Source organism: Novosphingobium sp. CECT 9465 (assembly GCF_920987055.1).
Taxonomy (GTDB): domain Bacteria; phylum Pseudomonadota; class Alphaproteobacteria; order Sphingomonadales; family Sphingomonadaceae; genus Novosphingobium.
The window spans coordinates 171,071-224,836 of the sequence record NZ_CAKLBX010000003.1 but is presented as its reverse complement, the minus strand read 5'-3'; the positions used below and the strand labels follow the sequence as shown (position 1 = coordinate 224,836).

At 61.7% G+C, this 53,766-nt stretch carries 60 protein-coding genes and 4 pseudogenes (2 of these 64 only partly in view); 44 read left to right on the top strand and 20 right to left on the bottom strand.

Going from position 1 to position 53,766, the window contains the following annotated elements:
• Positions 1-143, bottom strand: the beginning of a protein-coding gene (locus LUA85_RS20360; protein ID WP_371823747.1) for a LexA family protein. Its footprint begins 307 nt before the window's first position; only the first 143 of its 450 coding nucleotides appear in the window; its start codon is at positions 141-143; its stop codon lies off the left edge, out of view.
• A gap of 109 nt (positions 144-252) precedes the next feature.
• Between LUA85_RS20360 and LUA85_RS20355 the strand changes: the two genes are divergently transcribed.
• The 3 genes from LUA85_RS20355 (at position 253) to LUA85_RS20345 (ending at position 3,512) form a co-directional block, all read left to right on the top strand.
• Entirely contained in the window at positions 253-846 is a 594-nt protein-coding gene (locus LUA85_RS20355) for a hypothetical protein (protein WP_231472193.1), read from the top strand.
• 272 nt (positions 847-1,118) lie between these two features.
• The gene (locus LUA85_RS20350; RefSeq protein WP_231472192.1) at positions 1,119-2,231 is read left to right on the top strand and encodes a sensor histidine kinase; all 1,113 of its coding nucleotides are present in this window, start codon (positions 1,119-1,121) and stop codon (positions 2,229-2,231) included.
• A gap of 102 nt (positions 2,232-2,333) precedes the next feature.
• The gene (locus tag LUA85_RS20345) at positions 2,334-3,512 is read left to right on the top strand and encodes an APC family permease (protein WP_231472191.1); all 1,179 of its coding nucleotides are present in this window, start codon (positions 2,334-2,336) and stop codon (positions 3,510-3,512) included.
• Positions 3,513-3,752: 240 nt separating this feature from the next.
• Here LUA85_RS20345 and LUA85_RS20340 read toward each other — a convergent pair whose 3' ends face one another.
• Together LUA85_RS20340 and LUA85_RS20335 are read right to left on the bottom strand one after the other, a co-directional pair.
• Entirely contained in the window at positions 3,753-4,418 is a 666-nt protein-coding gene (locus LUA85_RS20340; RefSeq protein WP_231472190.1) for a hypothetical protein, read from the bottom strand.
• A gap of 83 nt (positions 4,419-4,501) precedes the next feature.
• On the bottom strand, positions 4,502-5,425 hold the full coding sequence (locus tag LUA85_RS20335) for a hypothetical protein (protein WP_231472189.1): 924 nt from the start codon (positions 5,423-5,425) through the stop codon (positions 4,502-4,504).
• 346 nt (positions 5,426-5,771) lie between these two features.
• Between LUA85_RS20335 and LUA85_RS20330 the strand changes: the two genes are divergently transcribed.
• From LUA85_RS20330 to LUA85_RS20305, 7 genes are all read left to right on the top strand, one after another.
• Positions 5,772-7,823, top strand: coding sequence for a ParB/RepB/Spo0J family partition protein (locus LUA85_RS20330; RefSeq protein ID WP_231472188.1), 2,052 nt, complete (start codon positions 5,772-5,774; stop codon positions 7,821-7,823).
• A gap of 75 nt (positions 7,824-7,898) precedes the next feature.
• On the top strand, positions 7,899-9,563 hold the full coding sequence (locus LUA85_RS20325) for an ATP-binding protein (protein ID WP_231472187.1): 1,665 nt from the start codon (positions 7,899-7,901) through the stop codon (positions 9,561-9,563).
• Positions 9,560-10,192 carry an ArdC family protein gene (locus tag LUA85_RS20320; RefSeq protein ID WP_253073880.1) on the top strand — a complete coding sequence of 211 codons (633 nt, stop codon included), beginning with the start codon at positions 9,560-9,562 and terminating at the stop codon, positions 10,190-10,192. Before LUA85_RS20325 ends, LUA85_RS20320 begins: the two co-directional genes overlap by 4 nt.
• Entirely contained in the window at positions 10,189-10,458 is a 270-nt protein-coding gene (locus LUA85_RS21555) for a zincin-like metallopeptidase domain-containing protein (protein WP_253073881.1), read from the top strand. Before LUA85_RS20320 ends, LUA85_RS21555 begins: the two co-directional genes overlap by 4 nt.
• 102 nt (positions 10,459-10,560) lie before the next feature.
• On the top strand, positions 10,561-11,217 hold the full coding sequence (locus LUA85_RS20315; RefSeq protein ID WP_231472186.1) for a hypothetical protein: 657 nt from the start codon (positions 10,561-10,563) through the stop codon (positions 11,215-11,217).
• Between the two features lie 11 nt (positions 11,218-11,228).
• Complete coding sequence (locus LUA85_RS20310; protein WP_231472185.1) at positions 11,229-11,825, top strand: hypothetical protein; 597 nt, start codon at positions 11,229-11,231, stop codon at positions 11,823-11,825.
• A 23-nt stretch (positions 11,826-11,848) separates the two neighbouring features.
• Positions 11,849-12,073 carry a hypothetical protein gene (locus LUA85_RS20305; RefSeq protein ID WP_231472184.1) on the top strand — a complete coding sequence of 75 codons (225 nt, stop codon included), beginning with the start codon at positions 11,849-11,851 and terminating at the stop codon, positions 12,071-12,073.
• Positions 12,074-12,076: 3 nt separating this feature from the next.
• Here LUA85_RS20305 and LUA85_RS20300 read toward each other — a convergent pair whose 3' ends face one another.
• On the bottom strand, positions 12,077-12,565 hold the full coding sequence (locus LUA85_RS20300) for a hypothetical protein (protein ID WP_231472183.1): 489 nt from the start codon (positions 12,563-12,565) through the stop codon (positions 12,077-12,079).
• Positions 12,566-12,673: 108 nt separating this feature from the next.
• Between LUA85_RS20300 and LUA85_RS20295 the strand changes: the two genes are divergently transcribed.
• The 3 genes from LUA85_RS20295 (at position 12,674) to LUA85_RS20285 (ending at position 17,006) form a co-directional block, all read left to right on the top strand.
• Complete coding sequence (locus LUA85_RS20295) at positions 12,674-13,081, top strand: DUF3768 domain-containing protein (protein WP_231472182.1); 408 nt, start codon at positions 12,674-12,676, stop codon at positions 13,079-13,081.
• Between the two features lie 4 nt (positions 13,082-13,085).
• Positions 13,086-13,415, top strand: a complete 330-nt coding sequence (locus LUA85_RS20290) for a hypothetical protein (protein ID WP_231472181.1) — start codon at positions 13,086-13,088, stop codon at positions 13,413-13,415.
• Between the two features lie 78 nt (positions 13,416-13,493).
• Positions 13,494-17,006: a DNA methyltransferase gene (locus LUA85_RS20285; protein WP_231472180.1), complete on the top strand. Its 3,513-nt coding sequence runs from the start codon at positions 13,494-13,496 to the stop codon at positions 17,004-17,006.
• Positions 17,007-17,185: 179 nt separating this feature from the next.
• On the opposite strand, the gene LUA85_RS20280 is transcribed toward LUA85_RS20285, so the two are convergent.
• Both LUA85_RS20280 and LUA85_RS20275 read right to left on the bottom strand, forming a co-directional pair.
• On the bottom strand, positions 17,186-18,601 hold the full coding sequence (locus LUA85_RS20280; protein ID WP_231472179.1) for a nuclease PIN: 1,416 nt from the start codon (positions 18,599-18,601) through the stop codon (positions 17,186-17,188).
• Entirely contained in the window at positions 18,598-20,334 is a 1,737-nt protein-coding gene (locus tag LUA85_RS20275) for an SIR2 family protein (protein ID WP_231472178.1), read from the bottom strand. The genes LUA85_RS20280 and LUA85_RS20275 overlap by 4 nt, the downstream gene beginning before the upstream one ends.
• A gap of 174 nt (positions 20,335-20,508) precedes the next feature.
• On the opposite strand from LUA85_RS20275, the gene LUA85_RS20270 reads away from it, so the two are divergent.
• The gene (locus LUA85_RS20270) at positions 20,509-20,748 is read left to right on the top strand and encodes a hypothetical protein (protein WP_231472177.1); all 240 of its coding nucleotides are present in this window, start codon (positions 20,509-20,511) and stop codon (positions 20,746-20,748) included.
• Between the two features lie 9 nt (positions 20,749-20,757).
• On the opposite strand, the gene LUA85_RS20265 is transcribed toward LUA85_RS20270, so the two are convergent.
• The 3 genes and pseudogenes from LUA85_RS20265 to LUA85_RS20255 all read right to left on the bottom strand — a co-directional run bounded on the left by LUA85_RS20265 (position 20,758) and on the right by LUA85_RS20255 (position 24,636).
• Positions 20,758-22,536, bottom strand: coding sequence for a UvrD-helicase domain-containing protein (locus LUA85_RS20265; RefSeq protein WP_231472176.1), 1,779 nt, complete (start codon positions 22,534-22,536; stop codon positions 20,758-20,760).
• Positions 22,520-22,660 (bottom strand): annotated as a pseudogene (locus LUA85_RS20260) (hypothetical protein); the annotation flags it as partial. The gene LUA85_RS20265 and the pseudogene LUA85_RS20260, both read right to left, overlap by 17 nt.
• 2 nt (positions 22,661-22,662) lie before the next feature.
• Entirely contained in the window at positions 22,663-24,636 is a 1,974-nt protein-coding gene (locus tag LUA85_RS20255; protein WP_231472175.1) for an ATP-dependent endonuclease, read from the bottom strand.
• Positions 24,637-25,254: 618 nt separating this feature from the next.
• Here LUA85_RS20255 and LUA85_RS20250 point away from each other — a divergent pair.
• Both LUA85_RS20250 and LUA85_RS20245 read left to right on the top strand, forming a co-directional pair.
• Positions 25,255-25,776: a DUF736 domain-containing protein gene (locus LUA85_RS20250; protein WP_231472174.1), complete on the top strand. Its 522-nt coding sequence runs from the start codon at positions 25,255-25,257 to the stop codon at positions 25,774-25,776.
• A gap of 164 nt (positions 25,777-25,940) precedes the next feature.
• A complete protein-coding gene (locus tag LUA85_RS20245; RefSeq protein WP_231472173.1) occupies positions 25,941-26,297 on the top strand; it encodes a hypothetical protein in 357 nt (118 codons plus the stop codon).
• A gap of 12 nt (positions 26,298-26,309) precedes the next feature.
• On the opposite strand, the gene LUA85_RS20240 is transcribed toward LUA85_RS20245, so the two are convergent.
• The gene (locus LUA85_RS20240; protein WP_231472172.1) at positions 26,310-26,501 is read right to left on the bottom strand and encodes a DUF6771 family protein; all 192 of its coding nucleotides are present in this window, start codon (positions 26,499-26,501) and stop codon (positions 26,310-26,312) included.
• Positions 26,502-26,598: 97 nt separating this feature from the next.
• On the opposite strand from LUA85_RS20240, the gene LUA85_RS20235 reads away from it, so the two are divergent.
• From LUA85_RS20235 to LUA85_RS20215, 5 genes are all read left to right on the top strand, one after another.
• A complete protein-coding gene (locus tag LUA85_RS20235; protein WP_231472171.1) occupies positions 26,599-27,219 on the top strand; it encodes an SOS response-associated peptidase in 621 nt (206 codons plus the stop codon).
• Between the two features lie 52 nt (positions 27,220-27,271).
• Positions 27,272-27,736, top strand: coding sequence for a hypothetical protein (locus LUA85_RS20230; RefSeq protein ID WP_231472170.1), 465 nt, complete (start codon positions 27,272-27,274; stop codon positions 27,734-27,736).
• Positions 27,723-28,046, top strand: a complete 324-nt coding sequence (locus LUA85_RS20225) for a hypothetical protein (RefSeq protein ID WP_231472169.1) — start codon at positions 27,723-27,725, stop codon at positions 28,044-28,046. The genes LUA85_RS20230 and LUA85_RS20225 overlap by 14 nt, the downstream gene beginning before the upstream one ends.
• 53 nt (positions 28,047-28,099) lie before the next feature.
• On the top strand, positions 28,100-28,612 hold the full coding sequence (locus tag LUA85_RS20220) for a hypothetical protein (protein WP_231472168.1): 513 nt from the start codon (positions 28,100-28,102) through the stop codon (positions 28,610-28,612).
• A gap of 89 nt (positions 28,613-28,701) precedes the next feature.
• The gene (locus tag LUA85_RS20215) at positions 28,702-29,205 is read left to right on the top strand and encodes a hypothetical protein (RefSeq protein ID WP_231472167.1); all 504 of its coding nucleotides are present in this window, start codon (positions 28,702-28,704) and stop codon (positions 29,203-29,205) included.
• A 6-nt stretch (positions 29,206-29,211) separates the two neighbouring features.
• Here LUA85_RS20215 and LUA85_RS20210 read toward each other — a convergent pair whose 3' ends face one another.
• Positions 29,212-30,444 (bottom strand): DUF1173 domain-containing protein, encoded by a 1,233-nt coding sequence (locus LUA85_RS20210; protein ID WP_231472166.1) that lies wholly within the window; start codon positions 30,442-30,444, stop codon positions 29,212-29,214.
• A gap of 325 nt (positions 30,445-30,769) precedes the next feature.
• Positions 30,770-30,958 (bottom strand): hypothetical protein, encoded by a 189-nt coding sequence (locus tag LUA85_RS20205; RefSeq protein WP_043146142.1) that lies wholly within the window; start codon positions 30,956-30,958, stop codon positions 30,770-30,772.
• A 401-nt stretch (positions 30,959-31,359) separates the two neighbouring features.
• Between LUA85_RS20205 and LUA85_RS20200 the strand changes: the two genes are divergently transcribed.
• From LUA85_RS20200 to LUA85_RS20150, 11 genes are all read left to right on the top strand, one after another.
• Positions 31,360-31,704, top strand: a complete 345-nt coding sequence (locus tag LUA85_RS20200; protein ID WP_231472165.1) for a thermonuclease family protein — start codon at positions 31,360-31,362, stop codon at positions 31,702-31,704.
• 497 nt (positions 31,705-32,201) lie between these two features.
• On the top strand, positions 32,202-32,537 hold the full coding sequence (locus LUA85_RS20195) for a single-stranded DNA-binding protein (RefSeq protein WP_066213939.1): 336 nt from the start codon (positions 32,202-32,204) through the stop codon (positions 32,535-32,537).
• A 99-nt stretch (positions 32,538-32,636) separates the two neighbouring features.
• The gene (locus LUA85_RS20190; protein ID WP_231472164.1) at positions 32,637-32,891 is read left to right on the top strand and encodes a hypothetical protein; all 255 of its coding nucleotides are present in this window, start codon (positions 32,637-32,639) and stop codon (positions 32,889-32,891) included.
• 244 nt (positions 32,892-33,135) lie between these two features.
• Positions 33,136-33,600, top strand: coding sequence for a MucR family transcriptional regulator (locus LUA85_RS20185; RefSeq protein WP_231472163.1), 465 nt, complete (start codon positions 33,136-33,138; stop codon positions 33,598-33,600).
• 303 nt (positions 33,601-33,903) lie between these two features.
• Complete coding sequence (locus tag LUA85_RS20180; protein ID WP_231472162.1) at positions 33,904-34,461, top strand: hypothetical protein; 558 nt, start codon at positions 33,904-33,906, stop codon at positions 34,459-34,461.
• Between the two features lie 68 nt (positions 34,462-34,529).
• Entirely contained in the window at positions 34,530-34,892 is a 363-nt protein-coding gene (locus tag LUA85_RS20175; protein ID WP_231472161.1) for an antitoxin Xre/MbcA/ParS toxin-binding domain-containing protein, read from the top strand.
• Positions 34,893-34,908: 16 nt separating this feature from the next.
• Positions 34,909-35,469, top strand: a complete 561-nt coding sequence (locus LUA85_RS20170; protein WP_231472160.1) for an RES family NAD+ phosphorylase — start codon at positions 34,909-34,911, stop codon at positions 35,467-35,469.
• Between the two features lie 161 nt (positions 35,470-35,630).
• Positions 35,631-35,876, top strand: a complete 246-nt coding sequence (locus tag LUA85_RS20165) for an AbrB/MazE/SpoVT family DNA-binding domain-containing protein (RefSeq protein ID WP_231472159.1) — start codon at positions 35,631-35,633, stop codon at positions 35,874-35,876.
• Positions 35,873-36,262 carry a type II toxin-antitoxin system VapC family toxin gene (locus tag LUA85_RS20160; protein WP_231472158.1) on the top strand — a complete coding sequence of 130 codons (390 nt, stop codon included), beginning with the start codon at positions 35,873-35,875 and terminating at the stop codon, positions 36,260-36,262. Before LUA85_RS20165 ends, LUA85_RS20160 begins: the two co-directional genes overlap by 4 nt.
• Positions 36,263-36,272: 10 nt before the next feature.
• Positions 36,273-37,172 carry a hypothetical protein gene (locus LUA85_RS20155; protein ID WP_231472157.1) on the top strand — a complete coding sequence of 300 codons (900 nt, stop codon included), beginning with the start codon at positions 36,273-36,275 and terminating at the stop codon, positions 37,170-37,172.
• A 95-nt stretch (positions 37,173-37,267) separates the two neighbouring features.
• Entirely contained in the window at positions 37,268-37,525 is a 258-nt protein-coding gene (locus tag LUA85_RS20150) for a helix-turn-helix domain-containing protein (RefSeq protein ID WP_371823746.1), read from the top strand.
• A gap of 462 nt (positions 37,526-37,987) precedes the next feature.
• Here LUA85_RS20150 and LUA85_RS20145 read toward each other — a convergent pair whose 3' ends face one another.
• Positions 37,988-38,977 (bottom strand): GSU2403 family nucleotidyltransferase fold protein, encoded by a 990-nt coding sequence (locus LUA85_RS20145; RefSeq protein WP_231472156.1) that lies wholly within the window; start codon positions 38,975-38,977, stop codon positions 37,988-37,990.
• A gap of 180 nt (positions 38,978-39,157) precedes the next feature.
• Positions 39,158-39,427 carry a hypothetical protein gene (locus LUA85_RS20140; protein WP_231472155.1) on the bottom strand — a complete coding sequence of 90 codons (270 nt, stop codon included), beginning with the start codon at positions 39,425-39,427 and terminating at the stop codon, positions 39,158-39,160.
• A 659-nt stretch (positions 39,428-40,086) separates the two neighbouring features.
• On the opposite strand from LUA85_RS20140, the gene LUA85_RS20135 reads away from it, so the two are divergent.
• Both LUA85_RS20135 and LUA85_RS20130 read left to right on the top strand, forming a co-directional pair.
• Positions 40,087-41,130, top strand: coding sequence for a DUF2493 domain-containing protein (locus tag LUA85_RS20135; protein WP_231472154.1), 1,044 nt, complete (start codon positions 40,087-40,089; stop codon positions 41,128-41,130).
• A 421-nt stretch (positions 41,131-41,551) separates the two neighbouring features.
• Complete coding sequence (locus tag LUA85_RS20130) at positions 41,552-41,863, top strand: hypothetical protein (protein WP_231472153.1); 312 nt, start codon at positions 41,552-41,554, stop codon at positions 41,861-41,863.
• A gap of 127 nt (positions 41,864-41,990) precedes the next feature.
• Here the strand turns inward: LUA85_RS20130 and LUA85_RS20125 are convergent, their stop codons facing one another.
• Entirely contained in the window at positions 41,991-42,218 is a 228-nt protein-coding gene (locus LUA85_RS20125) for a hypothetical protein (protein WP_066213960.1), read from the bottom strand.
• 251 nt (positions 42,219-42,469) lie between these two features.
• Between LUA85_RS20125 and LUA85_RS20120 the strand changes: the two are divergent.
• The 5 genes and pseudogenes from LUA85_RS20120 to LUA85_RS20100 all read left to right on the top strand — a co-directional run.
• Positions 42,470-42,946 (top strand): annotated as a pseudogene (locus LUA85_RS20120) (6-phosphogluconate dehydrogenase (decarboxylating)); the annotation flags it as partial.
• Positions 42,943-44,373 carry a glucose-6-phosphate dehydrogenase gene (gene zwf, locus LUA85_RS20115; RefSeq protein ID WP_231472152.1) on the top strand — a complete coding sequence of 477 codons (1,431 nt, stop codon included), beginning with the start codon at positions 42,943-42,945 and terminating at the stop codon, positions 44,371-44,373. The pseudogene LUA85_RS20120 and the gene zwf, both read left to right, overlap by 4 nt.
• On the top strand, positions 44,370-45,185 hold the full coding sequence (locus LUA85_RS20110) for a Cof-type HAD-IIB family hydrolase (RefSeq protein ID WP_231472151.1): 816 nt from the start codon (positions 44,370-44,372) through the stop codon (positions 45,183-45,185). Before zwf ends, LUA85_RS20110 begins: the two co-directional genes overlap by 4 nt.
• Entirely contained in the window at positions 45,182-45,388 is a 207-nt protein-coding gene (locus LUA85_RS20105; RefSeq protein ID WP_231472150.1) for a hypothetical protein, read from the top strand. Before LUA85_RS20110 ends, LUA85_RS20105 begins: the two co-directional genes overlap by 4 nt.
• Positions 45,385-46,131, top strand: coding sequence for an HAD-IIB family hydrolase (locus LUA85_RS20100; protein WP_231472149.1), 747 nt, complete (start codon positions 45,385-45,387; stop codon positions 46,129-46,131). Before LUA85_RS20105 ends, LUA85_RS20100 begins: the two co-directional genes overlap by 4 nt.
• A gap of 139 nt (positions 46,132-46,270) precedes the next feature.
• Here the strand turns inward: LUA85_RS20100 and LUA85_RS20095 are convergent, their stop codons facing one another.
• On the bottom strand, positions 46,271-47,560 hold the full coding sequence (locus LUA85_RS20095; protein WP_231472148.1) for a glycoside hydrolase family 130 protein: 1,290 nt from the start codon (positions 47,558-47,560) through the stop codon (positions 46,271-46,273).
• A 333-nt stretch (positions 47,561-47,893) separates the two neighbouring features.
• On the opposite strand from LUA85_RS20095, the gene LUA85_RS20090 reads away from it, so the two are divergent.
• Complete coding sequence (locus tag LUA85_RS20090) at positions 47,894-48,271, top strand: hypothetical protein (protein WP_231472147.1); 378 nt, start codon at positions 47,894-47,896, stop codon at positions 48,269-48,271.
• 57 nt (positions 48,272-48,328) lie between these two features.
• Positions 48,329-49,171 carry a class I mannose-6-phosphate isomerase gene (locus LUA85_RS20085; RefSeq protein ID WP_231472146.1) on the top strand — a complete coding sequence of 281 codons (843 nt, stop codon included), beginning with the start codon at positions 48,329-48,331 and terminating at the stop codon, positions 49,169-49,171.
• Positions 49,172-49,257: 86 nt separating this feature from the next.
• Here LUA85_RS20085 and LUA85_RS20080 read toward each other — a convergent pair.
• A pseudogene (locus LUA85_RS20080) lies at positions 49,258-49,410 on the bottom strand (transposase); the annotation flags it as partial.
• 14 nt (positions 49,411-49,424) lie between these two features.
• A pseudogene (locus LUA85_RS20075) lies at positions 49,425-50,194 on the bottom strand (IS5 family transposase).
• 268 nt (positions 50,195-50,462) lie between these two features.
• Between LUA85_RS20075 and LUA85_RS20070 the strand changes: the two are divergent.
• The 3 genes from LUA85_RS20070 (at position 50,463) to LUA85_RS20060 (ending at position 53,189) form a co-directional block, all read left to right on the top strand.
• Positions 50,463-51,998, top strand: a complete 1,536-nt coding sequence (locus tag LUA85_RS20070) for a PAS domain S-box protein (RefSeq protein WP_231472145.1) — start codon at positions 50,463-50,465, stop codon at positions 51,996-51,998.
• Positions 51,985-52,653: a response regulator transcription factor gene (locus LUA85_RS20065; RefSeq protein ID WP_184081821.1), complete on the top strand. Its 669-nt coding sequence runs from the start codon at positions 51,985-51,987 to the stop codon at positions 52,651-52,653. The genes LUA85_RS20070 and LUA85_RS20065 overlap by 14 nt, the downstream gene beginning before the upstream one ends.
• Positions 52,654-52,772: 119 nt before the next feature.
• The gene (locus LUA85_RS20060; protein WP_184081820.1) at positions 52,773-53,189 is read left to right on the top strand and encodes a response regulator transcription factor; all 417 of its coding nucleotides are present in this window, start codon (positions 52,773-52,775) and stop codon (positions 53,187-53,189) included.
• Between the two features lie 57 nt (positions 53,190-53,246).
• Here LUA85_RS20060 and LUA85_RS20055 read toward each other — a convergent pair whose 3' ends face one another.
• A complete protein-coding gene (locus tag LUA85_RS20055) occupies positions 53,247-53,690 on the bottom strand; it encodes a four-helix bundle copper-binding protein (protein WP_231472143.1) in 444 nt (147 codons plus the stop codon).
• A gap of 54 nt (positions 53,691-53,744) precedes the next feature.
• Positions 53,745-53,766, bottom strand: partial view of a copper resistance protein B gene (locus LUA85_RS20050; protein ID WP_231472142.1) — the end only. The gene runs 911 nt beyond the window's last position; the window shows 22 of its 933 coding nt (coding positions 912-933); its start codon lies beyond the right edge, outside the window; the stop codon is at positions 53,745-53,747.

The window sequence follows — 53,766 nt, the reverse complement described above, 5'->3', positions numbered from 1 at the left end:
AGGTCGAGCTTGCCCTCGATGTGATCGTCCGCAGGGCTTGGAAAGCCGGCGGGAACCTGGGTTCCGAACAGCGGAATTTCGAGTTTGGGCGGGCAATCGACAAAGCTAAGCACGAGGCATGTTCCAGACGGAATGGGGAACATAAAAAGAACAGGTGCGGCGTGATTCGTCAACTGGTGCATCGGTCGCGAGCAGTCTCTGGCGTCAATAGAACCACTGGCGGGACTGTTCTGACTGGCCTAAATGCCGCGAATGTCGGCAATTAAAGATATCGCACACGTAGGAAAACTTGTTGCTGCTCAGCATGGCTGGGCTGCGGCGAAATCCTTCAAGGCCTATGAGATGACCGATACCGATCGCGAAGCCTTGTCTCAGTGCGCGATCGATTTGCTCAAAATATTCCCTGCCATCCCGGGAGCGTGCGCCCTGATGAGCGCCGCCCTGGCGGTCGGGCTCGAGCGGTGCATGGCGGCACCAATCCATGTGGTCGCGGGCACCTTGGTTGTGGACGGTGACCTGGTATTTGGGGATCGACAACCGTTCGACGGCCCGCAGGTCTTCAGCAAATCGAACCCGGATTGGGATGGCCACGTCTGGGTGATGATCGGGTCTTATGTCGTCGACATTTCGATCTTCCGCACCGCCTATTCGCGGCAAGGGCCAGCGCGGCTCGCCAAACATATCGACCTGACCTTCGGCCCAAACAAAGGCTTGTACGTCGATCGCTGGAAGCGGCCATCACAGCTCGGCCTGAGTTATGAGCCCCAGTACGTGTTCAGTGGGGATGAGGTGACCCGTCTGATGGGCGGCGCGTTTCACGTCATCCAGCAGGCGAAATCTGCATAGTTGAGACGACGGGGATGCCGGACGATCCGAAATGTCCGCTTTTGCCTAGCATTTGCCTAAATGCTGGACTGTCCGCTTACGACAACATTGCGGACAATGCCGCTCGTATCGCTTCAGCCCCATTTCAATTGGAATTGGGTTGAAGCCGATTGAATGGCCGGTTTTGGTAGGTTGGTGCTATGATCATCAGGCTTTGCGAGTCTTAAGTTGGCATGACAGGCAACCGGGTATGGCTCTCGATGTGCGAGTCTCTGGTCCCGCAGGCTTCGGCCATGGAATTTTTTACGCCTGTTTCACCTGAAAACTCCAGCAGTCTCGGAATGGCGCTGGTCGTGTCTTCCACCATGCCGCTGCTGTTGCTCAACGATCACCTGATTGTTCAAGCAGCCAGTGAGACGTTTTGCCGGGCCTTTGATTTGCGGATTGAAGCCGTGGTCGGGTTGTCACTGTTCGCGCTGGGCAGCGGTGAATGGGACAGGCCGCAACTGAGGTCCCTGCTTGAGGCAACCGCCAGCGGGCGCGCAGCTATCGACGCCTACGAATTTGTTCTGAAGCGCGAAGACCGGCCCGAACGCATTCTGATCTTGAATGCACACGCGCTGGACCACAACGAAAACGCTGCAATCCGGCTAGTCCTTGCTGTCTCCGATATCACGGCAATGCGCGATTCCGAGAGTGCGGTTCTCGCCCAAGTCCAGAAGAACGATTCGCTGATCCGCGAGAAGCAGGTCCTGCTGCAGGAATTGAACCACCGAGTCGCCAACAGCCTGCAGATTATCGCGAGCATCCTGATGCAGCGCGTGAAACGGTCCCAGTCAGAAGAAACCCGCGACCACCTGCGCGATGCCCACCACCGGGTCTTGTCGATTGCCACGCTGCAACGTTTGCTGGCTTCGAACGCGAACGCCGATGTTGCTCTTCTGCCATACCTAACAGACCTGTGCGCCAGCATTGGCGCATCAATGATAGCCGATCCAAGCAAATTGACCCTGAATGTCACAGCCGATGCCAGTTTGATGAGCCCGGATCAGTCGGTCAGCCTGGGGCTGATTGTCACGGAACTGGCGATCAATGCACTCAAGCACGCATTCCCCGATGCCGAGCAGGAACACTGTCACATCGACGTGGCCTTTGCCACCAAGACATCAGGTTGGGTCCTGACCGTATCTGACAATGGCTGCGGGATGCTGGACGATCCTGCCAAGACCAAGTCCGGCCTTGGCACCGGCATTGTCAATGCGCTCGCCGGGCAACTGGCGGCATCGGTGGTTGTCACCGATAACGAACCGGGAACCAATGTGACCGTGTCGCATGTCGCGGCCGGTGCAAAGGATAGCTCGAGCGCGCCTGGAACCACCGTTTCGAAGCTTTCCGTTGGTGCCTAGGTCCTTGGTGAAAATCACGTCGCTTCCACTCCAGGGTAATCTCGGCATGTACAGCTCTTGACGCCGAACCCCGCACCGAAATCCTTGATCAGATCGCTTTCGATGACGCATGCCGTCCTCTACGGACTTGGCGTCACGATTGGTGCCGGCATCTACGTGCTGGCCGGCGTTGCCGCTGGGCGCAGCGGCATGAATGCGCCTATTGCATTCATGATTGCGGCGCTGGCGATGGGATTCACCGCTGCCGCTTTTGCGGAACTCGGTACGCGCATGCCGATCAGCGCCAGCGAAGCCGCCTATGTTGAGGCAGCCTTCGATCGCAAATGGCTCGGCCTGATCGTCGGCCTGCTGGTGGTCGTGAACGCGACCATCACCGCTGCGACCATAAGTTCCGGAAGCGCTGGCTATATTGCCGTCTTCATCGACCTGCCCAGTGCCTGGATTATCGTCGGGGTGGTGCTCGCGATGGGCGCGGTAGCGTGCATGGGCACGGCTCAATCCATTGCTTTTGCCGGGGTCATGACGCTCGTCGAAATTGGCGGTCTGCTGCTGATTGTCGGGGCCGGACTCATGTCCGAGGACGCAGTTTTGACGCGGCTACCCGAAATGATGCCGGCCGGAGATCCCGATTCATGGATGGCGATTGGCGGGACGACCGTCATTGCGGTATTCGCCTTTATCGGCTTTGAGCATCTGGTCAACATCGCCGAGGAACTGAAAGAGCCAAGCCGAACGCTGCCACGCGCGCTGTTCCTGACGCTGGGTATCACGACGGTCCTGTACGTTCTCGTCATGTGGATTTCGATCGTAGTGGTACCGCCGCAAGAATTGGCCACTTCGCCTGCGCCGCTGGCGACCGTTTTCATGCGCCTTACCGGTTTTCCGCTGGTGACCATGAGTGCCATCGCGGTTGTCGCTACCCTCAACGGCATTGTCGTAAACATGATCATGATCGCCAGGGTGCTGTACGGGCTGTCCGCAAGAGGAAGCCTGCCGGTTGCCTTCGCCCGGTTGGGGGTACGAACCAGAACACCCCTGCTCGGGACGGCGGTTGGCGTTGGGGCCATACTGGCTCTTGCGGTGGCAATTCCACTTGGAGGCCTTGCCGACATTGCGGCGCGCGGAACGCTCCTGATTTTTGCGATTACGAATGCCGCGCTGATTCGCATCAAACTGCGGTGTCAGCCCGTTCCACCTGGCATCTTCGTCTGTCCGTTGTGGGTCGCCGTTGCAGGGTTGACCTCCAGTTTAGTACTCTTGGCCTTCGCCATCTTTGAGTAGGCGCGTTGAACTAAGGTCCCCACAAACATAGTTTAATTTACGGAGGCGTGAGGACTGCTTCTCACTCTAGAGCAGTCGACGGGCTGGCCACGTACAGGCCCGATTCCAGTCATCCAATGGGTGAGAAATAATGCTGAATGAACGACCGGTTCGAACAGCAAGACTTAGCGCTGCAAACGACAACTATTTCGGCGGGACCTGACACCTGAGCGAGGCTTCGGAACTACAGAACCTTATTTCTCACAACTGGTAGGCGGCGCGCAGCCTTGCGGCGAGGTCTTCTCGTGTCATGTTCACCTTGAATTGGCTGGGGTCGAAATCGACCTCGATCGCCGCGTTCTCGACAAAGGCCCGCATATCCTCCGCGACGGAAGGGGGCAGCGAATATCGAACCTCCTGGCTCAAAAGCTGCAAAAGCCGTGCGACGTCGTTGCGGTGCTTGCGGATGTTCTTTTCATCAACCTGCAAGCCTTCCTCGCGCTGGCGGGTGAGGTCGAGCCAGGCACGCGCCTTGAACGGGATGATCGCGGCCTCGTCAAGCACCGGGATACCGCCAGCCTCGCGCACCATCGACTTGAGAAATTCGTAGTAGCTCTCGTCGAGGAGGATGGCGGACAAGCTGGCGGCGGCCTCGTCGATCGGAAGCGGCGTCAGGTGGGCGTCGCCGCCAAGCGTCAAGCCTTCGGGCGCTCGGGAGAATAGCTCGAGCATGGCGGGATAGCCTTCCGCCTTTGGCTTCTGGAAGCGGTAAAGGACCTTCGCGCCTTCGCTGCTCTCCCTGATCTCGTAATCGCCCTCCTCGACAAAAGCCCAGAAGCGCGCGGCGAAGGCGCTGTCCAGCGCTTCGACCACCAGGACGATATCGAGATCCTTGGTGGCGCGGAAGTCCAGCCCGACCTCGTCCATGATCAATTCGCAGGCCGCCCCTCCGATCAGCACATATTGATGCTCGTGGCCCGCAAAATGCGCCCGAAAGCGATCGACCCCGATCACCATGTAAATGTCTCCAACAATTCTTCCGCCGCTTGCGCAACGCGTTCGTCCGGGTTGTCCCTGACGCTGAGGTACAGCGAGAGGCGATCGACAACGCCATTGCTGGCGAGAATTCGGGGGTCGTAGGTCCATGTCTGAACCTCGACGCGCTCGTCATCGAATGCCGTCGCGGGCCTCAAGGACTGCGATGCCTGCAGGTGCTTCCAGCTGGCAGCCAGAACTGCCCGCGTCTCGACGCGCGGCGGAGCCAGCATGGTGTAGCGGGCAAGTGCCGTTGTCCCGGCAAGTGGACCGATCTCTTCGCCATCCGGAGCGCAAACCTCCCGAACCTTGCGCACCGGCGACTGGAGCTGCGCCTGGACCGTGTCCCAAAGCTCGCGGCCACGAAGGGCCATGTGCAGACGGCGCTGCCGACCGACATGGTGTGCCTTCGCTAGCTGGAGCGCCTCCAGCTCATCCAGAGTGCGGCTGATGCTCATGATCGAGACACGCAGTTCGTCTGCAAGTTCGGTCAGGTTCAGGCCGTCCAGGGTGCGACCCTGCAGGATTGCCAACAGCAGAAATTGCGTGGTCGGGCTGATCTGTTCGGCGTGAACTATCGCGAATGCAGGTGCGCGCTCGCGCAGGTCGAGGAACGCTTCGGGGACATAGAGCTGCGCGCCCGGCGCGATGAAGCCGATCTTGCGCTCCGTCATCTGACGGCGGATCGCGCTCGGCACGCGGCCCAACAGCAGAAGCACCAGGTCGCCCCCGAGTTGGTGGCGAACCATCTCTCGGTGCTTCAGGTACTGCGCGGTGGTGCCAGATCCGGTCGGCAGGTTCTCACGGAGGGCCATAAGCAGCAGTGCGCGGCCGTCCAGCGAGCCTTGCCAGATCGCGTAACGGTCGAGGATGAAGTGCGGTAGATTGGTGGGTGCCACTGGCACGAGGCCAAGCCGCTGTCCGAAAGCGGCCTCAACATATGCTTCAGCAGCATCCGCGAGCGCTTCCAACCGCGCTTCAGGAACTCTTTCTAACACCATGCATCCTATTTAACATTACTAGTGTTAAAAGTCCATTGCGATGTTAGACTGCTTGTAAGCGGCGCGTTCGCTGCCTCTTCATGAGGCATAAATCCAGCATTTATGCCTCACGGGAGCGAGCAAGAAGCCTTTTGCGTCCGCAGTTGTCGCAGGGAACCCGAACAACCCTGAAACTGTGAGGGGAGGGGGGCTGGAAGGGGCGAGCCGAAGGGCTCGGCCAAGTCCGGCTTTCAGGAGCACCCCCATGAACGATATCGAGATGATCCCGCTCGGCAAGCTGCGCTTGTCCGATGCCAATGTGCGCAAGAACGACAGCAACCTCTTCATCGAGGAACTCGCCGCCAACATCGAGGCAAAGGGCCTTCTCCAGAACCTGATCGTGGCGCCGGCCAAGAAGCGTGGCATGTTCGACGTGACCGCCGGTGGTCGCCGGCTGCGCGCACTCAACTTTCTCCTCGAGGCTGGCAAGCTCGCCAAGGATTACCCCGTTACCTGCCGCGTTCTCGACATCGACGCGGCTGAACAGTCCGAGCTATCACTCATCGAGAACGTCATCCGGCTCGACATGACGCCGACCGACGAGATCCGCGCTTACAAGCACTTCGTCAACGAGGGCAGCGACCTCGATGCGATCGCCAAGCGGTTCGGCCGCACCCGCCGGTTCATCGAAGGCCGCTTGCGGCTTGCCGACCTTGCCGATCCGATCTTTGCGGCGCTCGAAGAGGGCAAGATCACCCTTGACGTCGCCAAGGCCTACGCGACGACGCCCAATCATGATCGCCAGATGATGGTCTGGAACGAACTGTCGAATAGCTGGCAGGGCAACCAGCCCGATTCCATCCGCCGGATGATCACCCACAGCGCGATCCGTTCGTCCTCGCCAATGGCCCAGCTCGCGAGCGAAGCCGAATACCTCGCCGCAGGCGGCAAGATCGAGCGCGACCTCTTCACCGAGGACGGCGGCGAGACCTGGATCGACGCAGAGATTGCGCAGCGTATCGCCGGCGAGAAGCTCCAGGCCTTCGCAACCGAAGTTGCCGCGACCTCCGGTTATGCCTGGGTCCGTCCGATCCTTGAGACGCGCATCACCTACAGCGCTACCGAAGATCTCCATCAGGTCCATCTCGAGCCCGCTCCGCTTTCGGAGGATGAGCAAGCTGAAGCCGATCGCCTGCTCGAGACGATTTCGTCGCTCGAAGCGGAAAGTGAAGCGCTCGACGACGACGACGAAGCGGCCGCTGCCGATTTCCAGGCACGCTGGGATGCCGCAACCAACGCCTATGACGCGCTCCATGACAAGCCGCCTGTCATCCCCGAGGAAATGAAGGCCAATCTGGGCTGCTTCGTCATCATCGGAGCCGATGGCCAGCCCGCCGTCGCCAGCGGCCTCTACAGCGACAAACCGCTCGAACGGCGCAAGGGGCGCGGGTCCGACGCGGGCGAGGGTGCCAGCGGAGCAGGGGAGGGGGGCAGCGCCGCTTCGGCGCCCAAGCCGCTATCGCAGAAGCTGGTCGAGGAGCTCGCCGTGCAGCGCCGCGACATCCTGGCGATCAACCTTGCATCGAACCCGGCCATCGCGCTCGACTACCTGATCTTCGCGATTGCCGACTCCCGCGCACTTTATAGCGCACAGGCTCTCGGCACGACGATCCGCGCGCCATCACCCTCACTCTACCTCGCCAACTATCCGGAAAATCCTGCGCATACGCTGATGGCCGATATGCGCGAGACGCTCGACCTGTCGTGGACCGAACATCACCGCACGGTCGACCGGTTCTCGGCGTTCAGTGCGCTCGACGATGATGCCAAGGCCAGCTGGCTAGCCTGGTGCATGGCCAAGACGCTGGAAGCCAGCATGGGGATCGACAAGAAAGCCGGTCAGTCCGGCCCCGAGCCGATCGATCTTCACGATCATCTTGCCGCGCTGATGGGAATCAATGTCGCCAGCCACTGGCGTCCTACCTCAGCCAATTACTTCGACCGCGTGAGCAAGCAGGCGCTGCTCGCGCACGTGACCGAAGTCGGCGGCCCGACCATGGCGGCGAGCTTCATGGGATCGAAGAAGGGTGACCTCTCGGCATCCTGCGAGAAGCTGTTCGCGGGCGAAACCATCGTCGCTCCCGAGGTCAAGGAAGCCGCTCTCGCCTGGGTGCCCGAGGCCATGCGCTTCCGAGTGCTCGCCGCGAGCGAGCCTGATGACGAAGCGCCGGTCGAGCACGAACCAGACAGCGATGCGGGCGACCTCGAACCTGCCGAAGAACAGGACGCCCAAGCCGACGAGACCGTCGACGCCTGACCAGCCTTGCCGGCACGCTGCCCGCGCATCCGTTGCGATCTGCGGCAGCGTGCCGGTCCATCCAGGAACCACCTCATGACCATGATCACCAAGCTGCGCGCCCGGGTCTCCCCCGAGGCGATCTCGAAGGTCACCCGGATCTTCAACGGGACCCTCGACGACATCTTCAACGAACTCTTCCAGAATGCCCGCCGCGCAGGCGCGGGCCGCATCACCGTCACCGCCGATCACACGGCGGACGCATGCCTCATCACGGTGAGCGATGACGGCGCCGGGATCGCCGACTCGGTCGACCTCCTCTCGCTCGGGGCATCCGATTGGCCCGACGAGTGCCGTGCCCGCGAAGACCCGGCAGGCATGGGCTTCTTCAGCCTTGCTGGCCGCGACACCGTGGTCAGTTCGCGGAGCGCGGACGGCGCGTTCTCGCTGGCGATCACGGGCGATGCCTGGACCGGCGAGGCCGACATCGATGTGCTGCCCTTCGACGGGCCGCGCGGCACGACAATCGCCTTCCGGTTCGATCCGCAGCCTGACGGCAAGCTCGAACGCTGCGTCGAGGCAGCCGCCCGGTTCCTGCCGCTCTCGGTCAGTTACAATGGCAAGGACCTCGCCCGCGCCGATTTCCTCGCCGACGCGCACAAGGTCATCGAGCGGGAGGGGTTCCGGATCGGCGTGTTCCGCGACCGGCACTCGCCGCACGTGGCGACGCTCAACTTCCACGGCGTGACCCTCAAACACGCCTTCCCGGTCGTAAAGGAAGTCCATCACACCCAGTGGTCCGTGCAGGTCGACGTCATCGACGCGCCCGATCTCGTCTTGGTGCTGCCCGCCCGCAAGGAAATCTACCGCAACGCCGCGCTCGACCGGCTCGTGGCACTCTGCCGCGAGGCAATCTTTTTGGTCATCCGCGAGGAACCGTTCCACCGCCTGAGCTTCGAGAACTGGATCGAAGCGAGCTTGTATCACGACGACTTCCCGCAGGCGGCGCGGCAATTACCGCTGTGGTACCCGACGCTCGCCCGCGACAGCTACCGCGAGGTGCCGCGGTTTGCCGACCTCGAGCCTGGCGCGGCGATCTACGATGACACCGACTCCTTCGATGCGGTCACCTTCGGCCGCGCTTTGCGGCGCTCGAACTGCGGCGAGATGCACTGTCTGGGCGGCCCTGAGCCGCGTGCCTTCTACGAGCCGATCACCAATTTCATCGGCTATCGCTGGTACGATGCCCTCCCGGCCTTCGTGCGCACCGGGGAGTGCTTCACCTTCGATGGCGGCGCGCCCGCAGACGAAGCCGACGCGGTCACCCTGCGCCCCGACGCGATCACGATCGAACTGACCGACCAGCACGACCGGCGGCTCGATCTCGAGACCGATTTTGCGATTCTAGACGACCCTGACTCCTGGGGCGATCCCGACTGCGCGCGCATTGCACTGACGCGGACCACCGCGCTTGGCCCGGACGACCTCACCGATCTCATCATCGATGCGGTGTTCTCGCCCTCGGACGATTCCGACGCGGACAGCTACGATACCCAGGAAACTCGCTTCCGCCACGATGCTGCGGTGCGCGCCCATGCCATCCTCGAAGGCGAGGACGCTGCCATCCTTGCTGGCATCCGCATGGCCTTCGCCGACCGTGTAGCCTGGCGCATCCCGCACGGACGGACACTGCGTCTTAGCTGGTCGAGCACCGCTTCCGACCTTTCGCTCGATCTCGCGCAGGAGGGCTCGGCGCAATGACCCGCCATCCAAAACCCGACGTCGCGCAGGTCATCACCGACCTGATTCTTGAGAAAATCGCCGCTGGCACCGCCCCCTGGCTCAAGCCCTGGACATCGACAAGCACACGGCCGCTCCGCCACAACGGGGTTCCCTATTCGGGGATCAACACGTTCTTCCTCTGGGCCGTCGCCGAAAGCCAGGGTTACGCCAGCCCCTACTGGATGACTTTCAGGCAGGCTGCCGAACTTGGCGCCCATGTCCGCAAGGGCGAGAGCGGATCGTTCAGCGTGTTCTACAGCTCGGCCCGCAAGACCGACACCGATCGCCAAACCGGTGAAACGACCGAAAAGACCGTCCGCTTCATGAAGTGGAACCACGTCTTCAACGCCTCGCAGATCGAAGGCCTGCCCATGCACTACTATCCCGAGCCACTCGACCCCAAGGCGATCGGAGAACTCTCGGCAGGGGTTCAGGGCTTTCTCGACGCGATCCCGATCCGCGTGATTCATGGCGGCAACAGCGCGCATTACACACCCAGCACCGACACCGTGACCCTGCCGCACCGCCAAGCGTTCCATTCGATCGAAGCTTACTTCTCGACCCCTACCATGAGCTTGGTCATGCCACAGGGAGTGCCAAGCGGCTGAACCGCCAGTTCGGCAAGCGGTTTGGGGATGACGCTTACGCTTTCGAAGAAATCGTGGCCAGCCTGACCCAAGCAACGCTCTGCGCTGAATATGGCCTCCCCAACGAGGTCCACGATAGCCATGCCTCTTACATCCATCACTGGATGAAGATCCTGCGCGGCGACAAGACCGCGATCCTGCACGCGGCGGCCAAGGCGGAACAGGCGGTCAAATGGTTGCGCCAGTTTGACCCTGCCCTTGGCGGCGAGCTCAAGGAGGCGGCCTGACGGCAACGCGAGTGCGGCTCCTCGAGCCCGCTCGCATGCGAAGCGGGAAGGGGAGGGGGTGGGAGCCTGATGCGCCAGGGGGCGCAAAGGGAGACTTCGCCGATGAACTACGATCTCGACTTCCGCTATCGCCGTGCCCTGCAGCCCGACGCGCTGGCGACCATTCCGACCGCGACCCAAGCCGTCGTCGATGCCATGCAGGACGCGCGTAATGCCGGGATCGACCCGGCCCGCGATCCCGCGACCATCTTGCTCGCCCGCCATGTCGGACGCATTGCGCTGGGCTACGCACCTGATGTGACCTTCGCCGAGGATGTGCCACTGCGCCGCCAGTGCCTCGCCAAGATCGATGAACTCAAGTCGAAACCGGCTCTCGTCGCTCTTGCTCGCCGCGGGATCGGTTATGATCCTGAAGCCAAGCGCGCCTTCCATCGTGAAGCGCGCTCGGCGCTGCGGGTGGCGGCGCGCCATCTTGGGCTGGAGCCCGACCAGTACGACCTGCGCGGCAATTTTGCCGGTCCAGCGGTTTCGGGCGAAATCACGCTCCATGGCGACGAGATCTACGTGCAGGTCTCGATCCCCTGCATCCGTCCTGGCCGGGAGGTGATGTTTCGTCGCTGCAAGGGCCGTCAGGACTATCTCGGGGACCGCAACCACTTCTGTGACATTGCCGTGCTCGCCGCGCCGCAGAGTTTCCGCGCGCTCGTCGTCCGCGAGACCGGCCTTTCCATCAATCCGCGCCAACAGGCGCTCGTCTAGGAGACAAGCCCATGGGTTGGCTGTTCTTGTCTCGCGGCGGCATGGCTCCGTTCGCCACGCCAAAAGCCTATCTCGACAATCAATGCACCTACCCGCCCGACCCCGAGAAAGGGCGGGCGACGGGCCTCCGGGTCCTTAAGTCGACCGTTCGCTCGGGCGCCTATTATGCAGCTTGCCAGAGCTACGATTCCGAGAGTCCGCGCGAGATTTTCGCCATCATCTGTTTGGTGAAGTGGAATCCCGGCGCACGGAGCGGAGAGGAGTTCGGCTACAAGGACATGAGCGAAACCATGGGGCCATACAACTATGACTGTCCGGCCTCGATCCTCGACTTGCTGGGGCCACCCGGCAACGAATATGCCGCCCAGTGGCGAGAGCACTGCCGCCAGCGCCTCGCGTTGACTTCGCGCCGCAAGCCGGCGCCGGGTGACATGCTGGTGCTCGCCGAGCCGCTGACGTTTACCGATGGGCACAGCGAAAGGAGTTTTCGGGTGGTCCAGTCGGGCAGGAAGACCATCCTGCGCCGCGTTGGCGATGGGGTCGGCGTGAAGATCAGCAAGCTGATGAGCCGTGCCTGGACGATCGTTCCGCCATCGGCGGCGCCGTGACCCGGCATCAAGTGAGCAGCGCCATGACCGAACCCGCCCCTCCTGCGTGCTCGTCCAAGCGCGCGCGCCTCTGCAGCATCGAAAACGCCAACCGGATTGCAACCAAAGTCGCCGAGCATGTCCAGAGCGATACCGCCGTGGTGAAGACCGGCAATCCCCTGCAGCCGTTCCGCGTGGTCCTGGCGAGCAAGGCGGCACCGGGCCGCACCGTCTCGCGGGTCCTCACCTGCAATGACGATGACCCTTGAAGGTCAGTAAGGCTCAGGGCCCCGCTCGACGTACCACGATTGCCCCAATTCGAAATCGGGGCTGGCCGACACGAGCGGGCCGTCCGGGGCTTCGGCGACATAAGGCGAAACCAGATCCTTGCGCCGAACGCGTGAGCGGCTGAGCCAGGCTGCGGTGCGCCCGCGCGCCTTGAGGAGCGTTAGTAACCAATCCATCGCCTCGGCCATCTCGACCACGCCGCGCCCAGCGAGGCAGTAGTAGATCGCCCGCTGGAAATCGTCACACTGGGTGCTGAGGATCCCGGCGAGCTTTGCACGCCCGCCGGGCGCATTTTCATGCACGAGTGACACCGCTTCGCGCAATTCTCGCACCGACAGGTAAGCATCGTCCACGCTGACCCCGATGCATAGCGCCGCGATCGCCCGTCGCACCGGCTGCAGGTTCATGTCGCATGAGGCATCGCGAAGCACGATGTCGAGATCGAAACGGTCGAGGTGGCTGGAAGCGGGCATGGAGAGATCCTTTCCGAAAGAACGTAGCGTGAACGCTCAGGCCCCGTCAACCTGACAGCGGAGGGGAGGGGGCAGTCGGCGGGGGATCAATTTTGAAAGGAAGAACCCATGACCCAGCTTGCTCAATCCACGCCGCCTGCCGTTGACCACAGTGCCGAGATTGCCCGGCTCAACGACGCTGCCCGCGCAGGTTCATTGCCCACCTCGCGCACTATTTTCACCCGTGCCCTTGCAGATATCCTCGCGGGTGATGCGGACGATCCCGGCACCCGCCAGCTCAATCTGATGCTGGGCCAGCGTGCCATTCGCAAACTCATCAACGAGACCCCGATCGAACCCGGTAACGACCCGCATGGCGAGCGCGATTTTGGCGTGGTCGAATTCCAGGGGCACAAGATCTTCTGGAAGGTCGACGTCTATGCGAACGACGGGACATTTTTGTGGGGTTCGGAAACGCCGTGGGATGCAGAGCAGAGCTTCCGCATCGTCACCATCATGCTCGCGAGCGATTGGTGACGTGATGAGCCGGTATTCGCTAATGCCGCTGCCGTACCGTGCTGACCTGTTCGAGGTTGCGGTGGGCTGGGATTCCGGGCTCGACACCTACTTCATCACGGTGTTCGGGACGCCGGTGATTCAGCGAGAGCCCGAAGTGCGGCTCTGGCGAGGTAATGTCTGGCGCGATCTTGTCGCAGCGCAAGAACTCGTCGCGATCGCCGGGCAGTATGCGGAGGTCCCGGCCGACCTTACTACCAAGCTTGAGGAAGATCGGATCGCTGCTCCTCACCAGCTTCGGCAGCCGATCAACCGGCTGATCTCGCAGCTCCTGGGCCGCGTTCCCGAAAAGTAGCCGCACCGCACACTCTCCCTCAGCAAAGTATGCCCAGCCTCGCTTGCCAAACCAACTCGGCGCGCTACCGTGAAACGCATGAGGGAACCCGCTGAAATTGATAAATTCATCGCCGACTGGCGCGATACTGGCGGTAGTGAACTCGCCAATACGCAAAGCTTCATCAATGGGCTGTGTCATCTTCTTGGCGTTGACGCGCCCTCGGGAAGTCGCACCGACGATGCCCACAACGATTACGTGTTCGAACGCCGGGTCTTCCAGGACAACGGCGATGGTACCGAGAGCTTCGGCCGGATCGATTGCTACAAGCGCGACTGCTTCATTCTCGAAGCCAAGCAGGGTAGCGAGGCTGACCGGGCCGCGGCTAGCAAGGGTGAGGACGACCTTGACATCTTTGGACAGACCGCGAGCGTACGGGTCAAGCGCGGCACCGCCCGACGCGGTACGCCCGGTTGGGCGAAGGCGATGGTCCAGGCTAAGGGGCAAGCCGAACGTTATGCCAAGGCGCTCCCCGTCGCGCATGGTTGGCCGCCATTCCTGCTGGTGGCCGACATCGGCTATTGCATCGAGGTCTATGCCGATTTCACGGGCACCGGGAAGGCTTATGCTCAATTCCCTGACCGGTCGCGCTACCGTATCATGCTTGAGGACCTGCGCGACGAAGATGTCCGCAAACGCCTCCGCGCGATCTGGACCGAGCCCAAGGCGCTCGATCCCGCGATCCAGTCAGCCAAGGTCACGCGCGAAATCGCCGATCTCCTCGCCAAGGTTTCGCGCCGCCTTGAGGCACGCGGCTACAATGCCGAGAACGTCAGCGGCTTCTTGATGCGCGTGCTATTCACGATGTTCGCGGAAGACACCAAGGTACTGCTGCCCGAAAACAGCTTCAAGACCCTGCTGCGCGAACACATTGGCAACCCGCAGATGCTCCACCATTCTCTCACTGCCCTGTGGAAGGCGATGGACAAGGGCGAGTTCGCGCCCGCACTGCGCATGCAGGTCAAACGCTTCAACGGCTACCTGTTCAAGGATACCGGCGCGCCCGAGCTCGACGGCGAAGAGCTGCAGGTGCTTATCGAGGCGGCGGACAAGGATTGGACCGAGGTCGAGCCCGCAATTTTCGGCACCTTGCTCGAACGTGCGCTCAACCCGAAAGAGCGCGCCAAGCTGGGCGCGCACTACACCCCGCGCGCCTATGTCGAGCGGCTGATCGGCCCGACTATCATGGAGCCGCTGCGCGCCGACTGGAACGGCATCCGCGTCGCCGCCTCCGAACTCATCGGCGAAGGCAAGGCTGCCGAGGCCAAGGCTTTTGTCGAAGCATTCCATGCCCGCCTTGCGCAGACCCGGGTTCTCGATCCCGCCTGTGGCACCGGCAACTTCCTCTACGTCGCCATGGCGCGGATGAAGGAACTGGAAGGCGAAGTGGTCGATCTGCTGGTCGAACTGGGCGATCAACAATACGTCGCCGAGCTGACCGGTCACACCATCACGCCTGAAAACTTCCTTGGGATCGAGCTGAACCCGCGCGCCGCCGCGATTGCGCAGCTGGTGCTGTGGATCGGCTACCTGCAATGGCATTTCCGCGTGAACGGCAAGACCCACGCCCCGCCAGAACCGATCCTGCGCGATGTGCGCACCATCGAGAATCGCGATGCCCTGATCGATTATGACAGCCGCGTGCTGGAGTTGGACGAACATGGCAAGCCCGTATCGCGCTGGGATGGCGAGACGATGAAGCCGCATCCTGTCACCGGAAAGCCTGTTCCCGATGAGGACGCACGGACAGAGGTCTGTCGCTATGTGAAGCCGCGCGCCGCGACGTGGCCTAAGGCGGACTTCATCGTCGGAAACCCGCCATTCATTGGCGGGAAGGACGTGCGCGACCGTTTGGGCGATGGCTATTTTGAGGCACTGTTCGCCACCACCGATGTTCCTGAAAGTGCCGACTTCGTGATGCACTGGTGGGACAAGGCAGCACTTGCCGTGCGCAAGGGGGGAACCCGCCGTTTCGGCTTCGTCACAACCAATTCGATCACCCAGGTATTCAGCCGCAGGGTGATCGCGAAGCATCTCGACGCCAAGGATCGCGTCAGTCTGCTGTTCGCCATTCCCAATCATCCGTGGGTAGATGAAAAGGACGGTGCCGCAGTGCGTATCGCCATGACCGTTGCGATGAAGGGCAAGGCGGCGGGGCAGCATTGGGCAGTCATTGATGAGAGCAATGCGCCCGATCAGATCACTTTCGCCGAACAGGTTGGCGCGATCAACAGTGATCTGCGAACCGGTGCGGACGTTACGACGACGGTGGCGCTCATGGCCAACGACGGCATTTGTTCGCCCGGGGTGAAACTACATGGCGACGGTTTCATAGTCACCGCACAACAAGCCGAGGCCTTGTCGCAGGTTCAATTCACCATCGCGCAACCACCATACATTCGAACGGGGGTTGGCGATGGCGAGGCGGTGATTTTTGATTATCGCAATGGCCGCGATCTGGCATCACGGTCGCGTGGTGTGAAGGTGATCGATCTGTATGGGCTTTCCGAGACGGAAGTGCGGGATCGGCATCCAGCTGTCTATCAGCATCTTGCGAATGTTGTTCGCCCGCAGCGCGATGGGCAGGCTGCAAAAAGTAAAACAGCGGACGCACAGCAATACGCTGAAAAGTGGTGGTTGTTCGGGAAACCTCGCCCCGATCTTCGTAGGGCATTGCGCGGCCTGAACCGCTACATCGCCACCATCGAGACGGCAAAACACCGGGTGTTCCAGTTCCTTCCGATGTCGATATTGCCGGACAACAAACTCGCCACCATCGCGCTCGACGATGCCTATGCTCTTGGGGTTCTTTCGAGCCGTCTCCACGTGCCCTGGGCTATTGCGAGTGGCGGCAGACTGGGGATGGGCGATGACCCGGTTTACGTGAAATCGCGCTGCTTCGATCCCTTCCCATTCCCCGCCGATGTCTCCGAGCCGCTCAAGGACAAAATCCGCGCCGAAGCCGAAGCGCTCGACGCGCTGCGCAAGCGGGTGCTGGCGAGCCATGACGACCTGACCCTTACCAAGCTCTACAACGTCCTCGAGGCGCTTCGCGAAGGACGTTCGCTATCCGACACCGAGCGCGACATGCATGATCGGGGCCTCGTCACCCTGATCCGCCAGCACCACGATTGCCTAGATACCCTTGTGGCACAGGCCTATGGTTGGCCCGCTGACATCTCCGACGAGGAAATCCTCACCCGGCTAGTCGCGTTCAACAAGGAACGCGCCGCAGAGGAGGCCAAGGGCCTGATCCGCTGGCTGCGCCCGGAATATCAGGCCCCAGACTACACGGCGCCGGTCAACCAGAAACTTGACCTTGGCGAGGCGGCAAACGTGCTGCCGGACAATATCATCCCCTGGCCCGCCTCGCTCCCCGAACAGGTCAGCGCCGTGCAAGGTATCCTCGCGGCATCCGCCACCCCGCTCGGCCCCCACGATGTCGCCCGCGCCTTCAAGGGCAAACGCGCCGCCACGGTCCGGCCCGTACTCGATGCCCTAACCGGTATCGGAATGGCCCGTCGCCTGAAGGATGGCCGATACGCAGCATAGTTTCGTGGCGTTTGCCGCTGAGGTGTCACCCGGTCATTAATCGTCGACAGAGCCGACATTCAGCGCTTCATCTGAACATCCTGAATGCGGGCCTCAATTCACCGGGCTGTGGGGGAGACTGAACGACCAACATTGGAGTTTGCTGACTGACCGTTTGGCTCTAGCGGATTGACGATCATTCACATGAAAAAACGGAACTGATAAGTACCCCTGCCCAACCCGGGCATTCGTTTGATCACTTGAGCCAAGGTTTTCGCATAACTCATTGTGACAGGCAGAGGGTCATAAAGACCATCGTTGTTCCAGTTCATTTTCGACAGTGCGAGGGCTGCGCGCGCCGTATCATCCCACGATCCATGCCCAGCGTGTCGTACCAATCGCAACGGTCGCGGAGTGCCCTTGCCTCCTTGAAAATAGGGACGGCGCCCAAAGCCGTCCACAGCCCCGTGCATCCAGAGCAGTGCATCCTTGCCGCTGAGGCCGAGCAGCGTCCCGCGCTTCACCGGGTAGCCATCAGCTTGTGATTTCTCGGGATCGTTGCGATCCTGTTCCCACCGTGCTGCCTGCCAGCCGTTGTCCTCGACAATCTGGATGAGATCGACCGCCTCGATATGCTTCAAGGCCTCGAAACAGCCTTCGATTTCGGCTTCCTTGAACTCGGTCGACTTGTGGATCATCACGCGGGTCGGCGGTCGACCACCATGGCGTCGACGATACAGGTCCAGAGAACGGGTAATGACCCGGAACATCTCGGTATGGGAGAGAAAAGGGTTCTCCCGCTGCACGTTCACATCTCCCGTGTCATAGGCGATGAATTCCAGACCGGCGCCGTCGGCATCAAAGACCTGGCTGCAACAGGTCACGAAACGGGCAAGCTCTGAACCGACGGGTCGGAGCGCATAGGAAATGCCGATATAGGCCGTGTCCGGATCCACGTCGGCCAGCTTCCAGGGAACTCCGCCAGCCTTGGCGTAAAGCGCAAGACCTATACGCCACATGACGCTCGCCCGGCACCGATAGGACAGCGCACTGTCTTCCCGAACGATCTGGATGGGCAGTTGCCGGGCGGCAGTGAAAGCCTTGAGCTGATGGTGCAGATCGAAATCATCAGTTCCGTAAAAGCCGGAAGACCAGCGTTCAGGCAGATAGATAAAAAGCACGTCAAAGTCCGCGCGGTTGGCGTCGAGCAGCTGGATGGAGCGGATGAGCCGCTCGGCAAGCAACAGGCCCGGTGCGGCGCTGTCCTTTAATTCCTCATCCAGCTGTGCATCGAGTTCTCGCCGGCAATGCCCTGCGGCAGGAGCGAGGCGCGTCTGGAAGACGCTGTTGAAGCTAGCCCAATCCGGGAGATAATCGGTTCTTTCCTGCGGCCTTGCAGGCTTATTAAGTTCCCGAAGGAACTCGAAGAGACGTTGTGATTCCCCGGCAGGCGACAACGTCGCTACACGGATCGGTGACGGCGTGAACATGCTTGAATAAGGCCCGAACCGTGCCAAACCGCGCAAAGGATGGATGTCCCGATCGCTTGGGCGATCCGGATGGAACAGGAGTTGAGGCTCGGGAAGCCTGACATGATGCTGCAGCTGGCCGGTCATGGCTTGGCTGCCCAGGAGAAAGCCGACTGGCGATCGACGTCGAAAGTCGCATCAAGACCGTCGCCGATGGCAAGGGCACGCAGATTCTGGCCAGCGAACCGACGCGACCAGTAGTTGATCAGTTTGTCGAGCATCTGATTATAGCGGCGTGCAGTCCGCTCCCGTGCGAAATCGGCCGTGATGGCCTTGGTTTCTGCGCTGCCGCCGTCGAAAATGATCCTGGGTTCCAGCAGTAGCCAGAGCTGATCACTGGCCCAATCCAACCGCAGACCAATCCCTTCCCGCCAGGAGATATCGCGCTTGCGTGGGACGTTGCCGACTATCGGGCCGCCGATCACATCGCGCAGATCCTGCCAGGCTGGGTCGCCGGGCACACGCGGCGCCAATATGTCGGCGGAGCCTCTGGCGCGCGCGTCCATGTCATGGGTCCGCGCGATGGCCGCGACGAGCGCGCGACGCAGCAATCCTCGCTCCTGCGAGTCGTATCTCAGACGGCGATCCTCGAATGTCGCGACGCCGAATTCGGTGATGCCAAAGGGGTTAAAAACTCTTCGGAATTCATCATCGCTACCGAAGCCGAGGACGCCCGCGCGCGTGCGGGCAACGATCAGCTTTCCTTCGGCTGCCTCGACAGCTTCACGCACCTCCATGCCACCGCCGATCTCGCAGACAATTTTGCGGCAATTGACCGGACGCGTCACGCTGACCGCGTTCATTCGCAGAACTGGCCAGGATTTTTTGCCCAAGGGCACCGGGGCGAATGAGAAGCGCCGCCGCACCTGACCTTCCGCTCGCAAATGGGACGTATCGATGTCGGGCAGCAGCCGCAGCAAATCGATCATCGCCTCGTCAAAATTCTCAATCCGGACGAGACCTGCTTCAAGACCAGCAGCTCTCGCTCGCTCGATCAGTTGGGTGACGCGTTCGAAAGGAGCCGCCTCGCCGCGATGCATCCAGAAAAGGCCGTTGGGAAAGGCGCCTGGTTCGCCGACCGCCTCTTCCAGTGCATCCATCACCGAGGAATCGCGGCCACTATAGCCGGCAACGATAAGACCGAAGCGCCGGCATGCGTCGACGAGTTGCCTGCGGAAATGTGCATCCTGATGGCGAAGCTCCTCGCTAGTGTTCTTCAAGCGCCGCGATCGGAAGTCGCCATGCAGCTTAATCTCGATCGGCCACTGTTGTTCTGAGATGAACTCTCCCGCCAGACGCGTCCCATCCAGCGACGCCATATTCAACGCTGCGGTTGTGTCGAAGGTGCGTGCACAAGCGTCGGCAAGAAGATGGTCGAAATTGGTCGTCCACACGATGTTGGAATGCGTGGCGCGAAGCAGGGCCGCCAGCGCCAGATGGCCCTGAGTTGGCTTCATGCCGCGGATCATATGGTCGATATAGGTCCGTCTATCCTGTTCTTGCGGGTAGGTGGCCTCGAACAGGGCCGAATATTCATCTGGCGCACCCGGTTTGGGCAATGTGTCGGATTCGGCAAGGAAGGCGTCGAGAGTTGCGAGTATTGCCTGAGAAGAGAGGTCGGCAACAGCGTGAGGAGAGACCTTGCGCTGGGTAATGTAAAGTTCTCTCTTGAACCGACAGATCATATCCCAAGCTGTCAGGATTCCGGCGGCGGCTGAAACGCCGGCACCGAGAAACCACATCAACTTCGCAGGGCGCAAGGAAAAACGTCGCGCGAAATCATCCATCGCTATTTCGCTATTATCATCGTCCTCACTCATCTGTCCGATGATTACCCGGATGCCAGATGTGCGCCAGAGGGTTTTGCCGCTTTCTGGCGTAAAGTAGGGGAAATGAACATTGAGTCGAGATTTCGTTCGGTATATGTTCCGGTATTGCGGCTTTGTGCAAGTTAACATAAATGGCCGCGTGTTGATGGCCCAGGGGTAGGGTTGATGGCCACGATTATCTATCTTTCGCCAACGGACGAAATCCCTGCCGAGCGCCATGTCGCCGTGATCGTGCATCGAGGCTTCGGTGGCATGGAACTTGGCTATTTCTTCGACAGCGCCAAAGGTGACACTGGCGGCTCGGCAGGCTGCGACTGGCGTATGTCAGAAGCGATCGAGCGGGCCACGCGCTTCGCGAAAGAACAGAATATTGACAAGGTGGTCGTCCGCGCGGCGTGCGGCTGACGCATTTCGTCAGGCAATCTGATGGGTCTGGATGCCCGCTGACCGGAGCAAATTATAGAGGGTGGCGATCTTGCTGCGGTTCCCTCGGTGAGCAGTGTAGGTGAAGAGGACGCGCTGTTTGGCGCGCGTGAATGCGACGAAAAATCCCGCTGTCGCCTCGATCTGGTCCTTGTCGAAACTCCACCAGGCACCATCGTCGAGCCCGACGAAGATGACGCTGTGATATTCAAGGCCCTTGCTCTTGTGGATCGTCATCAGCGGAATCGCATGAAGGCCTTCATAAGCATCGAGCGAGGCTTCCCAATCCAAGTCGCCGGTCGCCGACAATTGAAGATGCTCTGCCGCCGCGTCGAGTACCTTATCGAGCCATCCGCCTTGCCGGTAGGCTGGACAAGCCGCGATTAGGCGATCGCGCCCGACAAAGGAGATGATATCGCCAATCAGCGAACGTGCATTTGCCTTGCTCGCTGGGGGATGGGCGTGTCGGGCTTGCAGACCAAGTGCGAAGGCATCAAGTTCGCGTGCAAGCATGGCTTGGCCAGCCTCGTCATCGGTTGCGACGCCGCGCAAAAACCCAAGCCGTTCCTGACATAGCGTCCAGTAACGGCCGCTTGTCTTGCAGACCGCAAGCCGCAGAATCTCCAGAAGCAGTTCGGAAGCTTCCTCCGCGAGCAATTCCTGAAGCATGACTTGCCCGACCATGCCTGCCTCGTTGCGAAGCGGAATCCCTTGGGCATCGAAGGCGGGCTTGAGCACGGCTGCATAGTCTCCCGCCTTCTGCCGGACGAGCAGAACGAAATCGCGAGGAGACAGGCCGTGGCGTTTTATCTCTGCCTCAACAAAGGCGGCGAGGTGCGTCGCTTCGGCTTGCGCCGAGGAGAAGTCCCAGATCGCGCAGCTTTCGCCAGTGACCGAACCAGCCGCCATGGCGACGGGCTTGACGGATTGCGTATCGAGCGCTTGGGCCAGCACATGCTGTATGCGCACAAGATCGGGTGATGAGCGGTAGTTGTTGTAGAGCGGCGTGCGCGTCGCCTTGAAATCGGCTTCGAAAGTGGTGAACGGGGCATCCATCGCCATCGCCCAGCGCATTATCTGCTGCTTGTTGTCGCCGACTGCCGTGATCACGGTGTCGGTTCCCATGAAGATGGTCTGCACCAGATCATATTGGACCTGGGTCGTGTCCTGAAACTCGTCCATGAACAGATGCGAATAGGTCAGCCGCAGGGCCTCACGCGCCATCGGATTGACGCGCAGGAGCAGTTCGGCGAGTCGCCCGATTATCGGGAAGGACAGATGGCTATTGGTCGAGCCATGCAGCGATGATTGCAAATATTGGTCGGCCGCCCATTGCCCCGGCGTAGGGCTGCTCCAGCCGTTGACCGGGAGGCGCGATCCGACAAGATGCCGTCGTTCGAAGTTTTTGACGGTGATGGCTTGGAGATCGGCATAAGTGCCGACACTGGAAGGCGGCGAGCCTAGTTGAACCTGGAGAAAGTCGCGAAAGTCCCGTTCCCCGGGAAAGATGATTTCATAGTCGGGTGTGGGCCGCCAGCAAGCCGGGAGAACCTGGCCGAAGCGATCGATCAGTCCTTTGGCGAAGGCATCGAATGTCATGGAGTCCAAGCGGCCGGCATGATCGCGATGGCAGCGCTGCGCCACCCGTGCCGCGAGGTTGACGGCGGCATCCCGCTTGAAACTGATCGCCAGGATGCGGCGCGGGCGTGGTGCGTCCAGTCTGGAGGAGATAGGCGGCCCGCTGCGCCAGGAGTTCGGTCTTGCCTGCACCGGGACCGGCGATGACGGAGCGATTGTCGCTGGATCGCACGACGACGAGCGCGTTCGCTTCCAGCGCGGCGACGCCGACAGGCTGCCATTCATCGGGACGTACTCGCCGAAGCAGGACTGCCATGGTTAATCCCGCCGCAGCGATTTGGCGACATGCTCGAGCAGTGCCTTGAGAACGGGCGGCATGCTGGCGATCAAATCCTTCCTCTTGATATGAACGAGAGCGGCCAAGTGGGTTGCCGGTTTGCTCTGTGTCAGGAAATGATAGCGATAGGCGGGGAACAGATCTTCGTAGCCTGCATAGGTGCCGGTCCAGACAGTCAGGCCCGGTCCTGCCGTTCCAAGCACCGCCTCGGCGGCTTTGTCCTTGGCCATCCTCGGGCCACCGCCTGCCGGGATCCCGGCTTCATAAGCTGCGGGAAATGACTTTAGCATTGTCATGTCAAGGTCGAGCGGCGAGGAGAAATAGACACCATATTTTTGCAGGAATTCGACCCAGCCGGGAAGATGCTGGGCATCGCTCCATTCATGCATCTTCGCGAACTCGGCATCTGAGAGCAGCCCGTTCGTTGTCTTGAGCAGTTTGTTCTTTTGCTCGCCCCGCTCGATCAGCTTTTCGATGGCCGTCTTGATCCGACCGAAGCCGCCGCCTTTTCGCCCAAGGTCGAGGTCCAGCAAGGTGGCGTAAGGGATGCCAAGTTGTTTCAGCAGCCGCCAGAAATGCTGAACGTGGCGACCGCCCAGCGGCACGATCGCGACGAAGGCCGGATCGACCAGCAGATTGAGCGCTTCGGCAAGTTTAGGGAGCACGATACGTTCCGAATCCCCCTCCACGAGGACCACGAACCGCGCGAAGTAGAGTTCGGGATAAGCAAGCATCGCGCCGCGAACGAATTTGGCCTCCTCGCTCGCGCCCTTGGGTAGTGTTATGGATTGGACCGTCGATATTCGCGTTTTCGGATCACAGCGACAATAGCGCACTTCGCGGGGATCGACCCGGCTCAGAACCGCCGGGGAATGGCTGGTGATGAGCGCCTGCGCTCCGCCATCTTTCGTCAAAGAGCGGATCTGCCGGACAATCCGCGCTAGAAAGTAAGGCGAGAGATGGTTTTCCGGTTCCTCCAGCGCAAACAGCGTCAGGGCCGGGATTCGCATGGTGTCGTCACGGAACCCGTCAACCGTTCCGGCGACCACAGCACGTTCAAGGTCGAATACCGCCGCCGCGAGCGCGAAATAGAAAAGCGATTGCTGTCCGTCACTGAGCGCGTCGAGCCCGCGTTCGTGGCCATCCGGCCCCTGGTCGAAGACGACAGCGATACGGCTCACCACTTCCTCGAAGCGCCGGCTGACGAGACTGAGTCGCGGCTTGGTGTCGACCACGTCATCGTGAAGCCCCGCCCATCGTTCCTGCAGGGCCTTGCCGATCGACGTGATCGCGGCTTCCCCCTCGAACGCTTCGTTCAGGGTTTCGCTGGCCTCGGTGACCGCTTCCTCGGTATCGGATGACCATTCGATCGCGCGGAGCAGGCGCGCTGCCAGGGCCCCTGCCGTCGCACGAATCTGTGCCGCCGCGTCGCGGCTTGCAGGTGTGTAGTAGAGCTGGATCAGGCCCCGATCGGCCGCCGATACCGGGTGCCGTTTGTCGGCGGGCGGATCGGCGTCAAGCGTCTCGATCCAGAACAATTCCTGGGAGACCTCGCCTTCGACCGTGCCGTCATCTTCCCATCGGGCTTCGAGGCGGAGTCGGCAGACCGGGTCATCGTCAGTCTGCGCAATGTGCATGCGCCGGAAGGCAGGCGCGACGGTCTCCGGCGTCGCGGTGCCATCGCTCAGTTCTGGCAGGCCGATCAGGACGTCGATGAAGAGCTCCTTGGGTTCCCGATCGTCGGGATCATCCTCGGAGCCCAGATGAAAGTCGGAGCGGTGCACGGTGCGCTCCGCGCGGGTGACGCCGAACAGCTTTGACAAGGCTTGTAGTAGCGCGGTTTTTCCCGAGGCGTTGGGCCCAACCACGGCGGTAATGTCTGGAGCTATATGGATCTCAAGCGGATCAGGGCCGAAGCAGCGAAAACCAGAGATAGTGACAGTTTCAACCAGCAAGCGGGAAATCCTCAAGGTTTTATCACGAGGCTTCAATGTGAAGCGTCAGAAGGGTGCAATTGAAGAGTGTATGACCTCCCGCTTAAGTGACGGCAATCGACAGTTTCCATCAATAGCGTGAGGTTTAATCCAGTCGGCTTGTGCATGATGGAGATCTGGGCGGCGCAGTTGTCAGCGGTATAGGCAGAGTGGCCCATCACAAGCGGATGGACTGCGAGTTGACCGTCCACCCCTAAGACAGCAAATTTGGGCCGTTGAAGGGCGATAAAGGCTCGCTCCCGGAAGCTGCCACGGGCGCATCCGAAAGTCCCCTATTCCATTCATACGACTACAGCCTGCTGTTTCCGGCCAGTCTGACGGACCACCCACGACCATCTGCTCCCCAAGCAGATGCGCCACCAAGCTGAGCAAACGGCCGCCTCACCGACTTACAGCCTGATTGCTAACGCCAGCAAACTCGGTCGCTCGAGACCATCAGAAAGCACCGCTTGAGCGGTCCTGGACAACCCTGCGGGCAGTGCCCGCAGCTTCGGCCTCATGGCCGGGAGGGAAGGGGGGTGGGAAAGGAGTGATCGGACAAGGGGTTCGGTCGCAATCAATCCTACCAGGAGAACGTCCATGAACATTGGTGAAATCCGCAAGAACGCCAACGGCCAGCTGATCGGCTCTGTCGAAACGCTCACCATCACGCGCACCATCGGCCTGCGGCCGGTGAGCTCCAGCAATCCGCGCGCGCCCAAGTTCGAAATCGTCGCGCTCAACGACCAGCGCCGCTGGGTGATCGTCGGCGCGCTCTTCGAACTCTCCTCGAACTCGACCGGCGAGAGCTTCTACCAGGGCAAGATCGACGATCCGTCGATGGCGCAGCCGCTCTACATCGCCGCTTTCCCCCGCGAAGACGGCACCATGGCGGTCGCCTGGCAGCGTCCGCGTCGCCGCAACAGCCAGCTCGGCTCGAGCGAATACGGCGAGAGCGACATGTTCCCGGCTGACGACACCGGTGGCGACGAGCGCGGCACCGAGCAGGCCGGCGATGGCCTGGGTGACAGCACCGCGACCCCGCCCGCCAAGCGCGGCCGCGCCAACGCCAAGGACGGCGCCGAACACGACGGCGCGCTGCCGCCCCTCGTCGACGCCTGATCGGCACCTCCAACTCCAACCGGCGGGGGCCGCTGCTGCGGATCCCCGCCGTCCTCGCATAGGCCGCGGATGAGCCCCCCGCGCGGCCTGAGGCGGAACGTCGGCACTGCCCCCCGCCCGGCGTTCCGCCTCTTCATTTGCCTGGAAAATTCCGGAGACCACACATGCTGACGATGAGCGAACGCTTCGCTTTCACCACACGGCGCCATCATGCCTTTGCCAGCACCGGCAATGCCTATGATGCCACGCAGTGCGACGAGACTATTCAAACCGGCGACACGCTCATTGTGCTGGCCGAAACCGTGGTCGGCGCCGCCATGACCTGGCCATTTGCGGTCACGACGGCGCAAGGAAAGCTCCATGCCCTGTCCGCACCGCGTGACGGCGAGACGCTGGCCGATCTCGCCCGCTCGCTCCACGTCAGCGTTGACGACTTCGAACACGCTGCCGAGATCGCCAGGCGTCTTGGTTTCCCGCTTGATCCTCAGGTCGAAAGGCTGCTCGCGCGCTCGGCCCGCTGAGGCCCCGCGAGATCAGAGTGGCAGCGAGGACTGCTCGGGCGAAGGCGCGCTTGCCGGCGCACCGACCGCATCGGCAATCACGCGCGCGAGTTCGAGCGCCGCATCCTCGCGCAGGCACGAGCTTGGGGCAGTGATACCGACCCGCGCCCACCCCGGGGCGTCCAAGATCGCATGGGCGACAGCAGACGTATCAATCCGTTCCATTTGCTCATAAGAACATAGAAGGAACATATTTGCAAGATCATCGGTGCTGCTCCCGGTCGCGATTGACAGGGAAGGGTGGTCCGAAGACCATCAGCCCATGTGCAACTTGTACCGTATGACCAAGGCCCCTGCAGAAATCGCCCGGCTGTTCGGCGCGCGCGGAGGTGAGGGCGTCAATTTCGCTGCCGAAGTCTATCCCGGCTATCCTGGCCTCGTCGTCGCCGAGGGCGCGGCGCGCGTGATGACCTGGGGGTTTCCCTTGGCGCTCAAGGGCAAGAACAGACAGCCGCTGAGGCCCAAGCCCGTCAACAACGCCCGCGAGGACAAGCTCGGCAGCGGGTTCTGGCGGCCGAGCTTCGAGCGCCGTCGCTGCCTGATCCCGGTCACCGCCTGGGCAGAGGCCGAGGGGATCAAGGGCCAGATGACCCGCACCTGGTATTCGCTCGCCGGCGATGACCTCTTCGCGGTCGCAGGCCTGTGGCGGCCGACCGAGGTATGGGGCGAGGCCTATTCGATGGTCATGGTCGATGGCTGTCCGCAAATGGCCGAAGTACACGACCGCATGCCCGTCGTCCTCGCGCGGGAGAGCTGGGAGCAGTGGCTTTCAGGTACGCCCGCCGAGGCTTTCGCGCTGTGCCAGACCTGTCCCAGCAAACTCGATGTCGATCGCACAGCCGAGCGCTGGGGCGCGGGGCGCCCCGGAGTGAAAACAGGCTGAGGGGAGGAGGGGTTCGCGGGTCGGATCAGACCCAAGCGAAAGGACCTTGCCCATGGGCGACCGTGCCCCTGTCCACATCACCATCGGCGGCGAGTTGCCGCGCGAACATCTCGCCACCTTCGCCGGCCACGCCGCGGACTATGACCTGCGCACCGAGTGGGACGGCGAACCCTTCGATCCCGCCGTGCTGCCCGAAGGCGAGCCGCTCGAACTCTACGGCACCGAGCTCAATGGCGGGCAGATCCCCGACATTGATAACTTCTGCGCCGAGCACGGCCTGCCGTTTCGCCGCTGGTCGGGCGGCTGCCTTGGCGCCTTCCTTCCCGAGATCATTCTCTTCGACGGGGCGAGCCCGATGCGCGATTACACGGCGAGCGAAGACGAATATGTCCTCTTCCCGCCGTCGTGGATTCGCAGCTTCACGCGGCTGCGCGATCTGAAGCGCGCGATCGACCGCGCCGAAGTGACGATCCCGGCTTTCGTCGTCTCCGGAAGTGTCTCCAATGACCGAGACTGAAGCTGCCCTCCTGGCCCGTTCGCGCGCGGCGCTGCTCGCCCGCTTCCCGCTGTCGCGGGTGAGCGAGGCATTCTTCGACGACATGCTCGGCGTCCTGCCGCCCGCACACATCCAGGGCGTGCCGGGATTCTTCGTCACCGAGGCGGTGAGTGAGGACGTCCACGCCCATTTCGTCCATGCAGGCGGTCGATTCTATGGGGCTTATGTCGCTCTCGGGGATCCTGCGACCTTCATCACCTATGCGCGGATCGCCGCCTTCGATGCGGTGAACCCGGCGCCGCCGGCGCTTGCCTGGTATCCAGACGACTGAGCCAGCGGAGGGAAGGGGGGCTGGAGCCGGGCGTTCGTCAAGGAGACCAGCCCATGCCTCGCTTCTACGCCGGGATCGGCGCGCGCGCGACGCCGCCGCCCATCCTCAGCCTGATGACCCGTGCGGCCTTTGCGCTGTGCAAGCGGGGCTACGTCCTGCGCTCGGGCCGCGCGATTGGCGCTGACAGTGCCTTCGAACGTGGGGGCGGCCACGATGCGCAGATTTTCCTGCCGGCGTCAGGCTGGCGCGGCTCGGCGAGCACTCTGCACCCCGAAGCGCTGGGCGCAGAGCTCTGGGGCAGGGCGCACGGCATTGCCGCCGCGCATCATCCCGCCTTCGCTGGGCTCTCGCCTTTCGTCCAGGCGCTGCACACGCGCAACGTGTTCCAGGTGCTGGGGCCGAGGCTCGATAGCCCTGCGGAATTCGTGCTGTGCTGGACCGCCGACGGCGAAGCCTCGGGCGGCACCGGCCAGGCGCTGCGTATCGCTGCGACCCACGGCGTGCCGGTTTTCAATCTGCAGCGGGACCGCGACCGCGCCCATGTCGAGCGCCATCTGGTCCTCTGATCCGTTCAAACTCCCGTGATTGCGCCGTTCTACGCATTGCCATGGCGATGGGACGGGGCACGCGCGGTTCACAACTGAAAGCCAATACCATGTCCTCGATCACCCTCTCTCTTGAGCTTGCCTGCAGCCGCGACGAAGCAGCGCGCTTTGCCGCGGTCGAACTGTTCCTCGCCGAGGTGGCGCAGGACGCCAGTGCCGAACCGCCGGCCGAGCTCGACGCCCTGTTCGGTGCAAAGGCACGCGAGACGATCCTCGGCCTTGCCGGACACCCGCAGCCGCTCGGGATCACCTGCCGGTACGACCGCGACACGTCCGTGATGACGCTCGTCGCCATCGATGGCCGGCCCAACCTCGGCGCGCTCCCGGTGCTGCTGCTCTGGCTCTATCCCGAGAAGCTGCCGATCGCCTACTCGGTCCACGTGACCGAGCGGCCCGAGCTCGCGGTCTGGACCATCGTCGGGCTGAACCGGATTGAGATCACCCAGCACGAGGGCGAGGTCGCTGCCCGGCTCGAAGCCCTGCGGACGATCGGCGAAGTGCCCAGGCGCCTCGACCTCCTGCCGACCAGGCCGCTCCCGACCAGCGAGGACTGACCGCGCTCACGCCGCTTCCGGGCGCTCCCAGCTTCGCCGCGGCGGCCGACTGACGCGAGCCGGAAGCGGCTCGCCCTCCTTCCACAGCAAGTGCGCGACGCCTTGCCCGGCGAGCAGCGCTTCCAACGGCTCGGCCACCTCGTTGTCACGGTCATGGATATGGATCGCGCTGGCTTCCTCTCCGGTGTCCTTGAGCACCAGGCTCGCGATCGGCGTGTCAGTGTCGAGATTGACGCGAAGGCCCTTTACGAACCGCCGCTTTTCCGCAACCGCCTTGCCGATAAGGTAGCGCTCGTCGCTGGTCTCGTAGGGGAGCCACTCGGACGTCACCGGCATCAGCGCGACCTCGATGAGGTCGAACGTTCCTTCGCGGCGCCGCGCGAACGAACCGGCGAGCACGAGATGACCGCTTTTGCCATGTGGACCGTCCTGAGCCTGCCACAGGGCAAGCTCGCCCGCGAACCGCTTGTGAAAGCGCCGCGCCATGTCCTGGTCCATCACGAAGGGCATGTCGCCGACATGGCGCAGGACGATCTTCTCGGCACCGTGCGCGGGGACGATCTCCTTGATCTCGCCCACCACCACCATCATCTCGTCGCGCGAGGCATAGACCCTGGCCAGCGCCGCGCGGCGGCGGGCCCGGATCTCTTCCTTTTCTTCAATCTTGAAGCTCTCGGGCACGAACAGGACGTGCGGCAGGGCTTCCTGCTTTGCCCGGCAGCTGGCCGCTGCCTCGAGCAATGCGCGGCGCACCACGAACCATGTCCGCTTGCCCGCCATCTTGGGATGCCAGTGGGTCAGCTCCGCCCGATCCCACAGCACGTGCAGAAGCCCGCGCATCGAGAGTTTCGGCCCCGACGATTTCACCGTCGGCTTGTCGTTGGTGAGCGCCGAGGGAGCGAGCCGGGCTGAACCGCGTGATAACGGAAAGCCGAGCTTGAGGCTGGTCTCGCCGCTCGTCTCATCGTCGATCACGGCGCTCCCACGCACCTGGCCCATGCCGGTCAGGTAATCGGGCGCCTCATAGTGGTCGCAGGCGGTTGCATGGCGCGCGCCCGAGCCTGGCCAACGTGCGAGCACGTAACGGGTCTGGCGGTGCGAGATGTAGAGTGGAAGCTCGGTCCCCTTGCGGCATTCGCACAGAACCTTGCCTTTGCGCTCATAGGCTTCGCGCAGCACGGACTGAAGTTCATCGCCTTCGGCCACGCTGCGGCCGAGCACACGGTATCGCTGGATCATTGGTGGTCCTTCCAATTTCTCGCGATCGACGCTGCCCGTTCGACCTCTCGCGCATCTCCTTCGGTTTGACGCGGCCCCGGATAGGCACGCTGGGGTCAGTCTAAGCTGGCCTTGCGGATGCGGCAAGGTTCGGCTCCCGGGCCGGGTGTGCGGAAAAGATCGCTTCACCCTGGCTTGCGGGTGCACGCGGCGTGTAGCTTGGAAGGTTGCGTCTGGTCGATGCTGCACTGTTCCGCGGTGCGACCATTTCTCGCGAGCAGGCCGGCGAGCTCCTCGGCGAACTCGGGCTCAACGTCCGCCAGGCTGCTGTTTGCCTTCAGAGTCCTCAGCTGTGATCTGCGTCGTTCCTGCCGAGGTTCTCGGCAACGCCATCGGCCAGCCCGAGGCACAGCGCTGCTTCCTCGCGGGTGAGGCTGATTGTCTCGGCGGCTAGATCGGCGAGCTTGGCGCGCAGCACGTGTGACAGCGCCTGTGCAACCTGCAATGCGCTCGGCATTTCCGGTCCATCCGTCATTGGCTTATCTCCTCTCCTGCGGACACGGCTTGGCCCCGTATCGGCGGCTCCATTCGCGGCAGTCCTTTTGGACTTGCCGCCGGCACGCTCCTGCCTGCGGCAGTGGGCCTTGGCATCTGCGCAAAGAGCGCAGCATATCGGTGTTGGCGGTAATTGATACGGTGGTGATGATGTCTTTCGAGCAAAGGGGAAGGGGGCACCCCTGCGCCCGCGCCCCGCGCGGGACTTGGGGCGACCCGCTCTACTCGCTAGGGTGAGACAACGCCGCTCTCGCGCCGCTGCTCACCCAAGCTCGCCGGCATGAATGCCGGCCCTTTCGGGTAACGATCGGGGCCAGTGGAGTTTTTGCGCGGGGAAAGGTTGGTTGGCGCGTCGCCCGGTTGACGATAGGGTCTCGCACCATGTCCGTTGTCCTTGCCGCCGCCGCCCTGTGTCTTTCGCCCAGCGTCCACGATGGCGACACAATCCGCTGCGGCCGCGAGCGGGTGCGCATCGCCAATATCGATGCACCTGAACTGCCGGATAGTCCCAAGTGTCAGGACCGTCGCCGGTCCTATGCCTGGTGTGATTTCGCTGCCGGGGAAGCATCGCGCATCGCGCTCATTCGGTTCGTCTCGCGTGGGCGGGTCATGATCACGCGGCTTGGCACCGACCCCTATGGGCGGACGCTTGCCACTATCTCGGTGAACGGCGTGGACGCCGGCGACCACCTGATCGCGCAGGGCCTCGCGAAGCCCTGGCGCTGACGCGCCCATTCTCACGCGGTTGCTCCCTGATATTCCCGGACCAGCCCCGCTCTTCGTGCAGGCGCGGACGCTCGAGGCTGTGGCGGTAGGGCGGAGAGAAATCGGGGCTTCGCGCGCGATCTCGTTCTGACTTGCCCGGACATGCTCAGGCGGAGGCCGGAGCGGGGGGAGGGTGCGCATGGCGCACTGGCGTGGTGCCGGGATGCCTTGACGGGATGCAGCCAAGGCTGACGGGCCCGGTTGGCTGGGAAACCTGCGGCTTGAACTGACGAAACCGCCCTTCGTTTGCCGATGAACCTGTGCAGCGCCAGTCCCTGGCCGCAACCCAAAAGCAGCGGACCGTGAAGCCCTGCGGGCTTGCCGCACCACTCCTCGCTTTTGGGTTTCCCTCACGCCCGTTTGATTTTTGGCGTTCGGTGCGGGCCCGGGCCTTTGGCCCTGCCTGTGGTCTTCATCGGCGGGCGGTTCCGCCGAATTCAAGCCACGAAAGAAACCCCATGAAGAACCTCGTCATCCTGATCGGCCGCATCGCTAGCCAACCCGAAACCCGCCACGCCGGCGAGACCGCGATCACCTCCTTCACCCTTGTCACCGACCGCCCCAAGCTGGTCGACGGAAAGACGGTCAAGAACGAGGCCGGCTACACCGAGACCCTTGCTGAATTCCACCGCGTCACCGCTTTCAACGGCCTCGGCACTTCGGTCGCCAAGCACAAGAAGAAGGGCGATATGGTCGAAGTCCAGGGCCGCCTCCACTACTCGAAGTGGACGGACCGCGAGGGCGTCGAGCGCTACGCGGTCGAGATCGTCGCAGAGGAAGTCCTCTTCCTCTGACCGGAGCCCGGGAGGCGGCAGCGCCGCCTCCCAACCGGGTGCGGGCCCAGTCCCAAGCGGAGCAGCCCCCCGATTCCTCACAAAAACAGGAATAGCCTGATGACGATCACTGCTGAGACGCCGGTGTGGGATACGCCGAGCGGCATGGGCGGCACCTTCACGGTGGCGCTGCTTGAAGACGATCCTGCCTGTCCGACTGTCCTCGCGCGGGTCTGCTACGGCCGTCTCGACGAGGCAGGCCGCTACCATCCCTGGCGCGAATGGGACGGCTACACATTCCGGGTTGCCCGGACCGAACTCACCCATCCGCGCCGGTTTGCCGATCCGACCCCGCGCTACCGGCCGCCGGGGTGAACGCGGCTGCCGCGTTGCACAAAATTCAACTGCCGGACCTTATTTCGCACTTGCAGCATTTAAGGCGTCACCCCATATCAGGAGTGCCTTTCAGGCATCCTCTCCCAAAACTTTCCAAGGGGTCGGCGCAAGCTGGCCCCATTTTTTTGCGCATGTCGATCTGGAGCGCACGCCAACGGCACTGGCATTTGGCGGCCGCGGCCCATAGGGTCCGCCATCGCTAATTCGAGAAAGACCGCACGCCATGGCCGATGAAATGCTCCTGGATCACGTCGCCGACATCGTTTCTGCTCACGTCAGCAACAATTCGGTCGCGGCGGGTGATTTGCCGGGCCTGATCCAGTCGGTCTACGCATCTCTGGCTTCGCTTGGTCAGGTGCCCGAGCCGACCGAGGAAGTGCGCATACCCGCGGTCTCGGTCCGCGCATCGGTCAAACCCGATGCGGTGACCTGCCTCGATTGCGGCGCGAAGTTCAAGATGCTCAAGCGCCACCTCAGCACCGATCATGGCATGACGCCGGCCGAATACCGCGCGCGCTGGAACCTGTCTGCAGACTATCCGATCGTCGCGCCCGACTATGCCGCCAAGCGCAAGGAACTCGCCGTCCGGATCGGGCTTGGCCGCAAGCCCGGACAAAGCCCGAAAGCGCAGGCCAAGGTTGCTGCGGAGCCCAAGGCGCGCAAGAAGCTTGGGGTCGCCTTCAGCTAAGCCTGATGCTCCGACACCGGGTTTCAGTCTCATTTCTTGGCTCCATTTTCTGTCGACCTATCGGCGCACGTCCTGCCGTCTGTGACACTTTGCCCTCGGGGCAGAGTGTCATCATCGACATCAGCCTTGGCAGGAACATGGGATCGACTGGGCCGCTCTGGCTGATCTGCCATGCCATTGGGCCGAACATGCAGGTTCCGCCCCTTCGCGGGCGGTGCCGGGCAAAGTGTCACGGGCGACAAACGGCATGGCTTGAACGAAAGGGGATTCACAGGATTCACCTTTTGTGCTCAATGCTGATCCATGGAGCAACAGACAGCGATCACTGGCGTTGGCGGCATTTACGCGGTGCTGGCTGAGGTCTCGAACCGGCCGCGCTACGCCTTCCTGGTTCTTCAACTCGTTTCCGAAGCCGCCGACGGGCGAGGGCAGGCCGGTCCCTTTGTTTGCCGGGATAGAAAGCCCGCACTCTTGCGTGACTGGCTGTGCACCCAGCTGCTTCCCTTGAGCGAACAGCAGGGCCGCCGCGCGGCGCTGCGCGCGCGCGTTGCTGCCTCGCTTGGGCGTGAACTCTCCGGTGATGAGGCCCGCGATGCTGCGCAGATCGACCAGGCGGTGGAGGAGCAAGTCCTGGCCGTGGGCCGCGCCAATGTCAGCCGCGCGATCTCGGATCTGGCGCGTGCGGGTCTGGTCACACGGCACTACGCTGGCTACGCGACCAACCACTGCAATCGCGGCGGCGGGCGCCATGCGGTCTATGTGGTGAACCCGGCGGTCCTGAAATTGCTGCGTCGGCCTGCGCCAATGATCGGCGCGGTTCGAGCGTCCGGTACGGGGCAGGGTGAACTGTTCGCAGCCTGACGTCCAGCTTGACAATTTTCCAAACGCGCCGCATATAATGCCCTAAATATTGGCATATGGTGAGGCAAATGGCGAGTGCGGCATTCTTAAGTGAAGTCTCCGGTGACATGGGCGTCTCGGTCGACAGGTTGTCGGCGGCGCTTCATATCACCAAGTCCGAACTGGCGCTCGCTGCTGGACTGTCACGCGATGCCGTCTCGAAGGCTGCCCGCAGCAGCAGCATCGCCACCCAGTCGCGGCTGCGTGAGATGAGCGAAATCATCAACCGGGTCATTCCCTGGGCGGGTAGTGAACTTGCCGCCTATGCCTGGTACCGATCGCAGCCGCTGCCGTCCTTCGGCGACGCCACGGCGGAAGAGCTTGTCCGTCAGGGACAGGGCGAGAAGGTTCGCACCTATCTTGGCCGGATTGCCGCCGGTGGCTTTGCCTGATCTTTGGGCCTGATCTTTGAGCCAGATTTCGAAATCGGCTCTGCCGTTCACCCGGTTCGACGGCCTGGTCTATCGGGCGCATCATCCGGCGTGGGCTTATGATCCGGAATCGGGCGAAGGCGCGAAGCTTCACGGCGGCCGCTTCAACCGCGTCGGCACGGCGTGCTTCTATGCGGCGCTCAGCCTCGAAACCGCCTGGCTCGAGGCTCAACAAGGGTTCGCCTTCAAGGCGCAGCCCCTGACGATCTGCAGCTACCGCGCCGAACTTTCGGAAATTCTCGACCTGACGAGCCCTGATGTGCGGGATGCAGCGCAGGTCACCTTGGCGCAGCTCAGCTGCGCCTGGGAGCGTCTTGCCGGCGACCGCAAGACTGTTCCGACCTGGGAACTGGCCGATAGGCTCATTGCCGCCGGCTGCGCCGGTGTGATCGTGCCGAGCTTCGCTTCGCGAGCTACGGCCGATGACCGCAATCTGGTGCTGTGGTCCTGGAGCCGCGAGGCCCCGCATCGTCTTGAAGTGATCGACGACGAGCAGCGATTGCCGCGCGACCAGTCATCGTGGCCTGACAATGCGTGATTCATCTAAGCCATTGATTTAACATAAGATATATTATCAATTCGAACGGTCGCGCCACATTATGCCGTTCGTGACATGTTTTCGATTTTATGGCATAAGCCTCGCTTGATGCCCTGAATGCGCCGCTTCGCGCCGCGTTCAGGTCTGTGAGGAGCTACGCCATGACCGTGCAAGTGACGATCACGCCCAACGGCCGGATGAGCCTGCCGGCCGATATCCGCAAGCGGCTTGGCCTGGCTGGCGGCGGTGCGCTGCTGGTCGAGGAAACCGAGGATGGTGTAATCTTGCGCACCGTCGCGCAGTCGATCGCGCACGCGCAGGCGCTCGCCAAGAAATTCACCGGCGGCAAGCCCGAAGCCTCGGTCGATGCCTTCCTTGCCCGACGCCGCGAGGAATCCGGCGAATGAGCGAAGTCGTGCTCGATGCCTCTGCGCTCCTTGCCCTGCTCCGGGACGAGCCCGGAGCGGCCAAGGTCGCCGACGCTATCGGAGACGCGCGGATGTCGAGCGTCAACTATGCCGAGGTCGTCAGCCACTTCATCCATGCCGGTATGCCCGCCGACCAGGTCGATGCAATGCTGAGGCCTTTGCCGATGACCGTGGTCGAAGCCGATCAGGCTCTCGCCGTGATCGCCGGACGCTTGCGCGCCGTAACGGCCGAGGCGGGTCTGTCGCTCGGCGACCGGTTCTGCCTGGCACTTGCCCGGCGCGATGACTTGCCCGCGCTGACTGCGGACAAGCAATGGCGGATCGTCGCCGATGCCGCGGGCGTCACAGTTTCCGTGATCCGCTGAGTCCTGCGCAATGGCGGCAGCACCTTCCAAGAAAGGCAAAAGCGAGCCTCTGAAACAAGCAGGCCCTGATCTCAATCGCTTCCCAGATTGTGCCGAAATGCGCGAATTGGTGCGGTCGTCTGGTTGTGGTACGAGCGCCGAGGAGTTAAGGCGTGCGCAGGACCTCGCCTATGATGCCTGGGAAGAAGATGACCGGTCTCGGCGCAATGCCATTGCCCGAAGGGCGTTAGCCCATTCACCGCTTTGCGCTGATGCCTGGCTTCAGCTTTCGCAATTGCGCAATCTGTCCGATGAGATCCGCCGGGAATATATCCTGCGCGCTGTCTGTGCCGGCGAACTCGCCATTGGCGAGCGCCGCTTCGCCCAAGACAGGGGTGAGTTCTGGCTGGTTGTGGAAACCAGGCCCTACATGCGTGCGCGCCATGCGCTGGCCGAAGATTTGTGGCTTTGTGGCGCGCGGCAGGAGGCAATCAGTCACCTTCGTGAGATGCTCGAACTGAACACGAACGATAATCAGGGTTTGAGATATGTTCTATTGACTTGGTTGATCCGGGCTGAAGAAAACCAGACCGCGCAGCAGCTGCTTGACGAACACGGCGAGGAAATCTCGACTTTCATGGAGTTTACGCGCGTGCTGCTCGCGTACAAGGAGACCGGAGATAGCGAGCAATCTCGCTCCAAGGCGGCGAACGCGCTGCTGGCGAACCGTTATGTCGCCAAATATCTCGCCGATCCGGCGTTCTGGCACGCCACCAGCGACCATTATTCTCCGGGGCAAGAAAGCGAAGCGGCCTGGTATGCTCAGGAGCTTGGCATTGACTGGTATCGCACGCCTGACGCGATCGCATGGCTGGTTCAGCAATGCGACAAGGAACACCTCCGCAATCGCGATGGAGAGACTCTGCACTGATCATCTTTCGCATCGCTTTGACATTCCCGTTCGGGAATTTTTGCATGAACTGATGCCTAGATCTGTGCATTTGTTCCCGAGCGGGAATAAATGACTTGAAATCGGCCACAAGCGAGCCGAACTTCCCGCTCGGTAATATGGACAGCACTTCACTTGGTCTCCTCGTGCGCCGCGAACGCAAGGCGCAGAGCCTGAAGCAGGCAGAGCTTGCGGCAGTGAGCGGCGTTGGTGTCCGCTTCATTGTCGATCTCGAAGCGGGTAAGCCCACGCTACAACTCGGCAAAGCGCTTCAGGTCATCGCGACGCTCGGCTGCGACGTCCAGATCGTCTCTCCTGCGAGCCGCCGGTCATGAGCAAGAGGCTCCGCGAGCGCGCCGGGCTGCTCGTTGGGAAATTGTGATCGCCGTGCCATTCCCAGCGGCTAGTCCGAGAAATCGTGCTTTAGGACGCCCATTTCCCGAGAAAACGAGATTTAGCGACCGGTCCGCCCGAGGTTTTGCGATTTACCGTGCCGGCTCACGACAGGCCTTGATGAACGGTTTCTGGTCCTTGAGGACTGCGCACTCTTGTTAGAAATATCACCCAAGTTTTCTAACAGAAATGGCCGACCGACTGTTACAAAACCTATGACTAGATCGTTCATAGATAGAGGTTTTGTAACATAAGAATCCGCTCAACGGAGGCGAACCTGCCTGTACCGCGACGGGTCGATTGTCAGGGCGACATATATCCCAGCGCCGTCCGTCAGCCTGATGCAGTCAGCTGCCCTCGCCGACATCTCATTGGCGATCCCGGGTTGCGCAAGACCTGACTGCTCACTTCCGCTGCGGCCTTTTCGCCGCCCAAAACTCAAAATGTGGCTTCAATGCATCGGGCAGTTCTTCGAAAAAGGTATTGTCCATTGGATAGTGCCGCATCGTCAGCCAAACGGCGTCGAGCAAGGCAGTGCCCTGCTTGTGATCCTTGGGCTTCTTTTGCGGGTCGCGTTCCGGTTTTTCCGCCATCCACAGTTTCTGCAGGGCAAACCATCGCGGATCAGGAACCACCATGCGCGCCGCTTCGCCATCGCGCACACCGACGACCCGATCAACCCGCCGACCGTTCAGAAGCCATTCCTGCTCCGGGAGTGGGATCGGTCGCGGGCGGTCTTGCGCAATTTGCCCGCCTATCCGGCTCGGTGCCGAGAGGATCTCCACTTCATATGCTTTTGCGTTGCGTGCCTGAAATGGCCGCTCGGTGTTCACCGAGTAGGTCATGTCGGTTTCCTTGAGGACCTTCCACAAGGTGGGTCGATCTTCGTCGGCATTGAGCCCGGTCAGTGCCATATCGAAATCCATGGTTTCTTGCGGCGCATCGCGGATGAATCCGTTGGCTTCGAGCGCGTAGGCGATCAGCGCGTTGGTGCCGACGACCATCGCCTGGTCCCCAAGAAATCGGAGTCGATCGGCCGCGCGCAGAATCTTGCCGGCGTCCGCAGGAAGCATGGGCAAACGTAGCGCCCGATAAAGGCTGGCCTGTTCCGTGAGCGTCTCCTTCGAAAGCGCAAGACGGTCTTTCAGTTCGGCTTTTTCGGTTTTGTACTGGTCGAATTCCGCCTGCTTCTCCGGATCGATCGGCCCCTTGCTTTTCATGCTACCGCGACGATCGGTGACTTCGTAAAGGTACTCTCGCCCAGAAACCTCCTTGATCCGCATATTGTAAGGCATATCGTTCAGCGTGCGCAGCGCATCCATCCAGACGTGATAAGCCTGGTCCAGATTGACGATCACCCTCGCCTGTTCGTCCGAGAACGGTTGGAAGTTCATACATTACCCTGCAATTGGACGATTTGACCAAAATGCAGGGTAAATGCCGTAAATGCAAGAGTTACCCTGCAAAACGCGGAACTCGTCCATTTGCAGGGTAAAGATGCCTGGCACCCTAACCCCATTTCGGCCCGCGGGCGTAGCTGATGCTCAATGTTCATCAGCGTCGGCCTGATGCCGTCAACTGCCCTCACCGGCATTGGCCTGATCGAGCAGGTCCATGAATGTCCGCGCCGCGTCGCGGTCGCGCGGGTCCTTGAACGCCACATCGAGGTCCGGCGCCGAACCCAGCATGTAGAGCAGCGACCACATAGCGAACCTGCGCCCTTTGTCGGTCTCAAGCCCGAACTCGACCAGCATGCGCTCGATCCCGCTGGACATTGCCGCAGGGGAAACCGCTCCGAGATCATCGGTCCCGAAGAAGCGTCGCATCTGGTCGTCGAACTCCATGGCGGTACTTTCCTCCAGCGATGCAATATGCTGCCCACGGCAGCCATTTCAGATTGAGCGGCCCTGTCAAGAATGGCGCACTCGGTCCCGCGCGCCCTGCAGGCGCGCTCCTGCGGGTGCGGGGTTTCCCGCCTTGGGCCGCCGGCACTCTTGCCTCCGGCTCCGTCGCCGTCCCGCGCCCGTGCTGTCGCACCGGGCCTTGCGGGCCGACAGACATGCTCCTGCAAGGGGTCCGTCTTTTGCTCGCTGGCCGCGCCGTCGGCAGCGGCCAGGGCGGCCCGCCCGCTTGCACAGTTTGGCGGACGCCAGATCGACCATGCGGACGGGCCGCAGGCATCTGCAGTGTTTTGCTGTTCACCCCGAACGCCCTGAAGGGGTTCGGGGGCAAAACCGAAATCTCTCTCTCATCTCGGTGGCTGAGCGAAATCAGCATCGCCACAGCATGACGCCTGGGAGATTGGCGGCCGTCAAGGATCGCGGGTGCCCCCCGATTTTGACCTGCTGCGGCTTCCGCCTTGCGAGCAAAAATCGGCTCCCCCCACGCCCGCTACTCGCGGCGGCAGCGCGTGCGAGCCGCCGTCCCTGACTGCCTGACTCCGGCGTCCTTCAAGGCTCACTTTCATCAGCGTGATGAGAGAAAATTCCATTTGGAGGTTATCATGACGGACCGTTTCTCGAACTTCGCCGACCTTGCCGAACATTATGCGCGCGAAATCGCCACTCCCGACTATGCTGCCGCATTCATGGAGCAGACCGAGCTTGCCAAGCTCTCGATCGAACATGAACCGAGCGCTGCCGAAATGCCCGATCCCGATGTGGCGCAGGCGGCAATCGAGATGATGCTGGCAACGGTGTTCGACCTGTTTCGCAATACCCGGATGGAGGACATGGCAAGCGAGGTCGCCTGGGGCATTGCCAACAGCTTCCACGTGGTGGCCAAGCGCCTCGACAACAGAGAGGATTCGATGGCGAACCGGCTGCAGGAGAAGCTGCGCGAATACGATCCGAGCGAAGTCTATGCGACCGATCTGGAAGACCTCACCATGCAGGCCCGCAGCCTGGCCGAGTGCCGCGACGCGATGGAATGCATGCGCGACCATGCCGCGAAGATCTACCTCGTGGAGACCGGTCGTCCCTTCTCACCGGTGCGCGGCTCGCGGGTGTCGTCCAAGACCAATGCTTCGATGATCGAGGCGCGCGATTACCTTGCCGCGCAAAAGGCGCAGCGGCGCGAACAGTTTGCGCCTACAGGACCGGTCGTGGTGTTCTCGGGCGGGCAGCAGTTCACCGACATTGCTCAGGTTGAAGACTACCTCAATGCAATCCGGACGCGAATTCCTTCGATGGTGCTGGCAACGACCGCGCAGAACAAGGGCGCTGACGTGATCGCGGCGGCCTGGGCATCGAGCAAGAACGTCCCCGTCATCCTGTGCAAGCCCGATGCCTCGCGGGGTCCTTCGGCGCCCTACCAACGCAATGCGCGCATGCTCAGCTTCAAGCCGGTCGAGGCGGTGGTGTGCAGCGGCGGCGGCATCCAGGCGAACCTCGCTGATCGGCTGCGCGAGGCGCGCGTGCCGATGCACATTGTGCGCGAGGCCGGTGCCCAGAACGAGGCTCCCCCAGCCCGGTCAAAAGCACCGGCTCAGGCAGAACGCGGCGGTGCAAAGCGCACGGTCAATGGCGAAGATCTCCCGCCGTTTTGAGCGGGAGACAACGTGATCCGAACTTGCCGAAGGGTGTCCGGTCTAACCGCCGGATGCCCTTCTTTTTGCCGCTTGGAACGCCCCTAGTCTGCCCCGGCTCGCTCGCTGGGCCCCGGGTGACGGCCTGTCGGCCTGCCCGCTTCCCAGCCTTCGCATCGGCCGGGCGGCAGGCCAGCACTTGGACCCACCGGTGGCGTTGACCAACAGGGGTTAAAACTCTCGCAGAATTCCAAGCATGATGACCGCCATTGGCCCGCGTCAAGAAGGGCGGTTCCCCCAATTTTTACGCCTGAAGAAGGCGAAAAAATCGGCTCCCCCACCCCCGCTTCGCGGCGGGCCGCGAGGCGGCCCGTTCCTGACCCGGGCCAAGCTCGGCCATCGTTTCGGAGGCCTCTTCAATGACTTTGACAGGAGGCTTCCCATGAACGCTCTTACGACCGCACTCGACATCCCGGCTTTCGATCCCATCAGCTATGACGCCGCACTGCGCGACGCCACTGTCCGGGCCCAGCACAGCTTCTTCGACCAGCACATTATCGAGGACGAAGAGGGCTGCTTCGTCACCATCGACGAGGGCGACTACAATGCGCTGCCCCAGAACCTGATCGACCGGATCGTCCATACGGTGCCAGGCATGATGGCCGATGATTTCGACGAGGCGAACATCGCCCGCGCCGCAAGCTTCATGAGCGTGGTGATGGATCCCGAATGGGACGCGGACTGCCCGTTCTGAGATGCAGATACATCGCAAAGCGCCGGAGGGCTCTTCAGGGGCTCTCCGGCCCCCTTTTTTGTGAGCCTGAATAAAGCACAGCCGGGGCATCGAACCCCGGCTGTGCTGGTCTCTTGCGAGACCGGTTTCAGCTTTTCGCCAAGCGCTTTTCCGCTTCGTCCAGGCCCAGCTTTCCGAGTGCGGCGAAGAAGCCTTCAACCCGCTCGAACGGTGCCTTGCCGAGTGCCGATTTTCTCAGCAGTTCGGCCATGGCATTCTGCTCGCTTTCCCGCAGCTTCGCTTCGCGCGCTTCCAGCGCGTTTCGCTCCCTTGCGATTGCCTGTCGTTCCGCTTCAAGACTTCCTTTCCTGGCCATGATGATACCTCGTGGGTTGGCGCTGAAACCTCCCGGCAAAAGCATCACAACGCCAAAGCCTGTTGGCAAGTCCTCTTGTTCAGACCATCTGTAATTTGCCGGCGCCTGCGAAGCATAGATTGCCGCTGCTGCGCCTAGAGACTGGCACTGAAGGCCCGATCCTCGATCCTGAAAAAACCAGTAATCCAACGCGGACCAAGTTGCATCGGATCAAGGGGTAAAGGTGCACACCGGATCGCGGCGGTCCCAACGAGGACACCCGCGCCGAGAAGGGGTATATCCATGCCGGTCCAGCCGGCTCGGGCCATTTCGTCAAGATGGTTCACAACGGCATCGAATATGGCTTGATGCAGGCCTATGCTGAGGGGTTCGACATCCTGAAGGGCAAGTCATCCGCCAAGCTGCCGGAAGACGAGCGCTTCGACCTCAACCTCACTGACATCGCCGAGGTCTGGCGCCGCGGCAGCGTGATCTCGTCCTGGTTGCTCGATCTGACGGCGACGGCGCTCGCCAAAGACCAAATGCTGGAGCAGTTCTCGGGGCAGGTCGCGGATTCCGGCGAGGGTCACTGGACGATCGAGGCGGCAATGGAGGAGGCAGTCCCTGCCTACGTGCTCTCAGCGGCACTGTTCGCGCGCTACCGCAGCCGAGTCGACACGACGTTCGGCGACAAGCTTCTCTCGGCTATGCGGTTCGGCTTCGGCGGCCACGTCGAGATGCCGCAATGAGCGATGCTCTGACTGCACCCTCTGCTACCTTCGTTATCTTCGGCGCATTTGGGGACCTCGCCCGCCGATTGCTGATACCCGCGCTCGTTAACCTCGCTCGGGCCGGCTTGCTGAATGAGGACATGGCGCTCGTCGGTGTCAGCCATCATGACAGCGACGACGAGCAGCTGCGCCAGGCGCTTGACGAATTCGTGAAGGACGATGCCAACTGGCCATGGCTCCGCAGTCGTATCCGCTATTTGAAGGGCGATTTCGCCGATTCGACTATGTATCAGGCTCTCGGCCGCCAACTTACCGGGAACGCGATCTTCTACCTCGCCACAGCGCCGGCCTTCTTCGGTACCGTCGTAAATCAGCTCGGCGATGAAGGGCTGCTCAACGAGACCGATGGTTTCCGCCGCGTCGTGATCGAAAAACCGTTCGGGACCGACCTTGCCTCTGCACAGGCGCTGAACCGGCAAATCCTTTCCCGCGCCAGCGAGTCCCAGATCTACCGGATCGATCATTTCCTTGGGAAGGAGACCGTGCAGAACATCATGGTCACACGCTTCGGCAACACCATGATGGAAGCCGTCTGGAACAACCGCTACGTCGATCATGTCCAAATAACAGCGGCCGAGGCGGTGACCGTCGGCACGCGCGGCAGATTCTACGATGCCACCGGCGCATTGCGCGACATGGTTCCCAATCATCTCTTCCAGCTGCTGGCGCTGATAGCGATGGAGCCGCCGATCAGCTTCGATGCCGATGCGATCCGGACGGAGAAAGAGAAGGTCATTGCCGCCATCCGCCCGATCGACCCGACCGAGGCAATTCGCGGGCGCTATTGCTCCGGCGCCATCGCTGGCAAGGCCGTTTCCGCCTATCTCGATGAGCCCGACGTTGACCCTGCCAGCCGCACGGAGACCTTCGCCGCGCTCAAGTTGCACGTGGAGACGTGGCGGTGGTCGGGCGTGCCCTTCTATCTGCGCACCGGGAAGGCGCTGGCGACCCGTGATACCGAGATCGTCGTCCAATTCCGCGACGTGCCGCTGGCGCTTTTCCAGGAGACGGTGGTGGACCGGCTGCCCCCCAACCGTCTTGTGGTGCAAATTCAGCCCGACGAGGGCATCAGCCTTGAGTTTGTGGTCAAGCGGCCTGGGCTCGTCGTGAACACTGCGCCGGTCGCCATGGATTTCCGCTACCGGGACCATTTCGACGTGGGCCACCAGACCGGCTACGAAACTTTGCTCTATGACGTGCAATCGGGCGACCAGACGCTGTTTCAGCGTGCCGCGCAGATCGAAGGTGGCTGGCGCGCCGTGCAGCCGCTCCTCGATCTGTGGGCGCAAGGCACCCCCGAGGGATACGCCGCAGGCAGCGCCGGCCCCGAAAGTGCAGATGCGCTGATGCACCGCGCGCATCGACGCTGGCATCACCTTGGATGAGCGGCCCTATTCGCCTGATCGTCTCCGATATAGATGGCACGCTCCTCCGCCAGGACAAAAGCCTCTCCGACGGCGTGATCTCTGCGGTTGGAAGGGCCAGGACGGCTGGTATTGCGGTGAGCCTGATCAGTGCCCGCCCGCCCAGCGGCATGCTCTGGATCGCGAAACGGCTGGAACTCACAGGCGTCATCGGTGCCTTCAACGGCGGCACGATCGTCCGGCCCGACGGGACTGTCGTTTCGGCAGATCAACTTGAGCCCGAATGCGCCGCGCGAGCACTCGCCCTGCTTGAGCACCCGGCCGTCACGCCGTGGCTGTTCTCGGGTGGCCTCTGGTATGCCCAAGCAACCGACGATGTGTATGTTCCACGCGAGCGGCGCGCGGCAAGCATCGAGCCGATAATCAAGGACGACTTCGCGGCATTGCTCGCTCATCCCGACAAGATCGTCGGCGTCAGCGGTGACCATGCATTGCTCGCGCGACTTGACGGCGAGATCGCGGCAGCGCTCGGACAGTTTGCGACTGTCGGCCGTTCGCAGCCTTACTATCTCGACATTACCGCTCCCCAGGCCAACAAGGGCGATGGCGTCGCCGCGCTGGCAGCCGCGATCGGCGTACCGCTCGCCAACGTTGCCGTGCTCGGCGACGAGCGTAATGACCTGCCGATGTTCGCGCGCGCCGGCCTCTCGATTGCGATGGGGCAGGGTCCCGATGCGGTCCGCTCCGCCGCTGACCAGGTGACCCTGTCGAACGAGGAGGACGGCGCTGCCCAAGCGATAGACAATATCATCCTGATGGAGGCTGCGAGATGATCGAGCATGGCCAAGAGCGGATCCGCCGCGGCATCTTGGGAAGGTGCACCGCGTTCGGAGCGCCGTTAAAGCCGGCTATCGTGCAGGCGATCCTCGATGCAACCGTCGCACCGGTTACCGTCCGCCTGAAGAATATCGAACCCGATCGCTCGAGCGCCGCCTATCCGCCGAGCGACAGCACCCTGATTGGAGTCCACCGATGAAGCGCCTTATCGCCTTCGACCTTGACGGCACCCTGGCCGAGAGCAAACAGCCCATAGACCAAGAAACGGCCGAGCTGCTTGCCAAGCTGCTTGATCTCGTCGACGTCGCAGTGATCTCCGGTGGCGACTGGCCTCAGTTTGAAGCACAAGTCGTGTCGCGATTGCCCATCAGAGCTGACCTCCGTCAGCTGTTCATCATGCCAACCACAGGCACCAAGCTCTACCGCTTCACGGATGTCTGGAAGCCGGTCTATGCTGATGTATTCGACCCCGACGAGCGCAGGCGCATTCTTCAGGCGTTTGAACTGGCCCCAAGGGAAGTGGGCCTTCCGGACGAGAGGACATGGGGTGAGCGGATCGAGGACCGCGGGAGCCAGATTACTTTCTCTGGACTTGGACAGGAGGCGCCGCTCGACGCAAAGAAAGCGTGGGATCCCGACTTCGCCAAGCGCAAGGCACTGCAGGCAGCGCTTCGATCACGACTGCCCGAGCTGTCCGTCAACGTGGGGGGATCAACCTCCATCGACATTACTCGCCAAGGCATCGACAAGGCTTATGGAATGCGCCGTCTTTCCGAGGAATCCGGCATTCCGCAGTCGGCTATGCTGTTCATGGGAGACGCGATCTATCCCGGTGGCAACGATGATCCCGTTCGCACAGCCGGAATCGACGTAATCCCCGTGCGAGACGTGGCGGAGACCCGGACCGCGATGATGGCAATTCTCGCTTGCCTCAAACCCTGATCCGATTGCTATGGCATGGTATCCCCTGTGCACAGCCAACATCGCTAAACGACGCGCGGCCGCCCCGAATTGACGTTCGTCTTCCTTGAACGGCATCTACCGCTCGAACAGTCAGCAATTCCCAATCAGTTCGAGTGACCTACTCCATCACACTTAGGAGGTTATCAATCGAGGCCGTAGCAAAGGCAGTGAAGCTATCGGCCACCCCATAGGGTAGTAACATCGTTCGATCGTGAACGATCACACCGCAGCTATAGACGACGTTGGGTACGTACCCGTCCCTCTCGTGCGGGCTCGGGGCCAGTACCGGGCGCGGCGTGCGCGCCAGCAGCTTTGATGGGTCATTCTTGTCGAGCAGGCATGCGCCAATGCAATAGTTGCGGACCGTACCAACGCCGTGGGTCATCACTAACCAGCCTTCGTCAATCTCGATCGGCGACCCGCAATTACCCATCTGGACGAATTCCCAAGGGAATTTTGGTGTAATGAGCTTTGCGCCACCTGCCCAGTTAAGCAGTTCATCGGAGAAGTGAAGCCAGATGTTCTTGCTGTCCTGACGCCCAAGCATGGCGTATTTTCCCGCTATGCGGCGAGGGAAAAGGGCCATGCCCTTTCCGCTCGAGGCCTGGCCGGTCAGGACGCGCATCTCGAACGATCTAAAATCGGCCGTGCTCAGCAATTCCGATCGCACTTGGCCACCGCCGAACGCTGTATATGTACCATGGTAGCTGATGCTGCCATCATCGTCGCAGAAGCGAACAAGGCGCGTATCCTCGATACCCTGCGTTTGGCTCGGCAGGACCGGGAAAAGCACTGTCTCCGAGATCGTGCGACTGCCGGCGCAACACAGGCGTGCTGCTATGCCCTCCCCTCTCCCGCACGTATCGATGAGGGGCGATACCGATGTCGGGCTGGGATCATCGACCAAAAGTGCGCCGCCAGGCGTCCAGGTGCCGGTGCGGAACGTCACGGAAGATACATGCCCCTCGCCGATGCCTCGCAGCGACATCACGAAACGAAGCGTGCCCTCGGGCAGACCCGACTGGTCGGGATGGAGCACGGCGCTTGGGTTGAACAAGGCGGCGGCCTCATATGCAAATTCTTCGCTGCAGTAGGCGCCTATTAATCGCCGCTGCTTGGCGTTGATACGATCGGCGCCCGCGATCCCGCTGGCGACTTCGTTGAACCGGCGAAGCAACATCGCATCGACGTCGCGGTGGTTCTCGTCCAGGGATAGTGTGACGCCTTTCAGCTGACGCGCCAACTCAGCCTCATCGAGCGCCATGATCAGATCGACAGTCTCCTGGGTGCGGGACGTGCCGCCGTCGAAATCTCTGGGATAATTCGGCTCAAAAGGACGGACGACGGTGCGCGATGGATCCGGCCGAAGAACGCGATCATAGAAGTTCAGCTTTGCGCGTGCGGTCATGCTGATCGGTCTCCATTCGAATAATCCGCGCTGATCAATAAAGACGCGAGCGCCAAATTGCGCGAGCCTGTCCTGGTCCGACATTCGCCCTCGGTGGATGGCACTGTCGCGTCGGTAGGGCACGGCGCCTTCGCGCTGAATTGGGATTTTTACGTAACCACTTCAGTGCCGCACATAACAATAAGGTCTCTTCAGGCAGAACCGGCCAGGGGATCAATACGTAAGGACTTATGGACTCGATTTGGTCATTCTCGCCGAATCAGGATCTCGGAGGTAGATCGTGGCTGGATTTCCTGATCAGCAGATAGGCCCTCAAACACACAGGAGACGATAATGTTTGCCAAGCTTCTGCGACTCGCTGCCGACGAAAAGCTGATCGTCGGCATGTGCGTTCATCCTCCTCGAGAATCTGGGTATGATTTGGAAATATGGACCGGTCCCAGCATGGGCGAACGCACAGAATCGTACGGGCGATTTCCGTGCGACATTCCGCAGATGGAAGCGCTTGAGCGGATTGCCGGAATCGCCGCGCACAAAATAGAGCGATTGCCGCGAAGACTGGCAGGTTCGAGTGTATTTTTCCAGCCTGCGCCTGACCGTAACCGGGTTGAGCTGAACGCGAACAGCGCGGCGGTCGGACCGGACAGGCAATGCGCAAATTCTCGAATTCTCCGCAAGGAGAGTGGCAAGAGCCCTGCGACGTCTCAATGACACACGCGATGCATCGCTCACCCTGATATTCACCACTCTCGGTTGAAGGAGCCCGCCATGCCCGCCATCCGCCTCACCACCAAGCGGGTAAAGAAACCTTGGGGGCGGACCAACCTGTGGCCGTGCTTTGGCAGCGTGCCGCTAGGCGACGACCCCGTCGGCGAGATATGGTTCGAGGCCCCCGGCGATCCCGAGCTGCTCATAAAATATCTCTTCACCAGCGAGAAGCTGTCGATCCAGGTTCACCCCGACGATACGGCGGCGCAGGCGCACGGTTATCGGCGCGGCAAGGATGAGGCGTGGGTGGTACTCGCCGCAGAGCCGCGTGCAACCATCGCGATTGGGACGGTGATACCCATGACCCAAGACGAACTCCGCCGCGCCGCACTTGACGGCACGATCGAGGATCTTGTCGACTGGAAGGCGGTCGAGGCGGGAGATGTCTATTATTCGCCCGCGCGCACCGTCCATGCGATCGGGCCGGGTCTGACGCTGGTCGAAGTGCAACAGAATGTCGACCTGACCTACCGCCTTTACGACTATGGTCGGCCGCGAGAGCTGCACCTCGAAGATGGCATCGCGGTGAGCAATCCTGTGCCGTATGTCGCACCGTACGTTGCCAAGGAGGTCGCGCTGGGTCGAACCATCCTTGCAGACAACGCCTCCTTCGTGCTTGAGCGCTGGAAGCGCTCCGGCGAGGCGACGCTCGCCAGCGACGGCCGGCCTATCTGGCTAGTACCGCTCGAAGGGAGTGGTACGATCGACGACAAGTGCTTCGAGGCAGGCGGAGTGTGGCTCGCAGAGGGTGAGACCGCGCTGCGCCTTGATTCAGGTGTCGAATTGCTCGTCGCCTATCCTGGCGCAGGTTTAATCGAAGGTCTGTGGGAGCCGGGTGCCTAACCCCAGAATCATGGACTTCGGCGGGCTGGTTGGGGGAATGGGGTTGGTGCGCTAATACCATCGACATTAACCAGCTGAAATCCTTGCTCTCCGCGCCAGTCGCGGGAATAATGGAACAATGCGACAGGTGGCTCAGGTCCGCCCAACGGAACGTCGTCGCGGACGTAGACCCACAGCCCGCCGGTATCGGTCTTGTCCATTGCGAGAACCGGGACGGTCGTGTCGTCGCCGCGCAATCGTTAGGCAGCAAAGACTAGGTCACCGACTCATTATGTCGCAACCAGATCCTGATTGATGCGAGCTGGACTGAGGCAAGGAAGTTGTCATCGCGCTTGTCGTATCGTGTGGCGACGGCTCGGAAATGCTTGAGTTTGTTGAAGAAGCGTTCGACGAGGTTGCGATAGCGGTAGAGGAACGGGCTGAAAGCCGGGATGCGCTTTCGGTTCGGCATGGGTTTCACACAGGCCCATGCACCGCGTTTCGCCAGAGCGGCGCGCATGGCATCACTGTCGTAGGCTCGGTCGGCCAGCAGGACGCAGCCTTCGCTCAGGCCGTCGAGCATATCATCGGCGGATCGACCATCATGGGCCTGTCCTTCGGTCAACTTGAGGCCGATCGGCAGGCCGAGCGCATCGACCAGGGCATGGATCTTGGTCGTCAGGCCGCCGCGCGAGCGACCCATGCAACGGGATCGGCCATCTTTTTTTGGGCGTTGGCTGCGTGCTGGTGAACGCGGATCGACGAACTGTCGATCATCTGGATGTCGCCCTCGTAAGCCGCTGAGACAGCCTGCAATATCCGCGCCCAGTGGCCCGCCTTGCGCCAGCGATTGAAGCGGTTCACGCAAGTCGTGTGCGGCCCGTAGCGTGCCGGAATATCCGCCCATGGAGCCCCGGTGCGCAGCCGCCAGAATATACCGTTCAACACCCGGCGGTCATCAACACGCGCCACACCCCGGACCTTGGTCGGAAGTAGTGGCTCGATCACCGACCACTCGAAATCCGTCAAATCGAAACGCGCCATCTCCCGCCTCCCTGCACCGGAAGGTTGAATCAGAACTCAGGCCGTTTGTGAATCCTGTTTATGGGTATGTGACCTAGTGCTTCGATCCGCCGGCACACAAACGGTCATAGCGGGCTTAGTTTGAATATTTTTTGATTTTTGTGAGGGGTACCGTCGGCTGATGCGTAACTTATAACAAGGGCCATTGCAGGGTGAATTCAAGGGATGTGTACCATCCGCCTCGCGTGCAGTCGTGCCAGATGTCCTGGAAAGGGCGCGCGAAAGTCATATGACCACTAAACGACCGCATGCGACCAGGCCCGCTCGATCTGGGGTGCTCGAGCAGTTCCTCGACGGCGCGGACACTTACGGTTTCTTTGTGCTCGACACATCCGGCTACGTGACGCTCTGGAGTGCCGGCTTCGAGACCATGAGTGGCTGGATCGAGAAGGATGTGCGCGGTCAGCACATTGCATTTCTCTATCCTCACGACGAAACGGAGGGCGGGGATCCCGCCGAAGAACTCAGCCGGGCTTTGGCGGCTGGGAAGATTGAGTATGAAGCCTGGCGCGTCCGCCGGGACGGATCCGAGTTTCTGGCGCGCACGACGTTGACTGCGCTCCACGATGAATTCGGCGCGCCTATGGGGTTTGGCGGGATATGCCGTGACATCACGGACGAGGCGGCAACGGAAAGGGCAGTCCAGGAGCGTGAGGAGCACCTCCAATCCATTCTCGACACCGTTCCCGATGCCATGATTGTCATTGATGAGCAGGGACGGATCACGTCATTCAGTGCGGCCGCGGAACGCCTGTTTGGGTATACCGAACAGGAACTGCTCGGGCAAAACGTCAGCTGCCTCATGCCCTCGCCCGATCGGGACAGGCATGACGGTTATCTCGATCATTATCACAAAACTGGCGAGCGCAGGATTATCGGGATCGGGCGGATCGTTGCAGGGCAGAAGCGGGATGGCACGACCTTCCCGATGGAGCTTTCGGTCGGAGAGGCGCGCGCCCACGGACGCCAGCTCTTTACCGGTTTCATCCGCGACCTGACTGCCAGGGAGCGCGACGAATTGCGGCTCAAGGAGTTGCAATCAGAATTGATCCATGTCTCGCGGCTGAGTGCAATGGGCACGATGGCATCGACGCTCGCACATGAGCTAAATCAGCCGCTGACCGCAGTAGCAAATTACCTGGAGGCATGCCGAGACCTGCTCATCGACGGTAGTGACAATTCCATTGAAATCGTCCGCGAAGCTATGGAAGAGGCGGCCAAGGAAGCGCTCCGGGCGGGCAACATTGTTCGGCGGCTTCGTGATTTTGTGGCGCATGGCGAAACCGAAAAGCACATCGAAGATCTGCAGCAGCTGATTGAAAATGCCAGCGCGCTTGCGCTCGTCGGTTCTCGCGAGCGGGGTGTACGTGCCATTCTCAAGCTTGATCCCGCCGCCACACCGGTCCTGGTCGACGGCGTTCAGATCCAGCAGGTGCTGATCAATCTCATTCGCAACGCAATCGAGGCAATGGCCGGCAGCGCTGTGCGCGACCTAGTGGTCTCGACCGAGATGATGAGCGGAGGTGTTATCCTCGTGTCCATCGCGGACACCGGACCCGGAATCGCTCCCGGTATCCTACCGCAACTGTTCGAGGCGTTCGTCAGCAGCAAGGCGGATGGGATGGGGCTCGGCCTGTCGATCTGCCGCACAATAATCGAAGCGCATGGCGGTCGAATCTGGGCCGAAGCGGTGCCGAACGGCGGTACCGTTTTCCATTTCACCTTAATGCAAGCGCAGACGGAGGACGACCATGTCGCCCAATAAGATCATTCATCTTGTCGATGATGAAGAAGCCATCCGCAAGTCGGTGGGTTTCATGCTCAAGACGATCGGCATCAAGGTGATTACCTATGCGTCGGGCGTTGAGTTTCTCAAGACGGCCCGGTCAGCGGAGGCAGGTTGTGTCCTGCTCGACATTCGCATGCCAGATATGGACGGCCTCGAAGTTCAGGCCGCATTGGCGAAGCGCGGAATAACAATGCCGGTGATCGTGTTGACCGGGCATGGCGACGTAACGTTCGCAGTGCGTGCCATGCGCGCCGGTGCCGTCGATTTTCTGGAGAAGCCGTTCGAAAAGGCGGCTTTGCTGCGGGCCATCGAAGAAGGCTTTGAGAGACTTGATGATGCACTAGGCCGTTCGGCCCGCTCTACCGAGGCGACCGTGATGATCGCCGGTTTGACTGGCCGGGAGCGCGACGTGCTTGAAGGGTTGGCGAACGGCTACCCCAACAAAACGATTGCCTATGATCTTGGTATCTCGGCGCGTACGGTCGAGGTTCACCGCGCGAACCTCATGACAAAACTTGGCGCAATCAGTTTGTCCGATGTCCTGCGAATAGCATTTGCTGCCGGCCTCGGCCGTTCAGGTGATGTGGGCGTCTTGAAAAACGACGACGGCGACGAACAGAAATCGGACTAGAATCGGCTGACAGAGTCAGCGTCCTCCCAAACCATGGGATCAATACGTAACGACGCCATCGCCGTATCTTGTCATTCCATATGCTACCAACAAGCAAATTGACGAGGCAATGCGGTCGTATGCGCCCTAGCACCAAGCACGGCAAAGTGTGTGCTTGCAGAATTATCCTTTCGGAGGACGATGTCGGCGTGCGGCGCTCGCTGCAACTGTTGCTCAGATCGAAAGGCTATGATGTGCGGTCCTACACGACGGCGAAGGCCTTGCTGCTCGATCCCGGCGCGCATCAGAGCGATTGCCTCGTGGTTGATTACTTCATGCCCGATATCGATGGTATTTCCATGCTGACAGCCTTGCGCGCTGCTGGTTGGACAAAGCCCGCGATCTTGATCACCGGGCATTATTCGCAGGAACTGGCGGATCGTGCAATTGCCGCCGGCTTTTCCAATGTCCTGGAAAAGCCATTTGGCGAACACATGCTGCTGGCATCGATCAGACGTCTGCTCGATGCCGCCGCGAACGACCAGTGCTCCTGCTGACACCCAGGCACATCAGAACGCGGAAACGACTAACTCAATTTCGGTTCTGCAGACTCCTCACATCCGCATACTCGCCATATCACGGCAGGCACGGGCGCAGTCGCGGCATATAGTGGCGCAATTGCGCATCACGGCATCGCTGTCTTTCGAGAGGCATGCCTCGGCACAGTTCTCGCAGAGGCGGGCACAGGCTTCGCAAAGCAGCGCGTGCTGCGACGACTTTCGCAGCATCGAATTGGCTGTTACCTGACAGAGCTCGGCGCAATCGAGCAGAATGGCAATACGCTTCGCGGACTCCGCCGAACGATCTTGCCCGATCGCATAAGTGGCAGTTTCGACACACTGGCGATGGGCGGCCATGCATTTGTCAACATATGCATCGAAGTTCATCGCCCCCATCGAGTCTCGCCCAGAGGCCGTCGCCTCCGCTGCCGCCGAGCTGGTCAGAGCCACCCCTGCCAGCGCAGCGCCCGAACCTATAACCGCACGCCGATCGAGCATTTCAGCCTCCCTTTTCCCCAATATTAAAGCAAACCGCCTCGATATTCGGACATGTTACCACCAAATGCGAAAGCCG

Excerpts from the sequence above, each read along its gene's own strand:
- LUA85_RS20355 (WP_231472193.1), top strand. The coding sequence starts at position 253 with ATGTCGGCAATTAAAGATATCGCACACGTAGGAAAACTTGTTGCTGCT.
- LUA85_RS20350 (WP_231472192.1), top strand. The coding sequence starts at position 1,119 with ATGGAATTTTTTACGCCTGTTTCACCTGAAAACTCCAGCAGTCTCGGA.
- LUA85_RS20345 (WP_231472191.1), top strand. The coding sequence starts at position 2,334 with ATGACGCATGCCGTCCTCTACGGACTTGGCGTCACGATTGGTGCCGGC.
- LUA85_RS20340 (WP_231472190.1), bottom strand. The coding sequence starts at position 4,418 with ATGGACGAGGTCGGGCTGGACTTCCGCGCCACCAAGGATCTCGATATC.
- LUA85_RS20330 (WP_231472188.1), top strand. The coding sequence starts at position 5,772 with ATGAACGATATCGAGATGATCCCGCTCGGCAAGCTGCGCTTGTCCGAT.
- LUA85_RS20325 (WP_231472187.1), top strand. The coding sequence starts at position 7,899 with ATGACCATGATCACCAAGCTGCGCGCCCGGGTCTCCCCCGAGGCGATC.
- LUA85_RS20320 (WP_253073880.1), top strand. The coding sequence starts at position 9,560 with ATGACCCGCCATCCAAAACCCGACGTCGCGCAGGTCATCACCGACCTG.
- LUA85_RS20315 (WP_231472186.1), top strand. The coding sequence starts at position 10,561 with ATGAACTACGATCTCGACTTCCGCTATCGCCGTGCCCTGCAGCCCGAC.
- LUA85_RS20310 (WP_231472185.1), top strand. The coding sequence starts at position 11,229 with ATGGGTTGGCTGTTCTTGTCTCGCGGCGGCATGGCTCCGTTCGCCACG.
- LUA85_RS20305 (WP_231472184.1), top strand. The coding sequence starts at position 11,849 with ATGACCGAACCCGCCCCTCCTGCGTGCTCGTCCAAGCGCGCGCGCCTC.
- LUA85_RS20300 (WP_231472183.1), bottom strand. The coding sequence starts at position 12,565 with ATGCCCGCTTCCAGCCACCTCGACCGTTTCGATCTCGACATCGTGCTT.
- LUA85_RS20295 (WP_231472182.1), top strand. The coding sequence starts at position 12,674 with ATGACCCAGCTTGCTCAATCCACGCCGCCTGCCGTTGACCACAGTGCC.
- LUA85_RS20290 (WP_231472181.1), top strand. The coding sequence starts at position 13,086 with ATGAGCCGGTATTCGCTAATGCCGCTGCCGTACCGTGCTGACCTGTTC.
- LUA85_RS20285 (WP_231472180.1), top strand. The coding sequence starts at position 13,494 with ATGAGGGAACCCGCTGAAATTGATAAATTCATCGCCGACTGGCGCGAT.
- LUA85_RS20280 (WP_231472179.1), bottom strand. The coding sequence starts at position 18,601 with ATGACCGGCCAGCTGCAGCATCATGTCAGGCTTCCCGAGCCTCAACTC.
- LUA85_RS20275 (WP_231472178.1), bottom strand. The coding sequence starts at position 20,334 with ATGAGTGAGGACGATGATAATAGCGAAATAGCGATGGATGATTTCGCG.
- LUA85_RS20270 (WP_231472177.1), top strand. The coding sequence starts at position 20,509 with ATGGCCACGATTATCTATCTTTCGCCAACGGACGAAATCCCTGCCGAG.
- LUA85_RS20250 (WP_231472174.1), top strand. The coding sequence starts at position 25,255 with ATGAACATTGGTGAAATCCGCAAGAACGCCAACGGCCAGCTGATCGGC.
- LUA85_RS20245 (WP_231472173.1), top strand. The coding sequence starts at position 25,941 with ATGCTGACGATGAGCGAACGCTTCGCTTTCACCACACGGCGCCATCAT.
- LUA85_RS20240 (WP_231472172.1), bottom strand. The coding sequence starts at position 26,501 with ATGGAACGGATTGATACGTCTGCTGTCGCCCATGCGATCTTGGACGCC.
- LUA85_RS20235 (WP_231472171.1), top strand. The coding sequence starts at position 26,599 with ATGTGCAACTTGTACCGTATGACCAAGGCCCCTGCAGAAATCGCCCGG.
- LUA85_RS20230 (WP_231472170.1), top strand. The coding sequence starts at position 27,272 with ATGGGCGACCGTGCCCCTGTCCACATCACCATCGGCGGCGAGTTGCCG.
- LUA85_RS20225 (WP_231472169.1), top strand. The coding sequence starts at position 27,723 with ATGACCGAGACTGAAGCTGCCCTCCTGGCCCGTTCGCGCGCGGCGCTG.
- LUA85_RS20220 (WP_231472168.1), top strand. The coding sequence starts at position 28,100 with ATGCCTCGCTTCTACGCCGGGATCGGCGCGCGCGCGACGCCGCCGCCC.
- LUA85_RS20215 (WP_231472167.1), top strand. The coding sequence starts at position 28,702 with ATGTCCTCGATCACCCTCTCTCTTGAGCTTGCCTGCAGCCGCGACGAA.
- LUA85_RS20210 (WP_231472166.1), bottom strand. The coding sequence starts at position 30,444 with ATGATCCAGCGATACCGTGTGCTCGGCCGCAGCGTGGCCGAAGGCGAT.
- LUA85_RS20205 (WP_043146142.1), bottom strand. The coding sequence starts at position 30,958 with ATGACGGATGGACCGGAAATGCCGAGCGCATTGCAGGTTGCACAGGCG.
- LUA85_RS20200 (WP_231472165.1), top strand. The coding sequence starts at position 31,360 with ATGTCCGTTGTCCTTGCCGCCGCCGCCCTGTGTCTTTCGCCCAGCGTC.
- LUA85_RS20195 (WP_066213939.1), top strand. The coding sequence starts at position 32,202 with ATGAAGAACCTCGTCATCCTGATCGGCCGCATCGCTAGCCAACCCGAA.
- LUA85_RS20190 (WP_231472164.1), top strand. The coding sequence starts at position 32,637 with ATGACGATCACTGCTGAGACGCCGGTGTGGGATACGCCGAGCGGCATG.
- LUA85_RS20185 (WP_231472163.1), top strand. The coding sequence starts at position 33,136 with ATGGCCGATGAAATGCTCCTGGATCACGTCGCCGACATCGTTTCTGCT.
- LUA85_RS20180 (WP_231472162.1), top strand. The coding sequence starts at position 33,904 with ATGGAGCAACAGACAGCGATCACTGGCGTTGGCGGCATTTACGCGGTG.
- LUA85_RS20175 (WP_231472161.1), top strand. The coding sequence starts at position 34,530 with ATGGCGAGTGCGGCATTCTTAAGTGAAGTCTCCGGTGACATGGGCGTC.
- LUA85_RS20165 (WP_231472159.1), top strand. The coding sequence starts at position 35,631 with ATGACCGTGCAAGTGACGATCACGCCCAACGGCCGGATGAGCCTGCCG.
- LUA85_RS20160 (WP_231472158.1), top strand. The coding sequence starts at position 35,873 with ATGAGCGAAGTCGTGCTCGATGCCTCTGCGCTCCTTGCCCTGCTCCGG.
- LUA85_RS20155 (WP_231472157.1), top strand. The coding sequence starts at position 36,273 with ATGGCGGCAGCACCTTCCAAGAAAGGCAAAAGCGAGCCTCTGAAACAA.
- LUA85_RS20145 (WP_231472156.1), bottom strand. The coding sequence starts at position 38,977 with ATGAACTTCCAACCGTTCTCGGACGAACAGGCGAGGGTGATCGTCAAT.
- LUA85_RS20140 (WP_231472155.1), bottom strand. The coding sequence starts at position 39,427 with ATGGAGTTCGACGACCAGATGCGACGCTTCTTCGGGACCGATGATCTC.
- LUA85_RS20135 (WP_231472154.1), top strand. The coding sequence starts at position 40,087 with ATGACGGACCGTTTCTCGAACTTCGCCGACCTTGCCGAACATTATGCG.
- LUA85_RS20130 (WP_231472153.1), top strand. The coding sequence starts at position 41,552 with ATGAACGCTCTTACGACCGCACTCGACATCCCGGCTTTCGATCCCATC.
- LUA85_RS20125 (WP_066213960.1), bottom strand. The coding sequence starts at position 42,218 with ATGGCCAGGAAAGGAAGTCTTGAAGCGGAACGACAGGCAATCGCAAGG.
- zwf (WP_231472152.1), top strand. The coding sequence starts at position 42,943 with ATGAGCGATGCTCTGACTGCACCCTCTGCTACCTTCGTTATCTTCGGC.
- LUA85_RS20110 (WP_231472151.1), top strand. The coding sequence starts at position 44,370 with ATGAGCGGCCCTATTCGCCTGATCGTCTCCGATATAGATGGCACGCTC.
- LUA85_RS20105 (WP_231472150.1), top strand. The coding sequence starts at position 45,182 with ATGATCGAGCATGGCCAAGAGCGGATCCGCCGCGGCATCTTGGGAAGG.
- LUA85_RS20100 (WP_231472149.1), top strand. The coding sequence starts at position 45,385 with ATGAAGCGCCTTATCGCCTTCGACCTTGACGGCACCCTGGCCGAGAGC.
- LUA85_RS20095 (WP_231472148.1), bottom strand. The coding sequence starts at position 47,560 with ATGACCGCACGCGCAAAGCTGAACTTCTATGATCGCGTTCTTCGGCCG.
- LUA85_RS20090 (WP_231472147.1), top strand. The coding sequence starts at position 47,894 with ATGTTTGCCAAGCTTCTGCGACTCGCTGCCGACGAAAAGCTGATCGTC.
- LUA85_RS20085 (WP_231472146.1), top strand. The coding sequence starts at position 48,329 with ATGCCCGCCATCCGCCTCACCACCAAGCGGGTAAAGAAACCTTGGGGG.
- LUA85_RS20070 (WP_231472145.1), top strand. The coding sequence starts at position 50,463 with ATGACCACTAAACGACCGCATGCGACCAGGCCCGCTCGATCTGGGGTG.
- LUA85_RS20065 (WP_184081821.1), top strand. The coding sequence starts at position 51,985 with ATGTCGCCCAATAAGATCATTCATCTTGTCGATGATGAAGAAGCCATC.
- LUA85_RS20060 (WP_184081820.1), top strand. The coding sequence starts at position 52,773 with ATGCGCCCTAGCACCAAGCACGGCAAAGTGTGTGCTTGCAGAATTATC.
- LUA85_RS20055 (WP_231472143.1), bottom strand. The coding sequence starts at position 53,690 with ATGCTCGATCGGCGTGCGGTTATAGGTTCGGGCGCTGCGCTGGCAGGG.